Here is a 57,671-nt window from a genome sequence, read left to right on the forward strand (position 1 = left end):
TTTTGTCTGCTCGTACTTATGAAACTGGACACCGCTACACATCACAGTATTCTTCAGCTTTATCGTTGGCTTAAAATTCTATTATGGGAACCGATGCATCAATGGATGGAACGAATTCACCGTAAACCTAGTCGAAAATCAGCGGGTAGGCGCAAGAAACAGTGAGCTAGTATTTCCGTCACTCAGGGGAAACTACATAAATTTACCAAATGGACAGAGAGCTACCTTCTGGTGGGCAATCGACTTTTTGGTAATGAAAACTAAAACCTTGTTCAGAATTATTCGAAAACTATGCCGCCGACTTTTTATGCAACGCTAGTGATATTGGACCAATATAATTTTAATCAGTAAGATGAATGCAAGCGCAAACCGGTAAAACAGCATAACAACACGTATGGCCTGTAATTCAGCATGTTATAAGTGCTGGAAGTGTGATAAAAAACTGCTTTGCTCCCAGGTCAAGGGCGTGAATGAAAAATGCAGGATTCCCATTTGACCCGTACCTGTAAAAAGGAGGACAAGACTATAATAATATGATTGCCGGAAAACGGGCCGAGCTGTCCGGAAAACTGACTCATGTGCTGGACGCCCGCTCACTGGCTGCATCACACCCGAGACTCGCAGAGCTGCTTCGGCCGGGAATGACTGTACTGGATGTCGGCTGCGGCACCGGGGCTATCACCCGCCGTATCGCGGAAGCGGTCGGGGTTACTCCGCAGCATGAGCACACTGTCCGGGCCGCTCCCGATTTCCTGAGCCGCATCCGTATCTGGGCGGATACCGCTTCAAGCCGGGGCGTTCAGATGGAGCGTGACGGATATATTACCGTTCAAGATTATTTGTCTGCTGAACAGGATTACCAGGACTGGATACAAACAGAGGCTCAAATGATGACGATGTACATGCTGTCTGTAGAGTTGTAGAGGGTGTACGGGGATAATAGGCGGCATGGAATTTAAATGAATGGGGGGATCTATCCCAGCCGATAGATGAAATAAGCACTCCCGCCCAGCCGGCTCGCGCAGCGCGCGGTGTTTCGCTGCATGACGGCGGTCGGTCGACCACATGTAAAAAACAGCACAAAAAAAGCAGGGTCGCTATCGCCCTGCTTCCACTTTGGAGTACGTGTCCCGTTTGCCCCGTGTTTTGACAATGATTTTGCGGATGCTGTCCTCGGACAGATGAAACCGCTGAATCAGCTCACGGATGCTCGTGCCGCCGTTGTACATTAAGTAAATCTCGCTGTTGCGGCGCTCGATCAGCTTGCGGGTTCCGTTATTTTCGCCCCAGCCGGCCCGTTTTTGCTCCGGCTTCGGGATATATACCAATTCACCTTGAATGTATTTTTGCAGCTCTTGAAGCAGTTTGTCGGGGAGAACGTCCTTGCCGTTTTTGTAACTCACGAATGAAAACCTCCTCGTTTTCGGTTGGTGGATTTGCTTGCTCCTCCGCTAACCGAACGCTTTCATCGTGTCACCGCTCCCGAATGATATAGAACCAGATAAACGGTTTGGCCATCCCGGGTTCAAGAGGGCTTTCCGTTTAGACTGAATAAGAAGGGCTGTAAGGCCTGTGCCGTACAAGAACCTGCTTGCTCTTATTCAGAAATAAAAAAACACGACTTCTTCATCGTGCCTGATAGTTACCATTATGTATTCAGGTGGACGAGACGCAGATCAAAGCTATGCGGTTAGTTGTGGAGCACCTCATGTGTAATTTGGAACTTTACTGCTACAAACATTGTATCCCTCTCCTTTCACCTGATTTTATCGCTTTGTGGGCGAATGTTTTCATTATAAAGCAGTCAACTTTTGGATTCAAGACCATATTTCTGAAGATAATCTTAAGTTAAACGATCCTTTGCGCCGTCCCTGTTCGTGAGATCATACGGTCTCGGCGCCATCTGCAGCCGCTCTCGTTCAGACAGCCCGCAGTCCCTGATGCCCGGCAAAACTTGTGTATGCGTCCGGATACGACGAAGCGGATCCGGCGGGGGATTGGTCATATAAAACGGAGGGCCAAGGCCCTCCGTCCACAATAATCTCCGCTTTAGGCGGAGACCACCTCTGCTTGTGAAATCAACTTGACCACACTCCTTTCGCGCAAGTCTAGCCGGCCGGGCTACCTCTATTAACGCATGAAAAGCAGCCCGCTCACAAGTGAAAGAATGATTTAAGTTGTTTTCCCCGGGCAAACCTGTGCCCGTTACAGAGATTCCTGAAGCCGAAGCTGCTGCGCGGCAAATTCCCGGTACAGCGCATGGGATTGCAGCAGCTCCGCATGGGTCCCTTTGCCGGTAATCGTCCCCTTCTCGATAAACAGGATTTGATCCGCATCAATAACGGTAGAGAGCCGATGGGCAATGACGATGGTTGTCCGCCCGGCCATCAAATTCTGGAGCGCTTCCTGCACGACCACCTCGGATTTGCTGTCCAGACTGGAGGTGGCTTCGTCCAGCATAAGCAGGCTCGGGTCGCGAAGCAGCGCGCGGGCAATGCCGATACGCTGACGCTGGCCCCCGGACAGCTTGATGCCCCGTTCTCCGACCTCGGTCTCGTAGCCCGCCGGAAATTCCTCAATAAACCCGTCGGCATAAGCCATTACCGCCGCTTGCTTCAGCTCCTCCGTGCTCACCTGACGCCCGATTCCGTAGCAAATGTTATCGCGGATCGTACCGGCAATGAGCGGGCTTTCCTGAGACACATAGCCGATGTGCTTCCGCCAGGAGGACAGACAGTACTCCTGAATCGGATCGTCCCCGATCCGGATCGTTCCGCTCTGCGGAATGTAGAACCGTTCCAGAAGCCCGAACAGGGTTGTCTTCCCGCCCCCGCTCGGCCCGACGATTGCGGTCACTTTTCCCGGCTCGATGGTGAAGCTGATATCCTGAAGTATGGGTTCCCCGGTCTCATAGCTAAACGAGATATGCTCCAGTATAATCGGCCGCTTCGCATTGTCCAGCTCCCGGCCGGCCGAATAATCCTCCTCCTCGGCTTCCAGAATCGAGATAATCCGCTCTGTGGCCCCTTTGGCTTTTTGCAGCTGCGTGAAAAAATGCGTAAACTGGCCCATCGGCAGCATCATTTGCACCAGGTACAAAATAAAGGCGACCAGCGCGCCCGCCGTCAGTGCGCCGGACGAAACACGCAGCCCTCCGTAGCCGATAATGAGCACCAGAAGCAGCATCATAACAAAGCCCATCAGCGGACCAATAAGCGCCTGAATCGTCGCCTCCTTCAAGCCGTACCGGAACAGGCTGTTAATGCCGCTTTGACCGCTGGCATATTCCTTCTCTTCGGCATTCGACGCCTTGACCAGACGAACCTCGGACAGCACCTGGGTCAGAACGGTCGTGAAGGCGGCCGTTTCATCCTGCAGCCCCTTGGAAACCTTGAACATGCGGCGTCCGAGCGGAATCAGAACCCCCATCGTCAGCGGCACCGCGATCAGCATGGTCAGTGTCATTTGCCAGTCCAGATACAGCAGCATCGCAACCGAGCCGATAATCGAAATCGTTCCCGTAAAAAAATTGGCCACATGCTCCGTAATAAGTCCTTTGACGACTCCGGTATCGTTCGTCATCCGGCTGACCGTTTCCCCTGTCCGATGATTGTCGAAATAAGAAACCGGCAGCACAAGCAGCTTCCTCCAGAGCCGGTCCCGTAATGCGGCCACAACGCTTTGACCCAGATGGTTCAATAAATAAATCGATAATCCGGACGCCAGCGCCTGCGCAATAAAGGCCGTCCCAATCAGCACAATTTGCATCGGCGTAACGGAAGCGAGTGTAAAGCTGTCGACCAGATTTTTCGTAAACAACGGGATGACGAGGCTGACCAGGGTTGTCGCCACACTAAGCAGCAGCGCGACGGTCATGCGCGGGACAGAGGGATTCGTCGCCCGAATCAGTTGGATAAAAGGGGTCCAGCTCCCGGAATTCGCGGGTTTGTTCAACGATGCTCACTCCTCTCAGGGGGAAATTCGGTGATGGCGGCAGCATTTCATGCGGACACCCGTGGTGTGAGACTGCTAGCGCTGCGGAGCTCGAATCGTAATGCCCTCCTGCTCCAGACGCTGCCGGAGACGGACAGCCGCTTCTGCGGCATGGGGATGATCCCCGTGTATGCAGAGAGTTCCCGCATCCACGCCAATGATCGCCCCCTCCGCCGTCTCTGCTTCTCCGGCGGCAGCCAACCGTACAGCCTGTGCCAGCACAGCCTCCGGATCGGTTAAAACCGCCCCGTCCTGATGACGAGGCACAAGCGAGCCGTCCGCCCGGTACCGGCGGTCGGCGAAAACCTCGCTCACCGCAGGAAGCCCGGCCGCTTGCGCGGCAAGGAGCAGCTCGCTCCCCGCCAGCCCGTACAGCAGCGCTTCAGGCGCTGCGGCGCAGACCGCCCGCACAATGGCATCAGCCAGAGGACGATCCGCCGCCGCCATATTGTACAGCGCGCCGTGCGGCTTCACGTGCCTAAGCCCGCCGCCGCCCTCTGCCCGCACCACAGCCTGGAGCGCGCCAATCTGGTAGACGGTCATCTCATAGGCTTCCTCCGGCGTAATCCGCAGCTCGCGGCGCCCGAAGCCCGCCAGATCCGGCAGTCCCGGATGCGCGCCAATAGCTACATGGCTGACAAGACACAGCTGCACGGTTCTGCGCATGACACCGGGATCGCCCGCATGAAAGCCGCAGGCAATATTCGCCGAAGTCACATGCGGCAGCACCTTGTCATCCTGTCCGATGCGGTAAGCGCCATAGCTTTCCCCGGCATCGCAATTTAAATCAATAACGGGCTGCATCGTCTCATCTCCTTTGTCAGACTCTATTAATTTCAGTTCGCAGCTTTCATCCACGGCAGCAGGGGTTCCTCATCCCACACCCAGAGGTAAAGCTAATTGCCGAAGGCCTGAAGGACACCAGTGGAATGGCCAGCTCCCGGCTGTCATCGAACCATTCCCGTAGCCATGGACAAGGCCCTAGCGTCATATAGTGCGGCACGTGACGAACAGGGCGTCCGCCCTTTGCCGCAAACAGCATCCGGGCCTGCTGCTCCTGCGCTCTGCGTACAATTAAATAGTCGGCTGAACGCCGGGAAGCAAAGCTTAGTTCCCCGTTTCCGCAGATGCTCCTGTACCCTCTCCGCCTCCTCTATCGGGAGATCGGACAAATTCCGGAACGGACCTGACGCCGCCTCATAATAATGAAACAAGCTGCCGGAATAAATGGTCATGACAGGCCTCCTCCGCACAGCCGGGCTTGCAGCTGCAAACCGGCGGATAGCTGCCGCAGCCCCAGCTCCTGCAGCAGCAGCTCCTGCTGCGCCTCGGCTAGCGATACCTCCTGCAGACGCAGCTGATCGCCGGGCCGGAGCTGGCCCAGAAGCGGCATATCCACACTTATGATTTGGGCGATTCGCGGATACCCGCCCGTCGGCTGGCGGTCCGCCATTAACACAATCGGATCCCCTCGCGCCGGAACCTGTACCGTGCCCGGCGTAACCCCCTCGGACAGCAGCTCGCGCGGCTCCAGAAGCGTAAGGCCCGGGCCGCTTAACCGGCAGCCCATCCGGTCGGACAGGGGGCTCATCGTAAAAACAGCCCCGGTCAAAAGCTCCCGGCTTTGCGGGGTGAACCAGTCATATTCTCTGCCCCGCACAAACCGGACAACAACCGGACTCCCCGAATTTTGCCGGTTCACCCGCGGTCCTATTGGACTGACAGGCGCGCCCTCCGCAAGCGCATGTCCGATCCCCCCTACTGCAGCGAATACAGCTGCATGAAACGGGGACACGCTTTGCTCCCGAAGCTCCAGCTGAGGATGCCCGCCGTTCCACGGACGAGCGGACCAGTGCGGCCACATCGGCCTCTTTTGCAAATTACCGGCCTGTGCAGCGTCCTCCTTCTCCTCATCTAACCGGGAAATTCCGCTGCCGCCTCCTCGGCCTTCTCCCGCGCCGTAAACCGTAGCGGCATCCATTTCAGCTTCTGTCAGCCTCCCGATTGCGGCATCCTCTGGAAAGCCTTCAGCCAAGCCGTCTCGGCCAACAGCCAATACATCCCCTGCGCGAAGCGCCCGCCCGCTGCAGCCGCCAAATCCGGCCCGTATGTCCGTTCCGGCACCTCCCAGAACAGGGGGCACGGCAATACCTCCCGCGACCGCCAAATACGTCCGCAGGCCTGCGGCAGCCGGGCCGATCCTCAGTGTGCTGCCGCTATTCACCCAGACAGGCCGCCACATCGGCAGCAGAACATCGCCGATAAAGGCGGGCATGAACGCGCCGCATAAAGCTATCCGGGCCCGGCGCCTAAACAGAAATGTGCCGCCGGTCATCGTCATTTCCAGTCCGGGGGCATGCAGGGGATTGCCCGCAATCAAATTGGCCATACGCAGCGACAAGCGGTCTACCGCCCCGCCAGATGTCACCCCATATCGCTGGTAACCGGTGCGGCCCAGGTCCTGCACCGTTGTAAACATGCCGGGCCGAAGCACCTCGATCGTCATCCTAGCAGCCCCTTACCGTATATGTTATCTCTCAACAATCCGAAGCTGCTGCCGGACTGCCCGGACAATGCTGCATACTCCACCGGATTAATCGGAACGAAACGGATACGGTCCCCGGCTTGCAGCAGCGCTGGCGGATCGCAATCAGGCTGGAACAAGCTCAGCGGCGTCCGCCCGATAATTTGCCAGCCGCCGGGCGTTACCTGAGGGTATACTCCCGTCTGCGTACCCGCAATGCCTACGGCCCCTCTAGGCACCTCGGGCCGGGGCTGGCTCCGCCTTGGAGCGGACAGCTCTGGCGGCAGCCCGCCCAGATACGGGAAGCCCGGCGCAAAGCCGATCATATATACCTTATACTCCGCCTCGCTATGGCGGCGAATGACCTCGCGCTCAGACAAGCCGGTGTGCAGCGCGACAAAAGCCAAATCCGGGCCGTATTCTCCCCCGTAACAGACAGGCAGCCGCACAAGACGGCAGTCCGCCCCCTCTCCGCCGGGCGGCAATGTCCCTAACCGCTGGAGCCGTTCGTGGAGCCAGTGACATACCGCTTCAACAGGAGCTGGAAGGATTCCCAGGTCCTCTTCCTGCCGGCGGAGCAGAGGTGCTGCCGGGCGAAGCGCGCCAGCGCTGCTTACCGCTTCTTTGCCCGCCGCCATCCGGATGGTCTCCCGGTAAACAGCCCAAGCATCATAATGAACGGTAACCGCCGTATACGCGGGAACAAGCTCAATAAGCCCTGGAAACGGATGCTCCTCAAGCAGGCTGCACACCCGCCTGACAGCCAGATGAACGGCTTCCGTCCCCGCCTCCCCGCATTCGACCGTCACTGCGCTGTCACCGGCAGGCCGAAGCCGATACAGCCCGCTCGCTGCGCTAATCTCCTTGTTCATTGGTCTTCTCCCCTCCTTCCGATCATGCAGAGATCCGGTGATACCGCCGCTGCGGGAATCACCTTGCCCGGAGGTACCGGGCTGCCGATAGCTGCGGCCGCTGAATCATGCTTTCTTCTCCCACGATACACTATTATCCATCCATTTTCCAAAATGAAGCTGCCCTGCGCCTGTCAGGAAACGATGTCCGGGCTACGGTACTGCCGGGCTAGCCGTCAGCGTGCAGTATTCCGCTGCAAGGAGGCGCAGCAAGGAAGCAGCGCGTGGCACGACATAGAACCGTTTCGGCTCAGCTGCTGAAAATAAATAACACGCCTAGGGTAGGCGTGCATAGTCGTTAATGATCCGTACCAGCAGGTCATTCAGAAACTCGACTTGATAAGTGCCTGTCGTTGGCGCCAGATGGCTGTTGCCGATTCCGCTATGATTCGTCAAGAAGACGTAGCTGCCGCCCGTAGCAATCCCCAGGAACCGCATCAGAAACTCCGTATCCTTGTTGACACCGCTGGAAGCCACCGGAATAATGCGGATTCCCTGCTCCGCCGCCGTCTTGGTTAAAGCCTGCAGCTTCGACTTCACCGCCTGATTGTTGTGAGGGGGTGCATCCAGCACCAGAAAAAGAAGTCTGGCCCGCGCATCGGCGCTCCAGTCATGCCCGCTTATCGCATCGGCCAGCGCCTGCTCCACCGCTTCCTCGTAATCTCCCCCGCCTGCAGCCGACTGCTTGCGAAGCTGCGCCACCGACTCGCTGATATCGTTTTCGAACGGGAAGGACCGCACGACATAATCGTCGCCTTGATCCCGGTACACGTTGACACTGGTACGGATCTCAAGCTGCTGTCCGTTATCCTTGGCAACCCGCTCTATGACATTAGCCAGCTCCGCCTGCAGGTAGCCCAGCTCATCTCCCATGGAGCCGGTCGTGTCGACAACCAGCATGACATCCAGCCGATCCGGCGTTGTCCCGGCCCCGTCCAATTCAACTTCAAGCTTGGTGCTGTATCCCAGCTCAACAGCCTCCACCGTTTTCCGATTTCCCCGCGCATCTACATGAAGCAGGTACTTGCCTTTTTGCTGTGACGCATCGTTAAACATGCCGACAAACAGCTCCGCCTGCCCTCTATTGTTTGTGCGCGCCTTCCACACCTGGTCCTGGCGGTCATCCGTCAATGTGACAGAGGCATCCGCCACAAGCGCCCCTCCGCTGCGCACGGTTACGGTTAGGCGCTGTCCCGGCTTGTAGCCCCACACCGTTTGGTAACGCGCGTACTCCTTGCTATTCATCAGATTTTGCCACCAGTCCCAATGGGCCAAATCGTTCCACTCCCCGGCCGTCAGCTGTCCAGCTCGAGCCTGATTCGCGGCAGGGCGCTCCTTCAACGGCTCTGTTCCCGCGCGATCCATTGTGGCCTTACTCTTCGATTTGCTGCTTGCAGGTGTTGAGTCTTCCGCGGCTGAAGCGGACTCCCCGCTTCCCGTGCTTGAGCCCGATTCCGCCGCCGGCTTCGATTCTCCGCCTCCAGCGGTATCCCCCTTGGAGGTGGTACCTTCCGGCGCAGGAGCCGTGCTCAGCTGTGAGCCGCTTTCCTTGCTGCTGCAGCCGGCAAAAGCCAGCGCAATCAGAATTGCCGCCAATATAACGGCCAGACGGCGCAGCATGGTGCCCGTGCCCCTGCTGCCGCCTGCCGGTACGGCTGCTTGCACAAACGGCAGGATGCTTAAGCTTGCCCCACGAATAAGCGCTGTCTGCCCTTCGTCCTTGCGCAGCACACCGCTTGTTTTTGCCGGAATGCCGCTCTGCAAATCAAGATGCAGGCTCTCTCTGTCTGTTCCCGCTCCGCACTCCATGCCGAAAGCTCCCACGCTACCCATGACACCCAGGCTTCGTTTCTTCATGAACGCGCCCCCTTTTATTTGTAAATTTATTACAAACTCAAAGACGCAGCCCGGCTGCATAATGTTGCAGAGCTGCGTCTTGATCTTGCAAGCGAAAAAGGCTTGCGGGATATATGATTGTTGGCAGACAAAAGCACATCTTCCCGACCGTTGGATGGTTTCGCGGGATTGCGGGATTGCGGGACTGCACAAGAAGGAATGAACAAGGCTGCAGCACCAGGCAGCGTCTCGATAACAGGGTAAGCTTTCTCCTTCCGCCTCCACCTCTGCGTTTCCGCTAAAGCGGCAGGTTCAACGTATCGGCAGCACGCTGCAGATGGCCCGCAGACGAGCCTTACAATGTACGGTAAAATGCCCGCAAAGACTGCTGAAGCGCCATGTAGCCTTCATCATACAGCTTGCGATACGGGCCGATAAGCTCCGGCTGCGGCTCCACCATACGGGATTCCTGACCGGCAACCGCTTGGGAAGCCTCCTCCGCGGAGCCGTATACGCCGCTGCCAATCCCGGCAGCAAGCGCCGCCCCGAGCAGGGTCGCCTCGGAAATTGGCGGGATGTCCAGCACGCACCGGGTAATGTTCGCCTTCACCTGCAGCCACTGCGGGTTGCGTGTGCCGCCGCCGACGACGAGCAGCCGTTCGATGCTGCGTCCGGAAATGCCCTCCGCGACCCGGCGGATGGCTTCGAGCTGGTAGGCGGTGCCTTCCAGCAGCGCTTTAATCATATCGGCTTTGCCGTGCTCCTTCGTCAAGCCAATCCATGCCGCCTTGGCTTTGGAATCCGGCGCAGGCGCTCCGCTTCCGGTCAAATACGGGTAATACAAAATCCCGGTCGGTCCCGGCTTCACCTGCTCCAGCAGGCCAAGCAGCGTTTCATAGCTCATCTGCTCGTCAGCCAGAAGACCGCGCAGCCACTCTACAGACCCGCCCGAAGCGGAGTTGCCGCCCATCCAGAAATAGCGGTCCTTGGCGATATGGCAGCCGAAGGAAAGGCCGGCCTCGAACTCTTGACGGCCCAGCTCTTTTTCCTCCAGCGTCCCGACAAGCGTCTCCGCCGTCCCCATCGAATCATACACAACGCCCGGTGTAATGGAGCCGACCGCCAAAGCCGCCGCCACATGGTCATGGCCGGCAATGGCCACCTTCGTTGCAGTAGTAAGTCCCAGCGCCTCGCTGACCTCCGGCAGCACGCCGCCAAGCACTGTGCCCGATGGCAGCACCTGCGGCATAATGGACGCGTCGAAGCCAAACTGCTTCAGCCACGCCTCATCCCAAGCCTTACGTTCCATGCTAAAGGCATATGTACGGGCCGCAAGCGAATAATCAAACGCCATTTGACCGGTGAGGCGGTAGGCGATATAGCCTGATGCGGACAGCCAGACGCTTCCGCCGAACGCCTCGGGCTGCTGCTCACGCAGCCACAGCAGCTTGGCCAGGCCCAGCTTGAAGCTGCCGTGCAGACCGGAGCGGCGGAAGTTCTCGAACGCGTCGGACTGGCTCATAATGAAATCCGATTGCGGCTTGGAGCATTGATCGAACCAAGGCATAAACATCGAGCGGGGCTTACCGCTGGCACGGTCAATCAGCAGCCCGCTTTCCGCCATGCTGGCAATGCCGATCGAAGCGATTTGCGGCTTCCCGGCCTTCTCCGTGACTTCCTGGATGCAAGAAGCCATCGACTGCCACATTTGCTCCGGATCATAGTACGCTACACCGTTCTCCAAATAATAGGTTTGGGTCGGGCGGCTTGCAATCGCAACCATCGTCCCGTCCTGCTTGAAAAGACCTGCTTTGCTATTTGTGGTGCCAATATCAATACCGAGGATATACACGTGTTTGTTCTCCCTTTCCCTAGGTGGTTCGAGCTTACAGCCAATGGTATTATTGTAGCTCGTCTCCGAGGGGAGAACAACTCTTATCTTTCTATCATTCAATTGTGATGATGAAATCAGATGAAATATACTTTCTATTCTCGTCCCCATTTGAATCGACAATAGAGATATCGGCAACGACCCCCATGATGTAGTCCCCCTTCTCCAGTTGATTAATATTGGGGATGTCATCGTTGTATCCGTTCTTCATGATATTAAAATATTTCACAAAGCTGCTCGGCATCAGATATAAATATTCATTACCTTTTTTTATCACTTCAGTAGGGCCATAATCGAATTGAGCCTCTTCTCTTCTATTGCCTTGTTTGTCATCCATGTAGAAATGCATCAATGGTGTGCCGTGGGAAACGGTCAACTCTGAATCTCCCGTCACCGATAACTGAGCCCATAATTTCAGTGGTTCATTCTGCTTGTATACCATTCGTTCTGAATTTACTTTCAGTAAAAGTCCGGCTTCTTGCCTAGAAGAGCTGACGGCTGCTAAGCTAGGCAACCGGTAGTCATTATATTTGATTTCTATCGATTGTGCAGCTTCATCGTAAGTAACATTAGCACCCATCGTTTCCGCTACAAACCGGATCGGAACATACGTATGTCCCTTGTAATTTAAAATCGAATACGCTTCTCCAGGTGTCTTCTGTTCTCCATTAAATAAAAGCTTGACTGGAAAGAGAAGTGCTTGAATTGTATCGGATGAATATGCCATTTTACCGAAAAAAAAGCAGGCCACCAAGACAACCAATGATATAAGTTTTTTCAATTTAAACTCCCCTAATCATTTTGGGTTTCTCTGCCGGTCTAAATCACCGATATTACAGTCCATGTTTTCACTCCTATCCACCCCCTCCCCTGTTACTTGTTCCCTTCCTCTATAAACGAATCCATAACCTTGATTTGTTGCATGTTTTTGTAAAAAAATATATCCCCCTTCTCTCCGCACCTCCCCGCACCTGCCCGAATACACTAATCCTAACGGAAGGATGTGTTGGCTCTTGCTTAGTTCGCTCAAATATCCCGGCAGCAAATGGCTCAAGCATCTCGCCTTATGGAAGCATCCCCAACTGCAGCCTCACCTGCCCCAGACCGAGCTGCTGTCCTCGGCCAGCCTTAAGCACATGATCAAGACGCACCCCATCGTGTTCATCAAACCGGTTATCGGCGGCGGCGGGAGAGGGATTCTTAAGGTATCGTCTGCCGGGGCAGGGCAATACACCCTGCAGCATGCAGGCGGCATTCGAACCTATTCGTCCCTGCCGCTTTTAATAAAATTTATACAAAGTCAAACCGCAAGCAGGCAATATTTAATTCAGCAGGGAGTCGATCTGATTCGAATCGGCGGCCGGGCGATGGATTTCCGCATCCTGATGCTGAAGCCCGCGCGGAAGTGGAAGGTGATGGGCGTCATGGGCAAGCTCGCAGCCCGGAACAAGCACGTGACGAATTACTGCCGCGGCGGAAGCTGGATTCGTCTGGAGGATGCCCTGACACAAAGCATCGGCTGCACGCCGGAGGATTGCCGGATCGCGGAGAACGAGCTGCGTGCCTTTGCGGAGACGATTGCCGGCTACATGGATAAGGAATTCCCGAATATCGATGAGCTTGGATTGGATATCGCCATCGACGGAGAGCGGCGGATATGGCTGCTGGAGGCCAATACCAAGCCGCAGTATAAGCTGTTCCTGCATCATCCCGATCCCCGCCTTTACAGCAAAATATCCGCCATGATTCGAGCTCTCCGCTACCCGGGCCACATGACATCCCCGCGCCCGCTCGTCGCCATCCAGCACACAGCCCGCATGAAGCAGCAAACATGACCGGAACAACAACAAACCGCCGGAAGCCATGCAGCTTATGCATGTGGGCTTTCGGCGGTTTGTCGGCGTCCTTCGCAGAGACTGACCCTCGGCTACAGCGCGTGCTCCATCATCGCGCAGGCTTCCTTAATCTTGGCGATTTGGTTGCGGATTTCAATTTCGGATGTCAGCGATTCAATTTTGCTGCAGCACTCCGCAATCCGCTTTGCTTCCTGCTTCACCTCATGGCTGGACATACATTCACCTCCTTTGAGTTCAAGTGCAGTATCCCCAAATTCAGCTAAAAAATTTCCGGCTCGTCATTCCGCTGACATATTTATGCACATGATTTGCCCCCGTTCGGAATACAGTGTAGCATAACCGTCGGCGCTGCCTGTGCCGAAGGACGGAGGTGGGACATGTGATTGCCGTTGCCGGCACAACACTCGGTTCCGATTTTTTGGCCCAGTTTGATGGAATCGAACGAAAAATATTGAACACGCTCGCAGCCAGCCCAATCACGTACCGGTATGATTCAACACAGGATTTGTTGTTCGAGCTGAAGCTGCGGGAAGAAATCATTCAAGCCTCCCGCGATTTGTATGAAAGCCGGGTTTCGTTCGCAACCTTTGAGAAATCGCGCTGCAACACGTATTATTGGCAGCGGACCAGCGACGGCGGCTTCAAGCTGCGGCCAGGCGTCCGGCCGTCGGACGCTATTCGGGATATTTATAGGAATGGAGAAAGCTACGGTTTTGAATGCGCCACAGCTATGCTCATTGTCATCTACAAGGCTGTGCTGGAATCCATCGATGATGCCAAATTCGATGAGTTGTTCGGCGGCTTGTTTCTGCATGACTGGCAATCGGATGAGGATCTGGGGCTAACGACGACCAATCCGCGGGACACTCTGCCCGGGGATGCGCGTTACTTCAAGAATCCGGATGTCCGGCCGTCGGAAATGGAATGGCAGGGCGAGAATGTGATTGACATGGGAGACGGCACCTACTACGGGCATGGCATTGGAATCAAAAATAAAGCCGGGATCATCGAGGAGCTGAACCGGCACCGCAAACGGGGTTCAACCCGCTCCGCCTATTTGCTGGGCCAGGCCACACGCCCGGATTTTGCTTATCTGGCAGGATTTTCTGATGAAAATATGAATCAAAGCGGACTGAGGGAGTTCATATCCAGCCATCCCGTCAGCCACTGGCAGCCTGAAATCTTCGCTCGTATCGGCGGGTATTCTTATTTCGGATGAAGCTGCCCGCCCGGTGGCAAACAGTACCGAAAGCGGCCGCCGAGCCTCGAATTGCAGGTAAAAAAAGTCTCCGGCCTCATCACGAAAGAGGCTCGGAGACTTCTGCATTTTTTATAATGGCACGATAACCAAGACAAAATCAGTTCAGTTCTATCTAGGGCTTGAATTGCAATGCTCGCACCTTGCGCAGCTCCGGCACGCCGTGTGGCACCGGATGGAGCAGGTTGGCGACGGCAGTACAGATAGTAGTACGGCAAAAAAAATGTACGAAGGCGCTGCAAGCTATTCAATGAAGCAGCTGGCCTCCCGTTGCCGCTGTCGGCAGCGTCACCGTAAACACAGAGCCCTGCCCCGGCTCGCTCCAAACCTCAATCCGGCCTTGATGCAGGGCTACAATTCTGCTGACTATCGCCAGCCCCAGCCCGCTTCCGCTCTGTGTGCGCCGCCGCGCCTGATCCGCCTTGTAGAACCGTTCGAAGATACGGGAGCGCTCCTCCTCGCTAATCCCCGCACCGCTATCTGAAATCCGCACAAGCACTTCCCCTGTGCCTCTTGTTATTTCGACACCGATTGTCCCGCCGTCCGGGGTAAATTTGATCGCATTGCTCAGCAGATTGAGCCAGATCTGGCTGCATTGATCCTCATCGGCGACAATATCGACTCTTGTCAGCTGCAGATCCAGGTGCAGCCGCTTGGCGGACCACTGCGGCTCACACAGCACAATCATGCGGCGCAGCTGCTCGTCCAGCTCAAAGCGCTGCGGCTGAAACGGATGGTGGTCCGAATCGAGCGAGGCCAGCTTCAACAAATTCTCGCTCAGCCGGGACAAACGGCTGCTTTCATGCTCAATAATATCCAGATAATGAAGCTGCTGCTCCCGTGTCAAAGCCTCATTGCGCAGTGCCTTGGAGAAGCCTGCTATCGAGGTAAGCGGAGATTGTATTTCATGGGATACGTTGGAGACGAAATCCTGACGCATCCCCTCCATTTTGTTGAGCGATTGCGCCATCTGATGCACACCCTGCGCCAAAATCCCCAGCTCGTCCGCCCGGTCACGCCAGCTCAGGCTGACATTGAAATCTCCCCGGGCCACCTGATGGACGGCCTTCGTCAGCTCTCGCAGCGGCTTAATAATGTAGGAGGCCGCCAATAAGATGAACAGGCTGCCCACAATTAAGGTGATGATCAGGCTGACGTCCAGAATCCATTTGCCATTGCGAGGCGCATGGGGAACGCCAGGCTGCAGAATCATAGCCAGCCGTTCTTGTTCGAGCCAAAACGGGACCCCAATCCAGGTCTGCTCCGGCGGCCCTTGAGCTTCGCTGCGGCGCACCTCTCCATGAAGCACTGCCGCGATTTCTTCTCTCGGGATTAGGCTTTCGTCCAGCTCCTGTACATGGCTTCCGAAGCGCTTCAGTTCGCCCGCCTGATTGTAAATCAGAACGCTGTACGCATGAACCGTCGCCAAGCTTTGTGCATATTCGTCCCAGTTCAGATCACTGCCCTGACGCAGCAAACGAATCATCTCCTGCCCGGTCAGAAGCATATCGGCCTGAAACTGATCGGATTCCCGATGCTCAAACAAGACTGTCGTAGCTGCATAAGCAGTGAGCAGCCCGGCCAGCGCGGCAGCAAGAAATACGAGCACGACGCGTGTGTACAAGGTTCTCACGGCTCAGTAGCCTCCAATTTATAGCCCAGTCCCCGGATTGTCGTAATGACGAAGCTGTCGGCATTATGCTCGAAGCGCTCCCGGAGCCGCTTGATATGCACGTCAACCGTCCGGTCATCCCCGACATAGTCGTGCCCCCATAAATCCTCAATAAGCTGGTTGCGGGTAAAAATCTGCCCCGGAAAGCTGGCCAGCTTAAACAGCAGCTCGAATTCCTTTAACGGCAGCACCAGCCGTTCGCTGCCCCGCCTGACCATATACGTGCTGCGGTTCAGCTCCACATCCCCGATTTGCAGCTGCCGGGAAAACACGGTCCGGTACCGCTTCAGTTGAACCTTAACCCGCGCCATCAGCTCTTGGGGGTCAAACGGCTTGACAATATAGTCATCCGCCCCGAGCCGGAAGCCTTTAATTTTATGCGCGGTTTCCCCTTTGGCCGTCACCATCAGGAGCGGAAGCTCCTCATTCATCTGTCTCATTCTCCTGCATAGCTCCCAGCCGTCAATCTGCGGCATCATGATGTCCATAATGACCAGATCGATGCGCCGCTTCTTCATTGAGAGCAGCGCTTCTTCTCCGCAGGACGCCTCGATGACCTCATATCCTTCTTCCCGCAGGTTCAAATGGATTAATTCCCGGATATGCTCATCGTCATCCACTACAAGAATACACGCCATATTTCAATCCTCTCCAGCCGAATGCTTAGCCAGCCGACTGGTCGTTTGTCCGCTGCTGCTGCAGCTTCTCCATAAAGCTGGCATCAGAGCTCGCATCGTCAGAGCTTTCCGCGATAGTGCCTTCAGCCGGCGGCGGACCTATTAGCGGCTTGCCTCCCATCGGTGGCGGGCCCTGCGGCTTGCCCTGCGTCGTTTCTGCCGTCTTCAAGCTTTCTTCCATAATCGCCCCTACGCTGTCCATCAGACTGGCCAGCTCCTCATCCGTTGCGGTGGACAAATCCGTTCCGCTTAGCGTTTCCTGAAGCTTCTTCACCAGGGACTGTGCCCCGGTGTCGGTCAAACTGTCTGCTTCAACCGAACGAAGGTCGTTTTGGATTTGGGTCAACATTTGCTTCATCTCGTCTGCAGACAGCTCCGGAAGGCTTGCCGGACCCTGCTCCGGCGGCGCCGCTTTGACCGCCATATGACCGGACTGAGCGCTCATCCTCTGAAACGGCGAAGGCCGGTTTTCCTGCAAAATCGTATCGATTTTATCAAGAGCGCCAGACAGCTCCTCGTCAGTGGCGATGCTCAAATCGATCGCATTCAGCACGTCCTTCATTTGCAATAAACCCGGCTGGGTAGTCGCCTCTGCGCCGCTGCTTTCGGAATTCAGCCGTTCCTTTAGCCGGGCCAGTCTCTCCCGCATTTCATCCGCAGTCAATTCCTGCGTATCTGGGCCGCCCTGCTGGCCGTTCTTAAACATTTCCATCGCTTGTGAGCTGAGCCGGGCGGAATCCTTGCTTCCCGTACCTGACACGGTTGACGAAGCATTCGTCTGACTGGATTCCGTACCGGATTGTGTCCCGCTTGTCTGGTTCAGGGAGCTATAGCCGGCCCAAGCCTGCTTATACAACGAACTGGAATAATTGGAGATGTACATAGAATTAGCTGCCTCCTATAGATCGGTTTAGATGAAACCATTCCTTCTCACCTGCGCTCATTCCTATTTTTAACATACCAATATGAACGGAGCATGAACTGCTGTCCAAAATGTATGCAATTTCCGAATTATGCTTGCCCGCTGCAGCCGGGAACGCCTGTATTTCATACAGAGCTTTGCTCTGGCGTGCAGGTATGCAGCAGGGTGAATATAGCTCTTGCTGCCGGTAATTCAGTCGGTTCGTAAAAAAGGGAATCCCGCCGTCATGTAGAATACGTATGTTCAACCCTTTGAAGCTAGTCATGAGGAAGGAGAGCAAGGCAGCCATGAAATCGGTCACGGTTCATGATTTGGTTCAGCGCTTCTCATTTGAGGTGCTGGCCGGCGGCGAGCATATGCACGCTGTTATTCCAAAGCCGCGGGCAAATCGTCCGGGTCTGGAGTTTGTCGGGTACTTTGATTTTTTCCCGCATGCGCATGTCCAGGTGCTGGGCAGCAAGGAGATTAACTATCTGCACAAGCTCAGCGAGGACGAGCGCAATTTGCATATCGGCAATATCGTCAAGTACCGTCCGCCCTGCTTCGTCGTTACCCGCAATCTCGACGGGCTGACGTATCTGAAAAAGCACTGCGAGGAAGAAGGCATCACGCTGCTGCGTACCCCGATGCCGACGGCCCGCTGCGTCGAGCTAATCGACAGCTATCTCGCCAAGGCGCTTGCGCCGGAGATTGCGGTGCACGGGGTCTGCGTCAATGTAGCAGGCATCGGCATTCTGCTGCGAGGCAAATCAGGCGTAGGCAAAAGCGAAACGGCGCATACCCTGATCCGCCGCGGCCACCGGCTTGTCGCCGACGACATCGTTGTGCTGAAAAAGATAGGGCCCGAAACGATTCTGGGCACACACAGCGGCAAAACGAAGGAATTTCTCGCCCTGCGCAGCATCGGGCTGATTAATGTCTCCCGGTTGTACGGCCGGAGCGCCTTCCAGGACGAGACCCGGATCGTGCTTGACATTGAGCTGACCAAGTGGCAGAACGACGCGCTCAACAATGACCTGGAGCTGGAGCCGAAGTTTGTAGAATATATGGATATCAAAATTCCGCATATTGAGATTCAGCTGCAGCCGGGACGCGATGTAGCGGGCCTTGTAGAGGCGGCGGCCAACAATTGGTACCTGCGCCAGCAGGGCTACAGTGCGGCCGAGGATTTCATGCAGCGGCTGCAAAGCGAGAATTAGGCACGGAGCCTTCGGGGTTCGTGCTTTTTTTATCGAATTTCCGCACCGCGCGCAGCTCCCAGCGCGCGGTGTTTCGCTGCATGACGGCGGTCGGTCGACCACGTACCGCACGTACGCTGTCATACCGCCGCAGAAAAAACTCCCGCAGTCTGTGCAGGAGGCTCGCCTTCAATATTCCATCAGGACCTTCACGAAACCGCTGCACAAGAACAGCCTTTACCCCCTGACGCACTTCGGTTCCGTCTCCCGCTGTTACACGCTTACATGATACCGTCGAAATCTTTGGGTGCTTTATCGATGGTTTGCTGAAGGATATAAACGTCCATAAGCCCGGGCTCTCCGTTTCCGCCGGAGCCTCCGCCTGACAAGCCCCCTGGCTCCAGAACCCCTCCACGCCACACATCATGTGGGGGATTTTTGCATGAAGCAGGGTTTGCGTGAAGCAGGGTTTGCATGAAGCACGATTCCATATGACGCAGCCGGCCTCATCCAAGCTTACAAGTACAGCCGCCGGAACTGGCTCGGCGTCATTCCTTCGAGCTGCCGGAACCTTTTAATAAAATAACTTACATGCTCGAATCCGGCTTGACCGGCCACATCCTGCACACGGAGGGACGGCTCCCGCAGCATCGCTTCCTTCGCTTTGCGGATACGGCAGCGGTTGACATATTCGAACGGGCGCAAGCCCAGGGTCTGCTGGAACAGCAGGCACAAATGCTGTGCTGTGACACTCAGTTCATCCGCCAGCTCCTCCAGCGTCAGCTGCCGGGCATAATTTTGCTCGATGTAAGCCAGTACCGGGGCCAAGCGCTCATAGTGACGCTGGGCGGAACGCTGCTCGCCTGCCGAGCCGTAGCGGTGCAAATCCAGCAGCAAATCGTAAATAAGCCTGGACGCTTCGAAGCAGGCCATCGCCCCTTCCGTGCGCGCCGCCTTCTCCATATCCTGAAGCCGAGCCAGAGTCATTTCAGGATAGGCGACATACAGTACCTCAGAATGTGTAAAACCAAGCCCCGCCAGCAGCTCTTCCGCGTGCTTGCCGCCAAAGGTGACCCAGCGGACTCTCCATGGCTCCTGAACCGCCCGGTATTCATGCGCCTGGTGCGGAAACAGCAGCATGCCCTGGCCCGGGCCTACAGTCTCGCGGAAGCCCTCCGTCATCAGAACCCCCTCTCCCTCCAGGCACTGAATCCACTGGTAATCAGGAAAGCCCTGCTCCCGGAGGACCGTCTCCTGATTATTCCAGCCCCCGCTTCCCGTCATATAAAAGGGCAGCCTCAAATCCGCCTCCGTCAGCGTGCGGAATAAGCATTCGTTCAACGCACTCACCTCCTCCATTCATACATGAATATCGTTATACTAACATGAATATTATTCGATTGATATACAACAGTATTCCGATTTATCATATTCATATCGTTATACTATTTCAGTTAAACGGATGTACTTCCCTCTTCCGGGGACAACGCCCGTGTCCATTCCTGACAGGGAATGGAAGCGTACGCAAACGGTAATCCGTCTCTGCTTCAAAGCATGCTAATCGTTACCATTACAAGTGAACCATCACCTTTTTTGAGGAGGCCTGTAGAATGTTGGATTGGAGAACTGCGAAGCTGCCCCACCTGTACTATGGCGGCGACTATAATCCGGAGCAGTGGTCGGAGGAGGTTTGGCTTGAAGATATGCGCCTGATGCGCAAAGCCGGCGTCAATCTGGTCAGCATCGGTATTTTCAGCTGGGCTGTGCTGCAGCCGGATCGGAATACGTACGATTTCACCTGGCTGGATAAGCTGATGAATTTGCTGGCGGACAATGGCATTTATGCCGACCTGGCTACAGCTACCGCCTCGCCGCCCGCTTGGATGGCGCTGGAATTCCCGGACACTCTGCCCATCGATGAGAACGGAGTGCAGTATTCCTTTGGCGGCCGACAGCAGTACAGCCCGAACAGCAGCACCTACCGGGAATTCTGCGCTCGGCTCGTCCGGCAGCTCGCCGAGCGGTACAAGGAGCATCCTGCGCTTGCCATGTGGCACATTAACAACGAATACGGCTGTCATGTATCCCGCTGCTACAGCGAAGAAAGTGCAGCCGCCTTCCGTGTCTGGCTGAAGCAGCGGTATGGCACGCTGGACGAGTTGAATGCGCGGTGGGGCACGAACTTCTGGAGCCAGAAATATTACAGCTGGGACCAAATTCAGCCCCCGCGCAAAGCACCGACCTTCGCTAACCCGGGCCAGCAGCTCGACTACGCCCGCTTCATGGATGACAGCCTGCTGGAGTGCTACCTGAACGAGCATCGCATTCTCAAGGAAGTGACCCCGGATATTCCGGTCATGACTAATTTTATGGGCTTCTTCAAACCGCTGGATTACTTCCGATGGGCGAAGCACGCCGATTTGGTTACCTGGGACAGCTATCCCGAGCCAAAGGGCGGCATCCCGGTGCAGCCTGCGGCAGCGCACGATCTGATGCGAAGCCTGCGCGGGGGACAGCCCTTCGTGCTGATGGAGCAGGTTACCAGCCAGGTCAACTGGCGGCGCCGCAATCCGGTGAAACGCCCCGGCGTTATGCGGCTATGGAGCTACCAGACGCTTGCCCATGGCGGCGATGGCATTCTGTTCTTCCAGTGGCGGCAGTCCGCCGCAGGCGCAGAGAAATTCCATGGCGCCATGGTCAGCCACACGGGAGACGAGAACAGCCGCGTATACCGTGAGGTGGAGCAGCTCGGACAGGAGCTCAGGAAGCTCGACGAGCTGGTCGATACCCGCATCCATACCAAAGCGGCCATTCTCTTTGACTGGGACAACTGGTGGGCGCTGGAGCTGGATTCCAAGCCGAGCCGGGACGTTCTGTACCTGGAGCAAATCATGAATTATTATCAGCCGCTGTTCGAGCGCAACATCGCCATCGATTTCGTACAGCCGGATAGCGACCTGAGCGGCTACAAGCTCGTCATCGCCCCGAATTTATATATGGTGAAGCCTGGGGTGGCAGATAATCTGGAGCGCTTTGTCTCCGCCGGAGGAACACTCCTTGTCGGCTTCTTCAGCGGTATTGTGGATGAGAATGACCGCATTCATCTCGGCGGCTACCCGGCCCCCCTGCGGAAGCTGCTCGGCATACAGGTCGAAGAATTCGATCCGATGCTGCCGGGAGATACGAACCGCCTGCTTCCTTCGGACCGCTCGCCGCTGACGGAGGCCTCCTGCACCCTATGGGCCGACGTCATCCGGCTGGAAGGAGCAGAGCCGCTGGCCTGCTTCGCCGAGGATTTCTTCGCTGGCTCTCCGGCCATAACAGTAAACCGCTTCGGCCAAGGCCGCGCCTACTACGTCGGCACCCAGCCCGAAGCCCGTCTGCTGGCGGAGCTGCTGGACAGCATCACCTCTGATCTGGGCATCGAAGCGCCGTTCCAAGCGCCAGCCGGAATCGAAGTAACCTGCCGTCAAGCAGCGAACGGCCAGCGCTACTGGTTCGTGCTGAACCACCTGGCCCAGCCGGCGAAGGTCACCCTTCCTGCCGGACAGCATACCGATTTGATTAGCGGGCGCGTGCTCAGCGGTGAAGCTGATCTGCCTGCAACCGGCGTACTCGTATTGCGGGCGGGAAGCCCTGTCTAGGCACTCTGGTGCTACTACTGGTGCTGCTTGAACTGTTTACAGGACTGCCTGCACAAGCTGATATTAGAACCTGAACAAAAGCGTCTATGCGCACCTTGAAATCCGGTGCGCATAGACGCTTTTGTTGCTTGGCGCTCAATACCTATGTCGAGGTATGGCTCTCCTGTAAATTCCATTTGGTGTCGGATACGCGCCCTCCGTTTGGAGTGCGACCGGCTTGTAAATGCCGGCTAGTTATGTGGTCGACCGACCGCCGTCATGCAGCGAAACACCGCGCGCTGGGAGCTGCGCGCGGTGCGGAAAAAATGGCCAGAGTATTTCAATCCGCGCACTCCATATGGAGTGCGACCAGGTTGCTGCGGCTATTATTACAGCCAATGGCCTATTTCAATCCACGCACTCCATACGGAGTGCGACTAGCATCCTTCGCCTTACCCGCAATTTTTTTTATCATTTCAATCCACGCACTCCATACGGAGTGCGACCCGGTACTGTGAACCATTTCATGAAATGCGACCATTTCAATCCACGCACTCCATACGGAGTGCGACAGCAGGTGCATATCCCTTCATCTATTCAGGAATATTTCAATCCACGCACTCCATACGGAGTGCGACATCGCTTCCTTAATGAGTACTTGATTCCACTGGCATTTCAATCCACGCACTCCATACGGAGTGCGACTGACCTTGCTAACTGCATCCTTGCTCAGCTGGATAATTTCAATCCACGCACTCCATACGGAGTGCGACTCTGGTCCTTCCTGCAGCAGATGACCCGTTGTTATTTCAATCCACGCACTCCATACGGAGTGCGACAACATTGTTGAGATATTCAAAATCCATCGTAATAATTTCAATCCACGCACTCCATACGGAGTGCGACGGAGCAGGAGCCCCAGCCCCGTATACACGCAGAATTTCAATCCACGCACTCCATACGGAGTGCGACGCTTATTGCCCCACCACTTGCCACCACTCCGCCGATTTCAATCCACGCACTCCATACGGAGTGCGACAAGCATCCTGCTCTTGAGCCAAAACAAATGCCATTAAATTTCAATCCACGCACTCCATACGGAGTGCGACCCAGGAGCCGGGCGTCACAGTGAAGGAAATCGAGAATTTCAATCCACGCACTCCATACGGAGTGCGACAATTGGAGGAGTATTTTGACGGCACTACTCCCGATATTTCAATCCACGCACTCCATACGGAGTGCGACTGTTATGATCTCGACAATGTCCGTTTCGGTTGCTGTATTTCAATCCACGCACTCCATACGGAGTGCGACCATCGACGCGAGTCAAGACATTCTCCTTCTTGGAAATTTCAATCCACGCACTCCATACGGAGTGCGACGTATCGCCAAAGGCTTTCGTTAATCACAACAACATTTCAATCCACGCACTCCATACGGAGTGCGACCACATCCGTGTGGCTGGCGGCGAAGTTCAAGAAATCATTTCAATCCACGCACTCCATACGGAGTGCGACCGTACAAGCTTGCAGATTATGACCGTCAAGCGGCGATTTCAATCCACGCACTCCATACGGAGTGCGACCGCGAATTAAATCGTTTTCATGCCGCCAAAGCATGAAAAATCAATTTTTCCCGCAACAATCATGTAAAACAAATATTAATCAATCCTTGACTTTCTATCAAACATCATATCTTCTACTGATTTCGACAAATTTCGAGGTGCGAATGATCCGGGATTTTCATGGGAGCTTCACATTCGCACCTCAAATGATTAAGGTACCTTCCATATCATAAGATGATTTGGCACCTACATGTTCAACCTTGGTTTTATAGTTGTCCCCTAAATTATAGAAGCGTAAGCTATCCGTTGTTTCATCGATTATCGCTTCCAATTCATACTTTAACCGCCGAAGCTGTGTTGAGTCCAGGATGCATTCGAACACGGAATTTTGAACCCGCTGCCCATGATCCAGACACTTCTTCGCAACTTGAGCCAGCCTTCTTCTGCCTTCTTTGCTGGATGTGCTTACATCGTATGTAATGAGTATGAGCAATCCGACACCTACTTCCACAAAAATGGAGGATATTCGTCCAAATCTCCCCGAATGTGCCGGGCCAGAAGCAAAGCTTGTGCATAGGGAACAAGTCCCCAGGAGATTTTTTCGTTCAAGAAGGGGTGAAGCAATTTCTCCTGCTTTCGCTCTTGCCACGCCTTCAATACTTTCTTTCTCGTGTCATCGTCCATAATCACCGCACCGTTTTCTTTCCGATAAAAGCCATCTTCATGAATAATCCGCTTATTCACCAGGGAAAGTACAAAACGGTCCGCATACACACCTCGAAGCTCTTCCATAACATCCAGCGCTAAAGAAGCCCGCCCCGGCCGATCCCTGTGCAGAAATCCAACATATGCATCCAGACCAACCGCCTCCAGAGCTGCGGCCATATCATTAGAAAGCAAAGTATATGTAAAGGACAGCAGCGCATTCATATTATCCAGCGGTGGACGCTTATTCCGCCCATGAAAGAAGAAGTGTTCCTTTTGCTGCAAGATTAAATCATCAAACACCGAATTGTATTGAACCGCCGCACTACCTTCCAGGCCGCGTAGGACATCCAAATCCTCCACGCTGCGGACAAGCTTCATCGTCTCTGTCAAGGATGCCGTCACACGCTTGATTTGAGGAATATCCATTCGGAGAGGGTAGTCTCTCGAAGCACGCTCCAAAATCCATTTGTTGTTATATAGTTTACCCAAAATCATGTTTCTGGCCAGCAGCGCGCTTCGGTTCTTATCATCCGAAATGCGATATTGTTCCTTTCGAAGCACCACATTGCCCCGATCCTCTCCGATGACGCGGGCCAAAAAACGTCCGCTTCGGGTCATAAACGTAAGCGCGATGCTGCGCGTAGCGCAAGCCCCCATTAAGGCCGGGCTTACTCCTGCATAGCCGAATGTACAGACCGCTTCGAGATTGTGCAAAGGATATCGCGCAAGAACTCCTTCTTCGTGTTTAATCACGATATTCTCGCCATCCAGGGATAAGTACGTATCCGGCGTTGTAATAAATAGTGTGTTCAGCAGCTTTTTCATTCCAGCAACCTGCTTTCAATAAAGCTTGAAACGGTTCTTTGATTCAGCATTTCAGGCAAGCAAACCCGCTGCAAAGAACAGCTTTGACAATGGGGCCCTGTTTTCACTTTTGGCGTATGATTCCTTTGAAAATAATGATGCATTTCGCTCAGGCTCTTCTTGACTTGTTCTCTATCGGCAGGGGTAACCGTGACTTCGACACGGTGTTTTATTTCATCATAATAGAGGTATCCGCTGGAGAGTTGACAGACCAGCATCTCCTCCAGACACATCAATTGAGCGATTAACTGGGAACGATCCGAATCATTTCTTTTGGGCTTGCCACGCTTGTATTCAACAGGATAAGGAAGGTAAAGCCCTTCCTCCCCGGCCAGTGGTATGCCGCCCGGATCACGGATGAATTCAACCACATCGCAAATTCCTGTAATCCCAAGCTGCCTTGAATAGACCGGCAATGCACGGACAATCAGCTTGTCTCCCCTTTTTTCGCGGATGGTCGGCTGATCGGCTTTATGATGAAGATGTGTGCCTTCTACTGTAAGCACATTTTCTTCCCACTGCTGTTCGATGTGAATTAAGGCCCATTGCCTTCTGCAAAAATTGAAATGCTGAATCCCTGAAAGCAGCAAGTATTCCTCTTCGTTATAGCCCTGCATACTCTTGTACACGTAAGCCTTCAAGTGGCTGGAGTGTGCACACGTAATCCTCGATTGATTTCCCTTCGTGGACATCATCCTTTAAACGCACCTGCAAAGAGCGGTGGACTTTGGCCGAGGAATATTGTCCCAGTCTGGATTCATGCTCCCACCAGAACAGGCGGTACACCTCCATGCTTCCATCCGGGCGGGCAGAGGAAGCATCATTTTCGAACAAGGTTCTTAACGCTTCCCGAATTTTCTCTGCATCTTCATATGTGAATCCGGTTTTCTCTGCCAACTGCGTGTTGATGCTTCCATAAAAAATATACACGCCAAAGTCGACCCTGTGCTTCATCCCCATCGTATCCGAGCTTTTCTTATTCGGGTCCTTGGGGGTTACAGCATTGACGCTCTTCGTAATCTGCATGCTGGAAATGTCGATCGGGTCCAAACTGACAGCCGTATGAATCGATACCGGACCACGAATACCGATCGATACATCGGAACCGCTAAAAGCAAAAACTTGTCCAAAGCTTCTCACATCTATCCATGACTTGCAGGCTGCCTGGGCATAAAGCTCGTTATTTTGCGATTTGCCCTTTGCATATTCCTGAACATCCGGGTTAGCGTCCACTCGCTCCTTAATGCTCCGATACGCATCTCCCCGCCGCTCGTCTGATTGTACGAGAATCGTCTCCCCCATGTCCTGCAGGCGATTGCGAATTTTCCTTTTCAAGCAGACATCCGAGATCTCGCCATGTCCATCATAGTTTTGCCGGGGGCGATTTCCGTTCAGCGGGTCCCCATTCGGATTGGCATTGCGGACAGACAAAACAACGGCGAAATCAATTTTGCGATCAAGTGTGCTCATGTATCTCTCTCCTTTTTATCAATTATGCTTCGTTAGTCTATTTGCTTCGTTATCATTCTTCGTTGTCATTTGGGTGGTCCTGTCCTGGCTCAGCTTCGGTCCCTGGCTTGCTCTTTTGGGGCGTATACAAATCATGGCGCTGGCTGTAAAACCCGAGCAGGTACAGCCCGCTTAATGGCCTGTCCGTAAAATCCTCCGGTTGTAATTGGGCACCAACTTCATCTAGCAGGCGATTATAATATCCAGCCTCTGTACCCATCCTTGCCTGATACGGCTGAATGTTGGATTGGATAATGGTCCAGGTCCGCCTAGGCCGCTGTGCAAATGCATTCATATAACGAATTGCATTCGTAGCCCGCTTCTCCTCCCGACCAAGCGCTCTTCGTTCCAGTACATCTGCAATCGCCAGCATTCTGCCAAACAAATAGCTCCGATCCGTGTTCTCCGTATTCAATCCCACCTTGAACCCCTCCTTCTCATTCGCTTTATTCACTAATGCGCAAGCGATGCCCAGCGTCTTCTCCCACTCCCATTCCTCCATCCCGACCGGATTGGAGGCGCGGTTCACTGCGCTTCGCACAATATCAAGGGGAATGCTTCGGCCATCAACAATACAAGGGAGCATTCTTTCCATGAGTCCCTTGACAAGCTTATCGTTTGCTCTTGAGCCGTAAGCAGCAAAAGCAATATCACGCGTAGCCGGAGCGCCATAGAAGGTAATCCGTTTGTCGTCCTGATTTTTCTTATAGCGGTGCAGCCAGAAGCAGGTGCTGTGCCAGCTCTCCAATCGGTTCAGAAACAGCTCCTTATTCATATCGCGGTAGTACACCATCGACATTCGCCCCAGGGTTGCCGCATCCAGAATCATAATAATCACCTTCGCCTGGTAATCTCCGTCATAACGATAGCCGCCCATAGCCAGCCGGATTCGGTTCGCAAATTCTTTATGAGCGACATCCCCGGCGGATGGTTCATCCTCCTCTGGTGCATACAAGCTGGACATATCCCCAAGCGGGTCCGGCATTTCCAGTGATTCGGTCCCCCACACCAGAAATACCTTGCCATCGATCGTAAAGGATTGACGCTCAATCAGCCATTTCAATGCATTATGCGCCTTCTGGGATACTTCGTATCCAACAGCCGCTGCTTGCCTGCTGGTGCGGAATCTGCCCCGGTACGTAAAACCATTCTTATCATTTGCTGAAATCAGCTTGGATTTATCTGCCGAATTACGGATTCGTGAAGCATGCTTGTCTGCATAAGGAAGCTGCTTGCCTGTGACATAGCATAGATCGATCTCCGTCAGCAGATGATCATAAAACTGAATAAACGACTCCTGTACAGAGCGATCACGCCATAGCCTGTCCTCTGCCTCCCCGGGTACACGCACCGCAAATCGAACGAAAGCCGCACTCTGGTCTGCCGAGAGCACTTTGAATAACTCCGGCTTCTCCTCAGCCGAACCTGTCCATTTGTCCATCAGCCTGCTGTGCTCATCGAGCCACAATATTTTATCCCGAATTAAATCGGTCATTAGCGTTCCTTGCTCTACATAACGAAGAACGCTCTCCACCTTGGGATGGGCAAACGATGACTGGCACCAGGAACGTAGCTGATGGACATAATCCGTATGGGGCGTTCCTTTAACCTCCCCGCAATAACGGGTGAAATCCCCTGCTACATAAACCAGTTTGTCAAACAGCGGATGTGGAGCAGGATTCGTGCCTGCTCTGCTGGCCGAAGCCTCCGTGCACGGTATAATGGTGCTGGCATCGTTTTCTTCCACCACTTTAGCAGACACATAATTACCATATTTATCTAAGTGAATCTCGATATGAGCGCTTTGTGTCGTGTGAGAAACCGGGATTAAAGCGTACTCGCGGTCATTGCTCTTTTTTTCAAATTGTCCAATGGCACGCTCGTTTTGCTCATAGGTCCTGTTTAAATTCGCAAGCCAGCTCACTCATTCACCTCCTCCTCGAACAAGCTGCTCCAGCAGTTCATCGGCAGCTTGCATATTCCCCGGGCCGAATGCTTTCGCTACCCCTTCCCCTGTCTTCCGGGTTAACGTACACTCCTCGGGGCGAATAAAACGGATGACCCCCCGTTCCATCCTGGCTCGCCATAAGCGCGTCACACGCTCATTGGTCCCGGTTTCATCCGGATAGCTGATGCCATGAACCATGGTACCGAAATCGATTTCCTGAATGTCATCGTAAAAGCCCTCCCCTTCACCAAAAACACAAGGCTCCACATATCCCTGACATTCACGAGCGCCAAGAAAAATGTCTCGGCGGCCCCCGGCCTGTACTGCGCGTTTGCTAATATTGTGATGCTTATGCTCGTTACGGTCATAAATCAAATCTTCCCGATGCGGATTAAATTCAAAATGGGCCCGCACCTGATACCGCACGTCCTTCAAATAGGTGTAATAAGCAAGCGTATTGCCCCCGCTATATTCAATAGGACGAATACCCTTGGACTCCGTTTGGATAACGTTCATAATCCGCACTTCATCCACATACCAGATCAAGGTCGGTTTCCAGTATATGGATTCTACAATTCCCTTCAGCGCTTGAAATGAAGGAATTTGGTAGCTGAATTTCTCCCCTCCGATTTTGGTGAGTGGATCGGTAAAGAGTGCATATTTCCCGTAAACCTCGAACTCAATTTGATTTCGCATCCAAGCCCTCCTTTACAAATTAAACAATCGCCGACTGCCATTCCCCTTCCCCATCGGTTTCAACCCCGAACCGCTTGGAATAGGCGATTTCTCTCAGGGCCAGCACATGACCGTGCAACAAGGGATACACATCCTGATTTGTATGAAGCTTCCTGAACTCATGTTCAAACATATTGACCACATACGGCTGGAGCTTTCTGAGTAACGTCCCCAGCTCTCCAGCCTCCAGTTCCCCATTCAGCTCCTCAATGAACTCCCGCGCCTCCTCGTTATAAGGAACGAGCACGGATCTGGCGCTGCTGCTGATAACCTCAAAATGCTGCTCGACCGTCGCAAAGGCAGAGCGGCTGATGATTTCAGGATTTTTTCCCCTCTTATTCCTATAGGCTGCAAAATAGTCTTTATTGTAATGGAGCAAATCAAACAGCTGCTTGCCCAGCTTCGGTATGGGATAATCCATTTCGTTCTGAATGCGAGTATAATAATATTCAAAATAAGCCTGCATCGCAGAGGCTGACAGCAAATCATGCCCAAATCGCCCGGGCTCCTGCTCAAATTCATACAGTATCCGCTTTGTCATCTCCGCTCCGATTCGAATCTCCGGCAAATGCGTCAAGCTCTCATCAGCAGCTTGAATAATATACACTTCCCGCAGGGCATCCTTGCCATGGCGGTTACACCGGCCTGCGGCCTGCGCAATCGAATCCAGTCCCGCTAGAGATCGAATCGCGCACTCAAAGCTGATATTCACTCCCGCCTCAATAAGCTGCGTACTGACACAAATCACCCGTTCTTCGGCCTTAAGGGCAGCTTTTATCCTGGATAGCTCATCCTTACGGTGAGCTGCGCACATGTTCGTGCTTAGGTGGAACAGCTTCACATTGGTGTCACGAAGCCAAGGCTCTTCTTCAAGTCGGGCAAACAGCTTGCGGACCGCCGTTTTCGTATTCAGGATGATCAATACGCTTTGAACCTCAACCATTTTGTCCCGAACAAAGGATGCCAATTCTTCAGCTCCCCAGCCTAGCGGAGTTGTACGGTCCAGCACCTCAACCCGTTTAAAGCTGTGTCCAACCTCGCTAATATTCTCAATCAGTTCGGCTTGCTCGGAGAGATTCAGCTTATGCTTTACAAAATCGAGCGCCGGCTGGGTCGCTGTACATAACAGCACGCTGGAACGCCCTAACGGATACAGGAAATTCAGAGCGGCGTTGAATAACGAAATGCATTTGACCGGAACAGACTGAACTTCATCAAAAATCAGCACGGCATTGGCCAATTGATGCAGCCTTCTTACATTACGTGTCCCCTTGCCATAAAACGTATTCAGAAACTGAACCATGGTCGTAAAAATAATCGGGCGATCCCATGTGTCTCTGGCCAGCTTCAAGCTTTTCTTGCGAACGTCGTAATCTTCTCCCTCTTCCCCTTGTTCTTCAATGACGTTGGAGTGGTGTTCCAGAATCAATTCGTGCTCCTGCAAAATATCCCGGATTTCAGCGGCGTTCTGCTCAATAATCGTTGTATATGGCACGACATAAATAATTCGCTCTTTCCCGTACTCCAAAGCATGCTTGAGCGCATAACGCAGACTGGCCAGCGTCTTCCCGCCACCTGTAGGAATGGACAACGTGTAGATGCCTGACGGACGCATCGCAGCTGCTTCACATTGAAGCGACATGTCCCGCCGCAGCCGGTTAATCGGCTTGTCCGCATCCTGATCCCGATCATATTCCCCAAGCCTGTTCATTAAAGCATCATAGCTTCTTTCAAAAAAAGACTGGTTGCTTGTGTGCGGCTCCGGTTGTTCGTCTTCTTCAAATTGCCGGGTGTTTGTCCGATCCGCGTCGATCAGGCAGCTAAATATATATTTCATCAGCAGCGAAGCAATAATCGGGGAGAGGCGGTACTTTTGATGAAAATCCGCCAATTCGTCTCTCGCCTGCGCAAAATAACGGTCTAACTCACTTGCGGCCACCTTGTCAAAAAATACGGCCTCTGCTTGTTCATATTCCTTCAATTCCTTTACAGCCACACGTTCCAGAAATGGGGAGTCCAATTCAGGAGCAAGGAAATCCCTTAATCCCTGATGGTGCGAGATAATACAGTTAGCCAGCCACTCTGCTGTCAGCTTGTCTTCCAGCGTTTTGGCCTTTTGGTGATAACGGCGATACAGCAGCCGTCCGCCTGCTGTAGAATGGTCCACCGATCCCCTTCGAGGAGGAGCTCCGGGGTTGTTGAACGCTTCTTGAATATATGTCTTGAATTCGTCTGTATGCTTGCCCATATCATGCAGCAGGCCGGTCAAGCCTGCCAAATATGTAGCTCCGATTTTATCGCCATTTCGCTCGCAGCCCGCCCGGACCTCCTCCAGATGCTGCTGCACGGTCTGAATTTTGCTGTCCTTGTGACGAATGTGAGCAATATAGTCCATATGTCCTCCATAAACATGAAAATTCGCCTATACTCCATTGGTATTTCATGCGATATGTCCTAAAACTACTTTCGACGCTATTTAATTAAATCCTTCTTAATCTTTTAAAAAATTGGAAAATTTAACACTAAATTTCGACAATGGATCATAAAAACCCCCTTCAACCAAACAGTCTCCTGTCTGTTCGAAGGGGGGCTAAGTGATATTCGTTTGATATTCCTGTTGTGAATCCGTTTAAACCCGGCATTTTCCTATAGGTGTACGATGAGTCATATCGAGTGCGGCCCGGTGGACCGTAAGTAGCGTCGGTACTGGAAGTTTCACTCCACGAATCCACGCACTCCGTATGGAGTACAACTGGAAAGTACAAGGACATGAATTCATCCTGTGCGTTTCAATCCACGCACTCCATACGGAGTGCGACGCCGGCCGCGTCTGGACAGGCATCCGCTCGGGCAGTTTCAATCCACGCACTCCATACGGAGTGCGACGGAGGGCATGACGCCGGAGGAGGCTGCAGCGGTTGTTGTTTCAATCCACGCACTCCATACGGAGTGCGACAAACGATCTGAAATACAATCGGTTTGCTGTCCAGTTTCAATCCACGCACTCCATACGGAGTGCGACAAGCTTCTGCGTAAACTTAGGGGGTAAATTCCTGTTGTTTCAATCCACGCACTCCATACGGAGTGCGACACGTTACTTAATATTCAATATGTTGTACGCTGTCGGTTTCAATCCACGCACTCCATACGGAGTGCGACCTTCAATCTTGGACAGCTTGGCTTTCGTCTTTTCAAGTTTCAATCCACGCACTCCATACGGAGTGCGACTGGTAACACTTTCACCTTGGATGCGCCAATAAACGGTTTCAATCCACGCACTCCATACGGAGTGCGACCCAAAACAGTAAACTCATCTAGAGCAAATACCAGTTTCAATCCACGCACTCCATACGGAGTGCGACGGCATGACGGCCCGCACCAGCGGGAGGCCATTGGAGTTTCAATCCACGCACTCCATACGGAGTGCGACGGGAATCACCCCGCTGCTGACGACCGTCGTGGAAATGTTTCAATCCACGCACTCCATACGGAGTGCGACAAGCCAGACATAAAAACAGGGGAGATTAATCATGTTTCAATCCACGCACTCCATACGGAGTGCGACGGCAAACGACGAGTTCAAGTTTGCCGTTGAGTTAGTTTCAATCCACGCACTCCATACGGAGTGCGACGGCAGTTGAGATAGATTGTTAACGGACAAGTTTGTTTCAATCCACGCACTCCATACGGAGTGCGACGGGTGAAACTGGTTTGGACAAAGATTTCATCAAGGTTTCAATCCACGCACTCCATACGGAGTGCGACTCTTTTTGTTACAGCAACATACCCGCCATCACGTAGTTTCAATCCACGCACTCCATACGGAGTGCGACGTTACAGGTTACTTTGTATCCTCGTTGTGTGGGTAGTTTCAATCCACGCACTCCATACGGAGTGCGACCCGGCTGCTTGGGGTGCCAAGCCGGATTGCAACGGTTTCAATCCACGCACTCCATACGGAGTGCGACTACGGGCGGGGACTGGAGACTGGACAAGTTTGTCGTTTCAATCCACGCACTCCATACGGAGTGCGACCGATTCAAGCATGACAATTCCTTTTTGCTCCTTTGTTTCAATCCACGCACTCCATACGGAGTGCGACTGCTGGATGAATCCTCCGTATGGTCGTCAGATTGGTTTCAATCCACGCACTCCATACGGAGTGCGACAGCGAAATAAATCGTTTTCATGCTATTATAGCATGAATAATCCATTTTTTGCCGCAATAATCATACATAAAAAACATTAATTCATTCTTGACTTTCTGTCAATCCTAACAACCTTTACTGATTTCGACAAATTTCGAGGTGCGAATGATCCGGGATTTTTATGGGAGCTTCACATTCGCACCTGAAATTACAAGCTCCTGCTTAAAAATTCAGATGCTTATTCGATTAGCATAACAAATGCTGCTGAATCATTCCAGGGAACGACGTTACAGCAACCGAACCGCCGCAAGAACCGCCGTTACTTGAACTGCAAATATGGAGGCTCCTCGCCCTCTCCTCCCTGGGCTCCCATGCTTCCGCGGCTGACCTCATAGATCATCCGATATTGACCCTTATCTTCATCTTTATGCCAGCGTTCGGTGAACACCACATGGTAAGTTTCCTTTTGGGCCGTTTCTTCTACTTTCGTTTCCCGCTCAACATGATAGCCTCCAATGTTTAGCTTCACTTGGCCCTCTTCCTTCGGAAATCGGTCAATCGTAGTGCCGTTTCCGGAAGTGGCAAATTGAACAGCATCTTTTGCCGTAAACGGCGGCATTGCCGGTGATGTCGCATAGATGGAACCTGCGATGAGAATCAACAAGAGAACAGGGGCCGTGAAGGAAATCCATCGGGTTTTCTTCGTAAGGCTCGGAATGACACGAACGATAATTCGGTCGCAACTGAAGAAAAGGACTGCCGCAGCTCCCCCCATGATGCTCAACAGGGAGGATTGAAGGACGAAGCCGTAGCACAATCCAAATACGACATGAAGCAAACCGGATACGACCACCTCACGCGGGCCCTTCATTCTTAACTTCAAAGCTGCTGCTTCGAGGAGAGAAGAAACCAGACTCCCATAGACAAAGATGGCGGGAGCTGCGTATAACGCAAGGATGAAAACCCATGACATATAATTTCCAGCCGCATTCCAGGCGGCTCCTTCTAACGCGGTAGTAGGAAAGGAGACCCAAAGGACAATGGTCCAGGAAGTAAAATAAGCGACTGCCAGTTTGCGAACAAGCATCTGCCGCAAGTCCGACTGCGTCACAGGATCACCTCCAGAAAAAGCTAATCTGCCGCTCAAACGAACGATTACCATGGATCACATGTCATAAAATCAAAAAGCCGGTCCCCAGCAGGTTACCGACCCCAATCATATTTCATCCCGAACAGGATGAAAGTATAAGTCCGATGAAATGAAAATGCATAAAATGATAAAATAAAAACAATCAAGTCCCAAAATAAATTTAGGTAATTTGTACCTTATGTGACTACTGCGCCATGCGCTGATCACGCTGGTAAAGGAGTGCAGACATATTGTAATTTGATTCAAACTGGACACTTGTGCAAAGCAGATTTTGTCGAACGGTAAAATCGAACATAATCTCCCCGTGTGTCCATCTTTTGTGCTTCAACGCTTCGATGGCCATGTTGCGTAATGAATTGACCTGGCTTTCCGATAACCCTTCTCCTTGCGGCTTCAGCTGTCCGTCCTTGCTTTCCAGCGGCAAGTGCTTGATCCCGAACTTTCCGATGCTGTCGTTGCGGATTTGTACGAAAATGGTGCCCGAAGTGAGCTGCATCAATTCATGGCCAATTTGTCTGAAGACCATATCCATCTGTCTCGCCAGTGGAAGCTCCATCGTTGATATTCCCCCCTTTCCTGATACGACCCCTTTTATCATACCTTGTCATTTTTATGGGTCTTATGTCACATTATAGTCTACTGAATTTCATAGAATCAACATAATTTTACAGAAATTGTACTGTTCGACAGACAAAAAATGAAAAAAGCCCACAAACCTTTGTTTGTAGGCCTAATGAACTAACCCCCTAAATTATCGGGAAAAAGGAGCGTAATCGTCTCGCCGCAGCTCCAGCAGCTTCGCCAGCGGAATTCCGGTGTTCTCATGAATGTCCAGCATCGTGCTGCGGGGATTTGTTTTTAAATAATTGCGGACCTGCATATAGATTCCATCCTGCACGGACTGGCAGGCAGAACAATACATCGAGAGCGATTTCGCAAAAAGCGTGCCGCAGCGCTTGCAATTGTCCAGTGACATATCATCCTCTTCCTTTCAACAGCGCTTTATTCCTAACCTTCATGCCTGCCGTGCATCCGGAAGCTTGTTACCATATATTATCGCATAAAAAACGGTCTTTTAGGGGGCCGCCCGGAAAAATGACTCCCGTGAACCACGCCAGCACTTACAGGTAATGGCAAAAGCCCCAGAACCGGGTCCTCCAGTCGGGGCTAAAGTCCTTTTCAATCCTTCTATTCAGAGCGGTAAATCTTGAATCATGCCTGACGGGTCACTGCGCGAACGGACGGGCGTTTTATTCCGTAAGCTGCAGGAACGCTTCCACATCCTCCATGGCCAGCTGCACCGCTTCATCCCAAAACTGCGGCTGCTCCAAATCAACCTCCAGATGCTTGCGGGCCAAATCCTCTACGGTCATGCTGGCCGTATCCCGCAGCAGAGCCACATAGCGGTCCTCGAATTGCGGCCCCTCCTTAAGCGCCCGGGCATAAATCCCGGAGCTGAACAAATACCCGAACGTATACGGGAAGTTGTAGAACGGCACCTCGGTAATGTAAAAATGCAGCTTCGACGCCCAGAAATGAGGATGAGTGCTCCCAAGCGCACCGCAAAAGGCTTCCTGCTGGGCCTCTTCCATCAGTCGGTTCAGCTCGCTTACGCCGACCAATCCTTGACGGCGCGCTTCATAAAACCGCGTTTCAAACAAAAACCGGGCATGAATGTTCATGAAAAAAGCAACGGACCGCTGCACTTTATCCTCCAGCAGCGCCAGCTTTTCTTCGGGACTCGCGGCAAGCTTTACTGCGGCATCCGCCACGATCATTTCTGCGAAGGTGGAGGCGGTCTCCGCGACATTCATCGCGTATTCCTGGGCCAAGGCCGGCATATCCGTCATCACATGCTGATGATACGCGTGGCCCAGCTCATGTGCGAGTGTCGACACATTGGAGGCAGTCCCGGCATAGGTCATGAAGATGCGTGTCTGGCCGCTGGCGGGAAAAGCGGTACAAAAGCCGCCCGGACGCTTCCCGGGCCGATCCTCCGCCTCAATCCAGCGCTCGTCGAACGCCATTTGGGCGAACTCGGCCAGCTTCGGGCTGAACCGGCGGAACTGGGTCACGATCATATCCGCCGCTTCATCGAAGCTGTAGTGCTTTGCCGAATTCCCGACGGGCGCTTCCACGTCATGCCAGCCGAGCTTCTCCACACCAATGAGCTTCGCTTTCCGGTCCATGTAGCGAACCAGCATACGCTTGCGCCGGTCAATGGCGGACCACATCGCGTCCAGCGTGCGTCCGGACATCCGGTTTATATCCAGCGGCTCCTTATGTACATCGGTCCAGCCGCGATGCTTATAGACCTGCAGCCGGAAGCCGGCCAAATGGTTCAAGGCATCCGCGCAAAAGTCCGCTGCCTGGCCCCATGCGTCTTCCCAGGCGCTGAATACGCGCTCCCGCACCGCCCGGTCGGGACTATGCAGCTTATTATGAGCCTGGCCCGCAGAAAGCCGGATTTCTTCGCCGTTCTCCGAAAACAGAATCTGAACCTGACTTACCGCGGTGTTGTACATTTCCCCCCAGCCGTGATACCCGTCGACAGCCAGGTCCGCGATAAGCGACTCCAGCTCGGACGGCAGCCGCTCTCCGGCCTGCTTGCGCCGCTCCGCGAGCGGGAAGCGCACGGCCTGCTGCTCTGGCTGATCCAGCCATGCCGCCCAGACGGTGTCCGGCATATCCCGAATCAGCTCATCGAGCCGGGCAAGAGAAGCCGTATACGCCGCAGACAGGCTTTTGAGGCGTCCGGACAGTTGGACCGCCTTTTTATCGCTTTGCTGCTCCGCGCTGAGGCACGCCGTGAACGACTCGCCTTGACGCAGCCGGAGCAGGATGCTTTGCATGGACGCCACAAGCCCCGTCAAGGCCGCCGCATCGCCGCTGTCTGCAGAGACAGGCGCTTGCGCTGTTTTCAATGCGGTGCCGAAGGCGCGTATTTCCTGCTCCAGCTCATCCAGAAACGCCGCGAACTGCGGCGAAGCGCTCCCCCCGGGAAAAAACACATCCAAGTCCCATGTTTGCGAAAGCTGCTGCATGCACATCTCCTCACTTTTTCACAAAATTGACATCGTCTCTACGTTATTAAACCACAGTTTGTGGCAAAACCCAATGGTGTGTGGCATCGCCGCCTCCCGGGAACACGCAGCCGGACAAGAGCGGGCTGCTGGATTGAGCTGATACGGACGGACAACGACGCATGCAGCCCCTCTATTCCAATCAGGCGAATGCAGCAATAGGACAAACGCAAGACCAATGTGGTATCCCCACTCTCCCGTTCAAATTCCGATCCCAGCCCGCGCCCGTTCCGATCCGGTGTTCAGAGACGCCGCTAGCCTCCGCTTGCTCCCGAGGGCAAAACCCGGTATTGTTACATGTATACGAATGCGGAGGTGCGGTCATGAAACCATTACAAATCTCACCGGAAACAGCGCAAATGCTGGCCAAGAAGCTGAATGTGCCGCTAGAGCATCTGATGCACATGCCCAAGCACATATTGATGCAAAAAATGATGGAGGCGGCCAAGGCCGAGCAGCAAGCGGAGGCAAGCAGCACTGCAGGCGCGGCTTCGGACGAAGCAACGGGCGGGCAGACAGCCGGCGGGACCAGCAGCGACCGGGATACACAATCCCCGGCGGGCGGCACAGCTGAGCCCCGGACGGAGCGTCAGCCATGATTCCGTTCGAGCAGACATGGCCTTATGAGGTTATCGGCAAGGACGTGTACGTCTCCGAGTGCCCGTTCTGCCGAGCGGAGAACGTGCTGCTGCCCATGAAAAAAGACGAGCTCATCCACATCCGCGAAGGACGCAAGAAGCTGCTCGTCTTTCCATGCTGCCATGGCAGCGTTACACTCATTGATACCGATAACGATTACCTGCTCGCTGCCAGCAAGCTGCGGCGCTAAGCAACAAGCTTGGCGCCCGGCTTGCTTTTTTGGCGAAGCGCGGCGGATTAGCGTGATTTTTTGCGAAGTGAAACCATGAGCGCCACAGCGCCAAGAAGCATCCCTGCCACGGAGAAATACAGCGGAGCGCTGCTGGCAGCCGGTGCGGCGGCAGCTTCCGTGGAAGCAGCGGCCGGAGCCGGAGTGGCTGCAGCCGGAGCTGATGCCGAAGCCGTATGCCCGTGGCTGTCCGTTGCAGCGCCGGCATCCTTGGCTTTAACAGCAGTCACAGAGGCCGGCGTCTTGGAATCGGACGCGCCGGTCCATTCCACCACACTGCCGTCCTTGTAGGCTTGATACGCCTTCCATGTAATTTGCTTCGCGCTGTCTGCTACCTTACCCTGCAGCTTAAACTCGCCGAACTCGGTAGCCAGCAGTCCTTCGCCGCTTGCGGTCCATACGATTCCTGTAATTTTGTCAGCGGCGTCCTTGGTCAATTGGTATGTCCAGCCCGGCTTCGCTTCCACCCGGGATACGGCAACCTCCTCGACGCTAAACTTCAGCTCTACCTTCACCGTCGGACTTTCCTTCTCGCTTGGCACCCGTACAGTAAATACCTCATAGGTTCCCTGCACCGATTCCTTCGGGTACACGTTGACATGCGCACTGGCTATGCCCGCGAACAGCACCATTGACAGCAATACGGCGGATAAGGCCGACATCCATGTTTTCATGTTCACACTCAATCTATCCTTTCTTAATGGGAATATTCGAAGCAACAGCAGCAGCGGTTCAATAAATCCTGATTTCCTTCCGGTACACCGTTTCGTTATCCTCCGGGTCCATGACCCGCACCTGAACCTCCCAATTGCCGGCAAACGGCAGGTACGGTCCTTGGCTTGAATACTGGTAATCCTTGAAGTCGGGGAATTCGGCAAAGCCGATAGCTCCCTCCAGTGGCGCAAGCGGAACTTCAATCGGGGCCACCTCCGGCCGATCCAGGCTCGTCATATACAGCTGCACCGTTTTGGGCGGCTTCCCCTGCTTCTCCGGCAGCCATACCTTGACCCGAATATTGTTGTTGCCGGGGACATTCGGCGTAATATTCGCGCTCATATGAATCGTTGTCCCCATTTCATGCCAATACAGCGGCGTATTGGCCGGGGTCGGGCTGAGATAGGTGAATATGCCGACCACGCAGGAAATGAGCAGCATCAGCGCCACATCCAGCTTCAGTAAAGCCGCCGCGCCCTGCAGCTTGCCCCGCTTAACGAGCAGCCTCATCCAGCCTGCGGCAGCGATGACCAGCGCCACCAAAGCGCATTTGATAAACAGCAGCAGCCCCCACTGGGTTTCCAGCAAATACTGCAGCTTGCGTGAATAGAGAAGCGCCGATATCGTTCCGGTGACAGTCAGGACGGCAATACTGCCGAACGCTGCCCTGGAGAATAACGGGTAAAACTGCAGCGCATGCTCCCGGTGCTTGCGCCAATGAACCGCCAGATAAAACAATCCTCCGGCCCAGACCGCCGCAGCAAGCAGATGTATCAGGTCTAATGCGACCGTCCGAAGCGGCGGATCATAGGCCATGGCGTGGCCATTGACGCTTTTGGCCGCCAGAAGCAGCAGCACCCAGACGCCATCGGCCCACCTCCAGCGGTGAAGCACCGCCAGCCCGATAAAGCCGAGACAGAGTGAGCTGACCCAGGACAAGCCGACCGTCGTCCCGAAAAACAAGCCGATGAGCTGCTCGGCCTCCCAGCCGTCAATCAGCAGCTGCATTTGCAGTGCAATCAGAACGATTTGCGCCAGCAGGAAGGCGCCCTGCAAATGAAAGGACCAGGCTGCGTCGGTATCCCGGATATGCTCGGGACGAGCCGGTGAAATAACGCTCCACAGCACCCAGCCAGCCAAAAGAAGCAGCACGATGAAATACACCATTCTTGCGGCAAAAATCGCCCAGTGCAGCGGCTCCATGTCGGACGAAAGATCATGCTCGTGACTATGAGCGGCAGTTTCGGCGGAAGCGCCGGATGCAGCGCTGCCAACCGTCACGACGTAAGAGCCGCTGATCGGATGACCGTCGGCTGAAATGACCTTGTAGCTGACGGTATACCAGCCCGTGTCCAGCTTGGGCAAGTCCAGCGACAGCTGGCGGCGGTTCTCGCTGACGGCTGCCTTGCGGTCCGTTACAGGTTTGCCGTCCTGATCAAACACCTGCAGGCTGTACACCTGATTCTCTATTCCTTCATTGAACGTGAGTACAACAGAAGAAGGGGCGGCGGACAGCTGGCTGCCCGGAGCCGGCACAGCCTCCTCCAGCGAAGCGTGGGCCCAGACGGACACGGGGGACATAAGGCATAACAGAATGATGAAGAATCCGGCAATTCGTCTAGCCCACACAATAAATAGCACCTCCTGCATCAACAAAGTTCCACCCGCTCAGGGCCATCGGTCTGCTTCTCATATCGGACATCGTTTCCTTTTGTACTTTACCTGATTTCACACCGAAACAAAATGGCTCAAAAGGGCTAGGGTTGTTGCAGTTTTGTGAAAATCTTGTACGAGCCCTTCGCTCCATATGGACTCGCCTCACATGGCATAGCCAAGTTCACGCAACCAGCCTGCGTCCGCGCTACAGCAGTCATGGCTTCATTGCCGCATCTCCAGTATGCGGGGATGGTCACAGAAAAAGAGCGCAAACTGCGGACAGTTTGCACTCCATCGTTTCTATTCCTACGCTAGCAGCTGACATGAAGAGACCTATGTTACCATGGCGCTTATTTCGGAGCTTGCAGCATTTCCTCCGGCAGCTCGAGCTTGGCCGCCAGCATATCCTCCCGGGTGGCCATCCACTGCTCACGACAAGCGCGAATCATACCGGCATCCATTATTTTTTTGTCGTGAATCACGCGCGAGAACCAGCGCACCGCTTCGTTGTAATTCGTAAGCCTGCGGTTCAGCTCGCCAATCAAGTACATCAGCCGGGCGTTATTATCCTCCAGCTCCTCTGTTTCGAATACCCGGATATACGCCTCCAGCGCAAACTGCATGAAACGCCGTTCCTCCGCCTCCATTTGCTTATAACGGTACATCCAGGCAATATGGTGCAGCAGACCGGCTATGACGCGCTGCTTCTCGTTTTTGAGCTGGGCGCATAGGAGTGCAAGCTTGTATGTATGAAGCGCCTCTTCCCAGCTGCGTTCGCCGCCATAGTTTTTCTTTGTCCACTGCTTGCTGATTTTGTCCGTAAACTCCTTGCGGGCAGCCGGAGACATCGAAGGCGAGAAATTTTCCGTGCTGGCAAAGCCGCAGGAAGGGCAAACCCGGACCACATAAAATTCAGGATTCACACGTTGATCAAAATATAAGCAAAAATCGGTGTCTGACCGCTTCGCTTTTTTGAAGCTTGGCCGAATCCGCGAAGTTTGGAACGTACTTTCGCACTGAATGCAGGTGACTTGGATTTGATAAAGCGGTTCAACCTCAATCACGTGGGATCTCCTCCGTCTGTGGTGTTCACAAAATGCATTGCCGGTCCGCGCAGCCGTTCGATGACAAAATGCTGCAATTCCGGTGCAAGCTGAAGCTCTGATAGCGCGCTGTTCATGCAGTCCAGCCACGCCTCCGCACGCTGCGGAGTAATCGGGAACGGCAGGTGCCGCGCTCGCATCATCGGATGACCGTAACGCTCCGAGTAAAGCGGCGGCCCGCCGAAAAATTGGGATAAAAACAGATACTGCTTGTCCATGACCGGCTGTATATGTTCTGGAAACAGCGGTCCGAGCAGCGGATGTGCCTGCACTTTGGGATAGAAGGCCTCCACCAGCCTTCGAATGGTCTCTTCTCCGCCTAAAGCCTCATAAATGGTCATCTCTCTACGGTCCATTATCTCCATCCTCATTCCATCGTCCTGCGTCTATTATACCGGAAAGCGGGCGCAGGAGCCAAACCTGATTTATTCTGACGCCCTAGCGATTGTGCAGCCAGGAGGATCACGCCCTGCATCGGAGCCAGCCACGCGATAATATGTATGGCTGAACTCCTCGGCTCCAGGGTAGCAGAACCGTCCCCATGTAGCAGTGATTAATGCTATTCTCAAGAGCGTTTCACCATGAATAATAAAAAATGATGCTATTCTCCATGTAGGGGAACAGCATCATTACACGTGCGGCATCAAATAGTCCATTAGTTTTCCCAGTCCTCTTCAGCAGAACTCATGAGCGACTCCCTGATCACAAAAACGAATGCACATACAAGAAGGCCAGCGATGACACTGATCATTATGATCACTCCAATCGTTCATTTTCTTCATTGTATCACACAACCTTAAAATAACCAGCCCTTTTTTGTATTCGTTTTCATGAAAATATTTTCCAGTTTTCTTTCATGTTTTTGGCTGCAGTCATGGCTCCGGCCGCCATAACATATAAGTTACTATGAGTTTGTCCTGACTGATCGAATTCAAGGCAAAGGAGCCTGGCAATGAATAGAATCCTGCGTTCGGGTGCTCAGCTCGGCATGATTGCCCCTATCGTCCTGCTGTTTGTGCTGCTGCTCGCCTTCCCCTCCGAAAGCCTCAGCGCCGCGGTTCGGGGCGTTGCGATCTGGTGGGAGGTGCTGTTCCCCGCCCTCCTGCCCTTTTTGGTCATCTCGGAGCTGCTGCTCGGCTTCGGCGTCGTCCACCTCATCGGGACACTGCTGGATCCGCTGATGCGGCCTCTATTCCGGGTCCCGGGAATCGGCGGCTTCGTGATGACGATGGGCTTCGCTTCCGGCTACCCTGTTGCGGCCCGCCTGACCGCCCAGCTGTGGGAGCAGCGGCTGGTAAACCGCGACGAAGGCGAGCGGCTGGTCGGCTTTGCCACAACCTCGGACCCGATCTTTCTCATCGGCGCCGTATCTGTCGGCTTCTTCGGCAATCCCGGACTCGCTCCGGTGCTGGCCGCCGCCCACTACGGCTCCGCCCTGCTGCTTGGGCTGGCCCTGCGCTGGCACGGCGGGCGGCAGCCGGGGGCCGGGAAACGGACCGGGCATGACCGCTCCGCATCAGCTGCCTGTAACAGCACAGCCGCATGCCCGGCCGCCGGAGCCGGGCAATCCGGCAAGCCCCGGGAGCTTGCGGCTGGAGGGTACCCTTGCGGCGAAAGCAGACCCGCTCCCGCCAAAAACGCAGCGGCCGGCGGCAGCCTGCTGAAGCGTGCCGTCAGAGCTATGCTGAAAGCGCGCCGCGAGGACGGACGGACGTTCAGCGTACTGCTTCAGGATGCGCTTCAATCCTCGCTCCGCCTCATTATTGTCATTGGCGGGCTGGTTGTTTTTTTCTCCGTTGTGCTGGAATTGCTCACATCCGCAGGCATGATGCGGCTGGTGTATGAGCTGATCGAATGGACGCTGCATTCCGTAGGCCTGCCCGCTCCCCTGTCCGCGGCGGTAGGCAGCGGCTTCTTCGAGGTCACGCTCGGAGCCAAGGCCGCCGGGATGGCCGGCGCCGGACTGCCGCTTGTCGGCAAGGCCGCGATCGCCGCCTTTATTTTGTCCTGGGCCGGGTTCTCGGTTCACGCCCAAATTGTAAGCCTGCTCACCCGGACCAGCCTGCGTTATGCTCCGTTTGCCGCCGCACGGCTTGTCCATGGCATATTGGCAGCCGCGCTGGTATACATATTCTGGTCTCCGCTTGCCCCCGTCTCCCGCCAGGTCGAGGCGGCCTGGATGCCTGAGGCGGGCACGCTGCTTCCGGTTTGGACGTGGGGGATGCTGCTCGCCGCAGGGCTTGGCCTTTTGCTGCTCGGCCTGCTGCTGCTGGCCTCGGCGCTTTTCATCGTTTGCCGGTTTGTACGCCGCCGCCCTGCATGAAACCGCTATTTTTCAAGAAATGAGATGGTTTGCCGCCGGTCGGATTGTCTTATGATGCGTTATTGATTATGATGGAGGCAGCGTATCGCAATTCGAACCGCTATTGCTTGCGATAAGACAGCTAAGTTAACATGTATCTACCATCTCCGGCCTGCTGAGCCGCAGTCATTTTTTAGAGGAGGACCCGCTTTGAATTATGTTGTAGTTAGCCGGGGAGACGATGACTCCAACCGCATGATGCACACCTTCCACCATCTGGCCGGAATACGCGGCATGACGCTCAATCCGGAGGAGCCGGATATTGTCATCTCAATCGGCGGGGACGGAACGATGCTGCAGGCGTTCCATCTGTATGTCCACCGGCTTGACCGGACTTCGTTTGTCGGCATCCATACCGGCCATCTCGGTTTTTTTGCAGATTGGAAGGCCATTGAGCTGGAGCAGCTTATCGAATGTGTAGCAAGCAGCACTCCGGACAACGGCATGCGGCAGGTGCACTATCCGCTGGTGGAGCTGGAAATCGTGACATCCCAGGGCACCCGTACTCATCTGGCGCTAAACGAGTTCACGCTCAAAGGTGTGGAGAGCACGCTTGTGGCGCAAATCAATATCAATGATGACCTGTTTGAGAAATTCCGCGGCGACGGCATCTGTATTTCGACACCGATCGGCAGCACCGCGTATAACAAAAGCCTGGGCGGGGCGCTGCTGCATCCGTCGCTCGATGTCCTCCAAATTGCGGAAATCGCATCCATTAACAACCGCGTCTACCGGACGCTCGGCTCTTCGATGGTGCTGCCCAAGCACCACCACTGTGACATCACCCCCCGCCCGGGCCAAAATCTGCTGCTGACGCTGGATCATATCAGCGAGCAGCGCCGGGATATTTTGTCCATCCGCAGCCGGGTGTCTACGCAAAAAATCAGCTTTGCCCGCTACCGGCCGTTCCCGTTCTGGCGACGGGTCCGGGAAGCATTCCTCGGTTACGAGACGAATCCGGACGGCTAGATTCGTTCCCCGCAGGCATGGCTCCCTGCGTTTCTTGCGTTTTTCTTTCTTGACCGTTACGAGATACAAATAAAAAGCACGCGCCCGGCTCAAACCGGGGCGTGCTTTTTATTTGTGCTCCGCTTATTCCGTACGGGTGCTGGATTCCGCCTTGACCTTCACTTTTTCCCGATTCTCCCGGTTGTCGCGAATTTCGCGGTTCTCACGGTTGTCGCGGTTGTCGCGATTCTCACGATGGTCACGGTCTCTCGGGCGATCGCCCTTGCCGGGACGCTCCTGCCTGTCCGCTTTGTCGGCGCGTTGATTCGGCCGGTTCTGCTTGTCGCGGTCAAACGGCTTGCCCTTCCGTTCCCCTCGCTCCGGACGATCAGCCGGCTGCGCCGCTTCCGTCTTATCGGCACGATCAGGCTTGTCCGGTCGGTTCGAACGCTCGGACCTGCCGCTCCGGTCATATCGGTCCGGGCGCTCCTGACGGTAAGGCTTATCCGCCTTTTCCGGCCGTTCTCCCGGCTCCTGCCTGCCCGGCTGGGCCTGCTTCCTGGCCTCTCCAGCCGACGAATCCGTCGTCACCGGCGCAGCCTTGCGCTCTGCCTGTTCCGGCTGCTCTGCCTGGTCCGGCCTGATCGGCACAGCCTTCTCACCGGAGATGTTCTCGGAAGCGGATTCATCGTCATGAGGCAGCCTGGCGGGTTGAAGGCTGCTTTTTTGCGCCGTCTTCTCAATCACGAAGTACGCGCAGCCGAAATTGCAATATTCATTCAAATAATCATGCAGGCTGGCAATGCTGGATTCCTTGCTCACATGCTTGCTGCCTTCCTTGAAAAAACCTTTTAGCCGCAGCTGGCTGTAACCCCAATCGCCGACGATATAATCATACCGCTCCAGCACATCGCTGTAACGGTCGCGCAGCGCTTCAAAGTTGTAGCCGTTGCGGTTTTCTTTAACGAGTGTGTACACTCTTCCGCCAAGATGAATCAACTCGGATAACCCTCCCGTACTGCCCCGTTTTTGGCATGAGCCTTAAGTAATCCGCGCTTGCCGTACAGCGTATTCGCCTCCTTCTCCGGGCAGACGAACCCGTTATTGCGCCGGATGAAAAGCAGCCGCGAAGCATCGCTTTCGTTTCGTTCCCTCATTTTCGCTGCTAGGCGCACGGTCCGCCCTACTCTTACAGCGCTGCCGTAGCCGATTGCACCTGCTCATGAGCGTGATAGGAGCTCCGCACCAGCCCGCCGGATTCGACGTGGCTGAAGCCGCGCTTCATGCCTTCTTCCTTCAGCATGGCGAACTCTTCCGGGGTGTAATATTTTTTGACTTCCAGATGCTGGCGGGTCGGCTGCAAATACTGGCCGATCGTCATAATGTTGCAGTCCACCGCACGCAGGTCGTCCATCGTTTTCAGTATATCTTCGATATCCTCGCCGACACCAATCATAATGCTGGATTTGGTCTTGATTTCCGGAGCCAGCTCCTTGGAACGGGCCAGCAGCCGCAAGGTGCGGTCATATTTGGCCTTGGAGCGGACGCGGTCCGAAAGACGTTCAACCGTTTCAATATTATGGTTCAAAATATCCGGCTTGGCGTCCAGCACCGTCTGCAGCGATAAATCGTTGCCGAGGAAGTCGGGAATCAGCACCTCAACCCCGCAGAACGGAAGCCGGCGACGAAGCGCATGAATCGTCTCTGCAAAAATAAGAGCCCCCCCGTCGTTGAGGTCGTCGCGCGCAACGGAGGTCACGACGCAGTGGCGCAGTCCCATCTGCTCGGCGGCCTCGGCCACCCGTTCCGGCTCAGCGCGATCCAGCTCTGTCGGCATTCCGGTATTCACAGCGCAAAAGCGGCATGCCCTCGTGCACGTATCCCCCAGAATCATGAATGTGGCTGTACGGTTCGCCCAGCACTCGTGCAGGTTCGGACATTTGGCTTCCTCACACACCGTATGCAGTGTGTTGGAACGCATCATGGATTTCAATTCTTTTATGTTTTCAAATTCCTCGCCCGTGGCCAGGTTGATTTTTAGCCAGTCGGGCTTGCGGAGCAGTTCTTTCTTTCTCATCGCCATATCCGTATCCTCCACCTCTGCCAAGCTTTACGGCGAAGCCGCAAATTAGGCGGCATTTGATCGTTATTATACCATGAATGCAGAAACATTCCACATTTGCGCCGTTTTTTGCTATGATGAAATCGGTGGATATGGCAGCCGGATGAACGGCTTCCCCGCCTATTATACAAGCGGATTCTACCCTGTTTACACAGGAAATAAGAAGCTGATGCTGGTTCAAATAACAGAGGCTTGCGGGATGGTACGTAAGCTTTACAGCAATGGAGGCCGACAGGAGGAGACAGGAACGTGATGGATTTGGAACGTGTTTTAAAGCTGGTACAGGCAGGCGAGCTCAGCATTGAGGAAGCCATGCTGCAGCTCGGCGGCACAGCAAAATCTTCCCCCCCGGGAGCCGGTCCCAAAGCCGGCGCGCTCAAAACGGACTCCGGCCCGGAGACGGATGCACGCCCGAATATTAGCCAGACCATTGGCTTGAGCGGCGCGGAGACGGACAATGTGGACGATCTTGGCTTCGCTCAGCTTGATTTGAACCGGGAGAAGCGGACAGGCTTCCCGGAGGTCATCTACGGGGAAGGCAAAACGCCCGAGCAAATCGCTTCGATTATGCAGCGGCTGATGCAGCATACCGACCGTGTGCTCGCTACCCGCATTGAACCAGCCAAAGCTCAGGCGGTGATGGCGATCGCTCAAGGGCTCGTGTACCACGAGACAGCGCGCTGTCTGACATGGTTCAAGCAGCCGCAGCTGAAAAAGCAGAGCGGCGGGTACATCGCCGTTGTATGCGCAGGCACTTCGGACCTGCCGGTAGCGGAGGAAGCGGCCCTGGTCGCGGAATGCACGGGCAGCCGTGTCGAGAAAATATATGATGTCGGCGTGGCCGGCCTGCACCGCCTGCTGCGGAGGCTGCCGGTGCTTCGCGAAGCGAATGTCGTCATCGTGGTAGCCGGCATGGAGGGCGCTCTGGCAAGTGTCGTAGGCGGCCTGGTGTCCAGCCCTGTCATTGCCGTACCGACCAGCGTCGGCTATGGCGCCAATCTGGGCGGTGTCGCTACCCTGCTGGCCATGCTGAACTCCTGCGCAACCGGCGTTACCGTGGTGAACATCGATAACGGCTTTGGAGCAGGTTATACAGCGGGCATGATAAACCGCAAAATGTCAAAAGAATAGGAGCCTCCTGACCATTATGCGTATCTTATATTTAGATTGCTTCTCGGGACTCAGCGGCGATATGACTGTTGCAGCGCTGGTCGATGCCGGCGCGGATCGCCGTTATATTGAAGCGGAGCTGAAACGGATTGAGATCGAGCCGTTCCACTTGGAATGGAGCACAGCCAACAAACGCGGGATTTCCGCTTTGAAGCTGGACGTTCTGACGGATCCAGCCTTCCCGCCGAACCGGCACCGGCACTATTCCGAAATTGTGCGGCTGATTCAGCAGGCAGGCTTTAATGAGCGGGTAACCAGATGGAGCCTGGCGATTTTTGAACGGATCGGCATTGCTGAAGGCAAAATCCACGGGATTCCGGTGGAGCGCGTGCATTTCCATGAGGTTGGGGCTATCGATTCCATAGCTGACGTTATCGGCGTTGCGCTTGCGCTGGACTCGCTCGGCATCGAGCGCATTTACTGTGCTCCGGTGCCGCTTGGGGCCGGCACGGTGAAGTGCGACCACGGGCTGTACCCGGTGCCGGCGCCGGCTACACTGGAGATGATGAAGGGCCTCCCGATTCGCCCATCCTCGTATGCGGTTGAAATGACGACACCGACCGGGGCAGGAATTGCCTCCGGCATCGTAGACGAATTTTGTCCCGGACTGCCTCCCATGTATGTGGAAGCTATCGGCTACGGGGCAGGCACACGGGATTTGCCGCTGCAGCCGAATGTACTCCGCGCAGTCGTCGGCACGCTGGATGAATCCGCACCGCCTTGGGCTGGCAAGTATGCTCCATATACGCGGACTCCGTCAAGCGGACACGAGCACAGCCACGGACATGCACACGTGAACAGCGGCCATGAGCATTCCCACGAGCATTCGCACCATCACGACCATGGACATTCTCACAGTCATGAGCATTCGCACGAGCTTGACCATGGCCATTCTCACAGTCATGAGCATTCGCACGAGCATGACCATGGACATTCTCACAGTCACGAGCATTCGCACCATCACGACCATGGACATTCTCACAGTCATGAGCATTCGCACGAGCTTGACCATGGCCATTCTCACAGTCATGAGCATTCGCACGAGCATGACCATGGACATTCTCACAGTCACGAGCATTCGCACCATCACGACCATGGGCATTCTCACAGCCATGAGCATTCGCACGAGCATGACCATGGGCATTCTCACAGCCATGAGCATTCGCACGAGCATGACCATGGGCATGCTCACAGCCATGAGCATTCGCACGAGCATGACCACGAGCGCTCTCACAGTCATGACCAGTCGGCGGAACAACAAAAACAGGCCGAAAAGTAAACGATTAAAACAGGCATTTCCTCGCTTGCAAGCAGGGGTGCCTGTTTTTTGTGGAAACCGTCTTTTCCGCTTCTTGTACTGGTCCGTTACCATAAATAGGGCCGCCAGCTCCGGCAATACCTGGGAAACATAGCCGAAGGGCAGTATGAAGTGAAGCAGCAATAGCGGTCACCTCCCTTCTTATATTTTAGTTATCTCGCCTAACTCGCTTATTCGCATTTAAATACAAAAAATTTCCCTTGAAAATACATAGACATCTATATATAATGAACTTATGCCAAATTACAATGCAGCTTCACTTATTGCAAAAATCCGGGACGCCTTTAACAAAATGATTGTCACCGAGCTGGAAAAGCGCGGCGTCGAAGGCATCGTGCCTTCACATGGCGATATTCTCATGTTCTTATACCGGGATGACGGGCTTTCAATCAAGAAGCTGGCTGAGAAAATTCACCGTACACAGCCGACCGTAACCGTATTGGTCGACAAGCTGGAAAAGCTGGGCTACGTCAAGCGGGTCAAGAGCAGTGAGGACAGCCGGGTCACATTAATTCAGCTGACCGGGAAGGGACACGAGCTGGAGCCTTACTTCCGGGACATCTCGGCGCAATTAAATGAAATCATTTACGGCAGTCTGACGGAACAACAGAAAGAGCAGCTGGAAAACATGCTGCAGCAAATTTACAGCCGGTTTTAAATTTTTTTACCCATATCCATAGACATCTATACATCTATACATCTATGCATCTATGAAATAATACTCCCGGTTTCGCATCGTTTCCTGTGATACAGGAAATGATTTAACTTAAATCAACCATGATCCCTTAGACTTTGTCCGCGGCTTGAATGCCTGTGAATCATCGATTGACGGGCAACTCTAACCGTCCCGCCGGGTAAATTTAATAAGGGAATGAGGAGGAACTATGATGAATCATCTTGTCGTTTATGCCCATCCGCACGCGGACAGCTTTAACCATGCAATTTTGGAAACAACGGTAAATGCCTTAAAGGCCAAAGGGCACGAAGTCAATGTTCGCGATTTGTACGCGCTGAATTTCCAGCCTGTGCTGAAAGCGGAGGATACAGCAGCTATGAGGGCGGGACAAACACCGGCCGACATACAAGCGGAGCAGGATTTAATATCCAAAGCAGATGTCATTACATTCATTTATCCGATTTGGTGGACCGGCATGCCGGCGATTCTGAAAGGCTACGTAGACCGGGTATTCTCTTACGGGTTCGCCTATGCTTCCAGCGATGAAGGAATTGTCAAGCTGCTGACAGGCAAAAAAGGCTTGATGATTAATACCCACGGCACGCCCAAGGAGATTTATGACCAAATCGGCATGACCGCCGGCTTGAAAATTACAACCGACACCGGGATTTTCGAGTTCACGGGGATTGAACCGGTCGAGCATTTGCTGTTCGGCAGTGTGCCGTATGTGGACGATGCCGCCCGCAAAGAAATGCTCAAGCAGGTTGAGCAAACCGTTCAAGCGAAATTTTAACAATTGTCCGGTGACAACCTGCAGGAAGGCAGGGTAAAGCTCGAACGCCAAACCCCGCCTCCGGCTCATGGTTCTCACACCAAGCGCTCATCTGTATATAGCGGCCCTTCCCCGCACGACTCTAGCAGATCCAACCTGAAGCAGCACCACGTCCGGACCGCGATAAGAACAGGAAGTAAGCTGCAAGTCGCGTCGAAGCGCAGTTCATGAATTCCGGAACAATATACTATAGTCCAGCAATGAATACAAAACAGTGTTCGAGTTCAAAAGCGCAGCTGCGCGGCTGAGCAATCGAATGCTGTTTTGGTGCACAAAAAAGGCTTGAGTAAACTAATAACATTAGTTATTATAAAACTAATGTTATTAGTTTAAGGGAGGCAGTTTATAATGAGGGTTGTTCAGGAGTTGACAGTACATCAGATTACGTTTTTCCCCCGGGTGTTTCCCGTGAATTGTTACTTCGTTGAGGAGGAGAACAGCTTGACTCTGATCGACGCCGCCCTGCCCTTCAGTGCCCCAGGTATTATAGCGGCTGCGGATCGTATCGGCAAGCCAATCACTCGCATCGTGCTCACACATGCCCATGATGACCATGTCGGGGCGCTTGATGCCTTGAAGCAGGCGCTTCCGGATGCGGCGGTTTATATTTCTAAACGGGATGCCCGGCTGCTGGCGGGAGATCGCGGGCTTATGCCGAGCGAACCGCAAATGCCAATCCGCGGCGGTGTGCCGAAGCACGTTAAAACACGCCCGGACGTGCTGCTTCACGACGGGGAACAGCTTGGATCCCTGCAGGCTATCGCGGCGCCCGGTCACACGCCGGGGTCCATGGCCTTTCTGGATACCCGGAACGGCGCGCTTATCGCCGGGGATGCGTTTCAAACTAGAGGCGGAATCGCAGTCAGCGGACAGCTGCGTCCCTGGTTCCCCTTTCCCGCCTGGGCGACCTGGAACAAGGCGCTAGCGCTGGATAGCGCGCGCAAGCTGCTGGCGCTTGCCCCCTCGCTGCTGGCAATCGGCCATGGCCGATTACTGGCCAGTCCAGCCCCTTGGATGATACAGGCTATTGCCGCCGCAGAGCAGCGTCTGGCCCTGCAGCCGAGATAACGGCCCGATATTTTTCTACCCTAATCGTAACAAAAGGAGCTGGCACTCATGCCCCGCGTAGGCCTTGATTTACCTTCAATTTTACAAGCGGCCGCCGAACTGGCCGATTCTCACGGCTTAGATGAAGTAACCTTGGCTTCACTTGCCCACAAGCTGGCCATTCGCCCCCCTTCCCTTTATAACCATATCAACGGGCTGAACGGCCTGCGCAAGAAGCTGGCCATTTACTCAATTCAGCGGCTGACCGCCGCCATTCAGCATGCCGCCGTCGGCCATTCCGGAGACGAAGCCGTTCATGCTGTCGGCGAGGCTTATTTCGCTTTTGCTCTCCGGCATCCGGGCTTGTATGATGCTACGCTCCGCGCGCCCGATCCGCGCGATCCGGAGGTCCAGGAGGCAGGCGCGGAGCTGCTGGAGCTGCTTGTGCGTGCGCTGCAAGCGTATGGGCTGGATACCGACTCCGCTTTGCATACGATCCGTGGACTGCGCAGCCTGCTGCACGGCTTCACTTCACTGGAGCAAAAAGGCGGCTTCGGCCTGCCGCTGGATTTGCATGAAAGCCTGCGGCTGATGCTGGACACTTACTTGGCCGGCATTCGCGCTACATCCCGGGCTTTTGAAGAAAAAGAAACATCAGAATAAGCCCTGCATGCGGCCCTCATCTCCACATAAACAAGTATTACTTCGTCTCCCGCTCCATAAAACGTCTTCGGACTTCATCATACACATGCTTGAGCGGTACTCCCTGTACCCGGGCCGCCTGCTCGCATTCCTTGAATTCGGGCGCGAATTGTACGAGCTGTCCCCGGTGGTAGCCGGCCTTGACGGAAATAGCTCCCCAAGGCGTGGCAACCTTGACGAATTCACGGCCGAGCCGGTGGCAGGAGGCCCGCATGTAGCGTACACCGAGCGTGGTTGTCTCCCGGAACACGACCTCTTCGACCGCCTCCAGCTTCCCTTCATCCAGCAGCACATTCAGCATTAGGCCGGGACGGCCTTTTTTCATAATAATCGGAACCCAATAAACATCGTTGGCCCCCGCCTCAAATAACAGCTCTCCCACATATCCGCACAGCTCCGGATTCATGTCATCCAGATTCGCCTGCAGCAGCAGCATCGCGTCATCGATATGCTCATCCCAGTGATTGAAGCTCATGTTTCCCTCTCCTCTTCCCTGTATAAATTCAATCAATTCGGCACCTGCCCCATTCGCCGGAGCAGAACGCCTTTTTCAAATACACTTCTTTTTCGCAATCATATCAAAATTATTACAAAAATACATCGCGGACTGCCCTGTGATTGACTCCGAAGCACTGCCGCGCCGCATGCGGAAAGCAAACGTGAGATAACACTTTTGCAATCCGGGAGCATACATGAAATTACATTCTCCTGAACAAGCTAACAAAAAGCGGCATCCAAGGAGGAAATGTGATGGCGTTGCTTCCTTTCAAAGTACGTTGTCTGGTCGTCGCTGCGGCAGCAGGTACAGCTTTAATGTCTCCCGCCCAGCTCACCAAGGCGCAAGCGCACATACCTGTACAAAATGTCTCCCGTGGGCTGGACGGCCGCCTGGCAGCCGCCGCGCCGCTGCAGCATCGATTAGCCGATTATCCCGGGCTGGCTTCCTTCAAGATCGGTCACGGCTATACGGTCTCCCGGTTCAGCCAAACGGCCAAGGCCCTGCCTGAAGGGACTACTGACCTGCTTTCGGGACAAAATCAGCTTGCTTTACCAGAAGAAAGCCTGAATGATGGGCCGGACGATCCCGGAGCTGAGGTCGCCTTAGGCATTCAGGAGACCGGACCCGGGACGTTGTCCGGTTCAGGCGTGACACAGCCTTCAAACGCGAAGGAGCAATTGGCTGCGCGAAAAAGCCTGTTCGACGAGATCAGCAGTGTCACCGGAATCCCCTGGACTCTGCTGGCCGCCGTTGACCAATACGAGCGCACGCTAAACGCAGCCCAGCCCAAGAAGCGGCCCGCAAGGGCCGGGATGATAGGGATCTATATTCCCGAGCTGCAATGGGTAGGCATGCTCAATCCGGATCACGAGGACACGAATCCGTCTTCCATTCAGTTTTTTGAAGGGCTCGGCCGGGACGGCTCCGGCGATGGACTGGCAGACCGGAACAACGATTTGGATCTGCTGTCCGCCATGGCCACCTACTTGCTCCAGCACGGAAGTCCGGATGACGATTTCCGCATCGCCTTGTGGGAGTATTACCAAAATACGCGCAGCGTAGAGCGAATCGGCCAGTTCGCCCGCATGTATGAGGCTTTCGGGACGCTTGATTTATCCGAGCACGCCTTCCCGCTTCCGCTAAATACAAATTATTCGTACCGGAGCACTTGGGGGGCAGCCCGCGGCTGGGGCGGATACCGCATACATGAGGGAACGGATATTTTTGCCGGCCACGGTGTGCCTGTCCGCAGCGCCTGCTACGGAATGGTCGAAATTATGGGCTGGAACAATTACGGCGGCTGGCGTATCGGCATACGGGATATTACCAACGTCTACCACTACTATGCCCATTTGTCCGGCTTCAGCAAGCCGCTGCAGCAGGGCGACCTTGTCAAGCCGGGACAAGTTATCGGCTGGGTCGGCAGCTCCGGCTACGGCAAGCCGGGCACCAGCGGCAAATTCCCGCCGCATCTGCACTACGGCATGTACCGGGACAACGGTCATATGGACTGGTCCTTCGATCCTTTTCCAAGCTTGAAGAAATGGGAGCGCGAGGAAATGCGCCGCAAGTCTGTAAAATAAGTCAGTTACCCGGCTGAAATTAAATCCGCCAGTCCTTGCTTATCCGCTGTATCACAGGTGCCAAAGCCTGCGAAGCTGCCCATAACGCGGCAGCTTCGCAGGCTTTATTTTGCCCATGGAGCCACCAAATTTCCGGCTTAAGCCCCGAGCGATTTTCCCCTTTCAAGGAGACAATTCATGCGATAAGCTTGCCGGCGGCTGGCCGCTCCCCGATCCCGGAGGCGCATGAGGCAGACTGCCGCTGCCCGCTCCGGCGCCGGTTCCATTCCCCGCTCCTGATCCGGCCCTCGAGTCCGTGCTTCCAGCGCTCCCGCTGCTTCCGGCTGCACCCGCGGTCCCGCCAGACAGAGCCGGGATCGAGATTCCCGGCGGCAAAGCCGGCGAGCCTCCGACCGGATTGCCCTTATTGTCCATATAATAGGTCGGTACATCACCTACCACAAGCACATACGAAATCGGAATTTCCGTCTCCACCAGCTCCCCCTCGGCATCGAACGGAATAATAATCGACACCTCCGCCAAAATGCGGATATACACCTCAACCAGAATCATATTAATTCCCGCATTGGACTGGCGTGTAGCCAAATCCACCTTCACCGCCCCCGCCGGCACCAGCTGCACCGGAACCTTGGGGCCGAAGGAGCCGATAATCGCGCTCCCGAATACTTGGCCGAGCGGAATATGCTCCGGCACCTCGCCCACCTGGTTCAGCGTCTGCTGAACGACATTGATCGTATCGGAGGTAATTTTCATATGCTCCGCATAATTGAGCATGAAGCCGTTAATTTTACCCGAGCTGTCCATTTTCCATTCAATAAGCTTGCCTACATTGGAGCTCTGGGAAATGCGTTCTGTAATCGCCAGGTTTATCGCCTGGGTGGCCATTTGCTTCACGCGCACCTTGGCCAAATGCATCAGCGGCCCCTTCATGTTATGCTCGACAAAAATAAAGCTCTGAATCAAAAACAGCGCCGCCACCAGCCCCAGCAGCAGCCAAAGCCTTTTTTTACGGCTGCGGCGCGGCTTCCGGCTTCGCCAACCCTTTTTGAATAACACCCGCATCCCTCCACGCCCCGGCATCCGGCTTCAGCTGCTGGTGCAGGTCCGCCTCCTTACCGGGCGGCCTCGTCTATGTCCTTTGTACAATGTATGTGCGGGCGGGATAAAAAAGAAGACCGGCCCGCTATGAAAGCGGACCGGTCCTTGTGAAGCCATTCGTGCTCCTGACAGCAAGCTGCTGCAGGAATGGAACCTGTTGGCAGGGCCTTGCAGCAACAGCAGTCGCTCCTGCTGCCGTTATCCGCCCTTCCTTCGTCACAGCCGACCGCTATGAAAGGCTGATAACCCGGCCTTCCGCTTGGGCTTCAAAGGCGGCCAGAATCACCTGAAGCGAGCGAAGCCCTTCCTCGCCCGAAATCGACGGCGGGGTTTGTGTCAACATACTGCTAACGAAGGCATCGATAACTCCGCTGGAGGTCTGCTCGGTGTTGGTCGCGATTGCGCCAACCTTGTAACGCTCCACCGTGCCGTTGGTCAGCTCCACAATGACCTGATCCTCGGGATGCGTCCCGATTTTCATAACCCCGTTCTCGCACCAAAGCACCGTGCTGTTGTCTTCGCCCTTGTAATAGGTCCAGCTGGCCACAAGCGATCCAATGGCCCCGCTTCTCATACGCAGCACGCAAATGGCGTTGTCGTCCACGTCGGTGTCTTTCTTGTCCACCGTGCCGACAAAGGCTGAGACCTGTGCAACCTCATCGGCCAGCAGCCAGCGAATAAGGTCCGACTTGTGCACGCCCAGATCCCCCATCGCCCCCATCGCCGCGTCCGCTTTCCTGAAAAACCAGCTGTCCCGCCCGTCGATGCTCCAGCCCTCCGGTCCCGGATGGCCGAAGGAGGTGCGGAAGGACAGCACCTTGCCCAGCACCCCGGACTGCAAAATTTCTTTTGCCTTCACATGAGGCGGCATCAGGCGCTGGTTGTGTCCAATCATCAGAACTACGTTATTGCGGCGGGCGGCT

The 57,671-nt window shown here is 54.5% G+C and carries 51 protein-coding genes and 2 CRISPR repeat arrays (1 of these 53 running past the window's edge); of the genes, 16 read left to right on the forward strand and 35 right to left on the reverse strand.

Going from position 1 to position 57,671, the window contains the following annotated elements; translation table 11 throughout:
* The first annotated feature begins 533 nt into the window (after nt 1-533).
* A complete protein-coding gene (locus WBG83_RS04575; protein ID WP_336743124.1) occupies nt 534-923 on the forward strand; it encodes a hypothetical protein in 390 nt (129 codons plus the stop codon).
* Nucleotides 924-1,097: 174 nt separating this feature from the next.
* Here WBG83_RS04575 and WBG83_RS04580 read toward each other — a convergent pair whose 3' ends face one another.
* The 9 genes from WBG83_RS04580 to WBG83_RS04620 form a co-directional block, all read right to left on the reverse strand.
* The gene (locus WBG83_RS04580) at nt 1,098-1,403 is read right to left on the reverse strand and encodes a CD3324 family protein (RefSeq protein ID WP_336743126.1); all 306 of its coding nucleotides are present in this window, start codon (nt 1,401-1,403) and stop codon (nt 1,098-1,100) included.
* Between the two features lie 802 nt (nt 1,404-2,205).
* Complete coding sequence (locus WBG83_RS04585; RefSeq protein ID WP_336743127.1) at nt 2,206-3,954, reverse strand: ABC transporter ATP-binding protein; 1,749 nt, start codon at nt 3,952-3,954, stop codon at nt 2,206-2,208.
* A 75-nt stretch (nt 3,955-4,029) separates the two neighbouring features.
* The gene (locus WBG83_RS04590; RefSeq protein WP_336743128.1) at nt 4,030-4,797 is read right to left on the reverse strand and encodes a LamB/YcsF family protein; all 768 of its coding nucleotides are present in this window, start codon (nt 4,795-4,797) and stop codon (nt 4,030-4,032) included.
* Between the two features lie 143 nt (nt 4,798-4,940).
* A complete protein-coding gene (locus tag WBG83_RS04595) occupies nt 4,941-5,228 on the reverse strand; it encodes a hypothetical protein (protein WP_336743129.1) in 288 nt (95 codons plus the stop codon).
* On the reverse strand, nt 5,225-6,499 hold the full coding sequence (locus tag WBG83_RS04600; RefSeq protein WP_336743130.1) for a biotin-dependent carboxyltransferase family protein: 1,275 nt from the start codon (nt 6,497-6,499) through the stop codon (nt 5,225-5,227). The genes WBG83_RS04595 and WBG83_RS04600 overlap by 4 nt, the downstream gene beginning before the upstream one ends.
* Nucleotides 6,496-7,389: a 5-oxoprolinase subunit PxpB gene (gene pxpB / locus WBG83_RS04605; protein WP_336743133.1), complete on the reverse strand. Its 894-nt coding sequence runs from the start codon at nt 7,387-7,389 to the stop codon at nt 6,496-6,498. Before pxpB ends, WBG83_RS04600 begins: the two co-directional genes overlap by 4 nt.
* Before the next feature lie 315 nt (nt 7,390-7,704).
* Nucleotides 7,705-9,285 carry a vWA domain-containing protein gene (locus WBG83_RS04610; RefSeq protein ID WP_336743135.1) on the reverse strand — a complete coding sequence of 527 codons (1,581 nt, stop codon included), beginning with the start codon at nt 9,283-9,285 and terminating at the stop codon, nt 7,705-7,707.
* Between the two features lie 334 nt (nt 9,286-9,619).
* Nucleotides 9,620-11,116 (reverse strand): FGGY-family carbohydrate kinase, encoded by a 1,497-nt coding sequence (locus WBG83_RS04615; RefSeq protein WP_336743137.1) that lies wholly within the window; start codon nt 11,114-11,116, stop codon nt 9,620-9,622.
* 94 nt (nt 11,117-11,210) lie between these two features.
* On the reverse strand, nt 11,211-11,936 hold the full coding sequence (locus tag WBG83_RS04620; protein WP_336743139.1) for a stalk domain-containing protein: 726 nt from the start codon (nt 11,934-11,936) through the stop codon (nt 11,211-11,213).
* 232 nt (nt 11,937-12,168) lie between these two features.
* Here WBG83_RS04620 and WBG83_RS04625 point away from each other — a divergent pair, with 232 nt between their 5' ends.
* Nucleotides 12,169-12,990 carry a YheC/YheD family protein gene (locus WBG83_RS04625; protein ID WP_336743141.1) on the forward strand — a complete coding sequence of 274 codons (822 nt, stop codon included), beginning with the start codon at nt 12,169-12,171 and terminating at the stop codon, nt 12,988-12,990.
* A 92-nt stretch (nt 12,991-13,082) separates the two neighbouring features.
* Here the strand turns inward: WBG83_RS04625 and WBG83_RS04630 are convergent, their stop codons facing one another.
* A complete protein-coding gene (locus tag WBG83_RS04630) occupies nt 13,083-13,226 on the reverse strand; it encodes a hypothetical protein (RefSeq protein WP_336743142.1) in 144 nt (47 codons plus the stop codon).
* 164 nt (nt 13,227-13,390) lie between these two features.
* Between WBG83_RS04630 and WBG83_RS04635 the strand changes: the two genes are divergently transcribed.
* Nucleotides 13,391-14,230, forward strand: a complete 840-nt coding sequence (locus WBG83_RS04635) for a protein-glutamine gamma-glutamyltransferase (RefSeq protein WP_336743144.1) — start codon at nt 13,391-13,393, stop codon at nt 14,228-14,230.
* Nucleotides 14,231-14,516: 286 nt separating this feature from the next.
* Here WBG83_RS04635 and WBG83_RS04640 read toward each other — a convergent pair whose 3' ends face one another.
* The 3 genes from WBG83_RS04640 to WBG83_RS04650 are packed head-to-tail and all read right to left on the reverse strand — an operon-like array spanning nt 14,517 to nt 17,501.
* A complete protein-coding gene (locus WBG83_RS04640) occupies nt 14,517-15,902 on the reverse strand; it encodes a sensor histidine kinase (RefSeq protein ID WP_336743145.1) in 1,386 nt (461 codons plus the stop codon).
* On the reverse strand, nt 15,899-16,579 hold the full coding sequence (locus tag WBG83_RS04645; protein WP_336743146.1) for a response regulator transcription factor: 681 nt from the start codon (nt 16,577-16,579) through the stop codon (nt 15,899-15,901). Before WBG83_RS04645 ends, WBG83_RS04640 begins: the two co-directional genes overlap by 4 nt.
* Before the next feature lie 25 nt (nt 16,580-16,604).
* Entirely contained in the window at nt 16,605-17,501 is an 897-nt protein-coding gene (locus tag WBG83_RS04650; RefSeq protein ID WP_336743148.1) for a hypothetical protein, read from the reverse strand.
* Between the two features lie 326 nt (nt 17,502-17,827).
* Between WBG83_RS04650 and hprK the strand changes: the two genes are divergently transcribed.
* Nucleotides 17,828-18,739: an HPr(Ser) kinase/phosphatase gene (gene hprK, locus WBG83_RS04655; protein ID WP_336743149.1), complete on the forward strand. Its 912-nt coding sequence runs from the start codon at nt 17,828-17,830 to the stop codon at nt 18,737-18,739.
* A 495-nt stretch (nt 18,740-19,234) separates the two neighbouring features.
* Here the strand turns inward: hprK and WBG83_RS04660 are convergent, their stop codons facing one another.
* On the reverse strand, nt 19,235-20,059 hold the full coding sequence (locus tag WBG83_RS04660; protein ID WP_336743151.1) for an AraC family transcriptional regulator: 825 nt from the start codon (nt 20,057-20,059) through the stop codon (nt 19,235-19,237).
* Nucleotides 20,060-20,328: 269 nt separating this feature from the next.
* On the opposite strand from WBG83_RS04660, the gene WBG83_RS04665 reads away from it, so the two are divergent.
* Entirely contained in the window at nt 20,329-22,362 is a 2,034-nt protein-coding gene (locus WBG83_RS04665; RefSeq protein ID WP_336743153.1) for a beta-galactosidase, read from the forward strand.
* 316 nt (nt 22,363-22,678) lie between these two features.
* Nucleotides 22,679-23,926: a CRISPR direct-repeat array (repeat unit 33 nt; unit sequence ATTTCAATCCACGCACTCCATACGGAGTGCGAC).
* 181 nt (nt 23,927-24,107) lie between these two features.
* On the opposite strand, the gene cas2 is transcribed toward WBG83_RS04665, so the two are convergent.
* The 11 genes from cas2 to WBG83_RS04720 form a co-directional block, all read right to left on the reverse strand.
* A complete protein-coding gene (gene cas2 / locus WBG83_RS04670) occupies nt 24,108-24,398 on the reverse strand; it encodes a CRISPR-associated endonuclease Cas2 (protein WP_336743155.1) in 291 nt (96 codons plus the stop codon).
* 8 nt (nt 24,399-24,406) lie between these two features.
* A complete protein-coding gene (gene cas1c / locus WBG83_RS04675; protein ID WP_336743157.1) occupies nt 24,407-25,438 on the reverse strand; it encodes a type I-C CRISPR-associated endonuclease Cas1c in 1,032 nt (343 codons plus the stop codon).
* On the reverse strand, nt 25,435-26,094 hold the full coding sequence (cas4, locus tag WBG83_RS04680) for a CRISPR-associated protein Cas4 (RefSeq protein ID WP_336743398.1): 660 nt from the start codon (nt 26,092-26,094) through the stop codon (nt 25,435-25,437). The genes cas1c and cas4 overlap by 4 nt, the downstream gene beginning before the upstream one ends.
* Nucleotides 26,081-26,947 carry a type I-C CRISPR-associated protein Cas7/Csd2 gene (cas7c, locus tag WBG83_RS04685; protein WP_336743159.1) on the reverse strand — a complete coding sequence of 289 codons (867 nt, stop codon included), beginning with the start codon at nt 26,945-26,947 and terminating at the stop codon, nt 26,081-26,083. Before cas7c ends, cas4 begins: the two co-directional genes overlap by 14 nt.
* Nucleotides 26,948-26,999: 52 nt before the next feature.
* Nucleotides 27,000-28,910, reverse strand: coding sequence for a type I-C CRISPR-associated protein Cas8c/Csd1 (gene cas8c / locus WBG83_RS04690; protein WP_336743161.1), 1,911 nt, complete (start codon nt 28,908-28,910; stop codon nt 27,000-27,002).
* Nucleotides 28,911-29,630 (reverse strand): type I-C CRISPR-associated protein Cas5c, encoded by a 720-nt coding sequence (gene cas5c, locus WBG83_RS04695; protein ID WP_336743163.1) that lies wholly within the window; start codon nt 29,628-29,630, stop codon nt 28,911-28,913.
* Between the two features lie 19 nt (nt 29,631-29,649).
* Nucleotides 29,650-32,064: a CRISPR-associated helicase Cas3' gene (gene cas3, locus WBG83_RS04700; RefSeq protein ID WP_336743165.1), complete on the reverse strand. Its 2,415-nt coding sequence runs from the start codon at nt 32,062-32,064 to the stop codon at nt 29,650-29,652.
* A 391-nt stretch (nt 32,065-32,455) separates the two neighbouring features.
* Nucleotides 32,456-33,838: a CRISPR direct-repeat array (repeat unit 33 nt; unit sequence GTTTCAATCCACGCACTCCATACGGAGTGCGAC).
* Between the two features lie 298 nt (nt 33,839-34,136).
* Nucleotides 34,137-34,979: a hypothetical protein gene (locus tag WBG83_RS04705; RefSeq protein WP_336743167.1), complete on the reverse strand. Its 843-nt coding sequence runs from the start codon at nt 34,977-34,979 to the stop codon at nt 34,137-34,139.
* Nucleotides 34,980-35,151: 172 nt separating this feature from the next.
* Nucleotides 35,152-35,523 carry an O-methyltransferase gene (locus WBG83_RS04710; protein ID WP_336743168.1) on the reverse strand — a complete coding sequence of 124 codons (372 nt, stop codon included), beginning with the start codon at nt 35,521-35,523 and terminating at the stop codon, nt 35,152-35,154.
* A 195-nt stretch (nt 35,524-35,718) separates the two neighbouring features.
* Nucleotides 35,719-35,943, reverse strand: coding sequence for a hypothetical protein (locus WBG83_RS04715; RefSeq protein ID WP_336743170.1), 225 nt, complete (start codon nt 35,941-35,943; stop codon nt 35,719-35,721).
* A 274-nt stretch (nt 35,944-36,217) separates the two neighbouring features.
* On the reverse strand, nt 36,218-38,011 hold the full coding sequence (locus WBG83_RS04720; protein WP_336743172.1) for a M3 family oligoendopeptidase: 1,794 nt from the start codon (nt 38,009-38,011) through the stop codon (nt 36,218-36,220).
* Between the two features lie 362 nt (nt 38,012-38,373).
* Between WBG83_RS04720 and WBG83_RS22565 the strand changes: the two genes are divergently transcribed.
* Nucleotides 38,374-38,649: a YycC family protein gene (locus WBG83_RS22565; RefSeq protein ID WP_442955790.1), complete on the forward strand. Its 276-nt coding sequence runs from the start codon at nt 38,374-38,376 to the stop codon at nt 38,647-38,649.
* Nucleotides 38,646-38,879 (forward strand): hypothetical protein, encoded by a 234-nt coding sequence (locus WBG83_RS04730; protein ID WP_336743174.1) that lies wholly within the window; start codon nt 38,646-38,648, stop codon nt 38,877-38,879. Before WBG83_RS22565 ends, WBG83_RS04730 begins: the two co-directional genes overlap by 4 nt.
* A 47-nt stretch (nt 38,880-38,926) precedes the next feature.
* On the opposite strand, the gene WBG83_RS04735 is transcribed toward WBG83_RS04730, so the two are convergent.
* The 4 genes from WBG83_RS04735 to WBG83_RS04750 all read right to left on the reverse strand — a co-directional run bounded on the left by WBG83_RS04735 (nt 38,927) and on the right by WBG83_RS04750 (nt 42,747).
* Nucleotides 38,927-39,592 (reverse strand): YcnI family copper-binding membrane protein, encoded by a 666-nt coding sequence (locus WBG83_RS04735; RefSeq protein WP_336743399.1) that lies wholly within the window; start codon nt 39,590-39,592, stop codon nt 38,927-38,929.
* Nucleotides 39,593-39,650: 58 nt separating this feature from the next.
* Nucleotides 39,651-41,261 (reverse strand): copper resistance CopC/CopD family protein, encoded by a 1,611-nt coding sequence (locus tag WBG83_RS04740; RefSeq protein ID WP_336743175.1) that lies wholly within the window; start codon nt 41,259-41,261, stop codon nt 39,651-39,653.
* A gap of 377 nt (nt 41,262-41,638) precedes the next feature.
* Nucleotides 41,639-42,349: a DUF2225 domain-containing protein gene (locus WBG83_RS04745; RefSeq protein WP_336743400.1), complete on the reverse strand. Its 711-nt coding sequence runs from the start codon at nt 42,347-42,349 to the stop codon at nt 41,639-41,641.
* The gene (locus WBG83_RS04750; protein WP_336743177.1) at nt 42,349-42,747 is read right to left on the reverse strand and encodes a globin domain-containing protein; all 399 of its coding nucleotides are present in this window, start codon (nt 42,745-42,747) and stop codon (nt 42,349-42,351) included. Before WBG83_RS04750 ends, WBG83_RS04745 begins: the two co-directional genes overlap by 1 nt.
* A gap of 632 nt (nt 42,748-43,379) precedes the next feature.
* On the opposite strand from WBG83_RS04750, the gene WBG83_RS04755 reads away from it, so the two are divergent.
* Both WBG83_RS04755 and WBG83_RS04760 read left to right on the forward strand, forming a co-directional pair.
* Entirely contained in the window at nt 43,380-44,714 is a 1,335-nt protein-coding gene (locus WBG83_RS04755; RefSeq protein WP_336743401.1) for a nucleoside recognition domain-containing protein, read from the forward strand.
* Nucleotides 44,715-44,903: 189 nt separating this feature from the next.
* A complete protein-coding gene (locus tag WBG83_RS04760) occupies nt 44,904-45,722 on the forward strand; it encodes an NAD kinase (protein ID WP_336743179.1) in 819 nt (272 codons plus the stop codon).
* A gap of 123 nt (nt 45,723-45,845) precedes the next feature.
* Here the strand turns inward: WBG83_RS04760 and WBG83_RS04765 are convergent, their stop codons facing one another.
* Genes WBG83_RS04765 through lipA form a run of 3 tightly spaced genes read right to left on the reverse strand, consistent with a single transcriptional unit; the run spans nt 45,846 to nt 47,778 of the window.
* Nucleotides 45,846-46,700, reverse strand: a complete 855-nt coding sequence (locus WBG83_RS04765; protein WP_336743181.1) for a YutD-like domain-containing protein — start codon at nt 46,698-46,700, stop codon at nt 45,846-45,848.
* On the reverse strand, nt 46,697-46,876 hold the full coding sequence (locus WBG83_RS04770; RefSeq protein WP_336743183.1) for a hypothetical protein: 180 nt from the start codon (nt 46,874-46,876) through the stop codon (nt 46,697-46,699). The genes WBG83_RS04765 and WBG83_RS04770 overlap by 4 nt, the downstream gene beginning before the upstream one ends.
* Nucleotides 46,877-46,890: 14 nt before the next feature.
* Nucleotides 46,891-47,778: a lipoyl synthase gene (gene lipA, locus WBG83_RS04775; protein WP_336743402.1), complete on the reverse strand. Its 888-nt coding sequence runs from the start codon at nt 47,776-47,778 to the stop codon at nt 46,891-46,893.
* A 294-nt stretch (nt 47,779-48,072) separates the two neighbouring features.
* Here lipA and larB point away from each other — a divergent pair, with 294 nt between their 5' ends.
* The 6 genes from larB (at nt 48,073) to WBG83_RS04805 (ending at nt 53,529) form a co-directional block, all read left to right on the forward strand.
* Complete coding sequence (larB, locus tag WBG83_RS04780; RefSeq protein ID WP_442955791.1) at nt 48,073-48,954, forward strand: nickel pincer cofactor biosynthesis protein LarB; 882 nt, start codon at nt 48,073-48,075, stop codon at nt 48,952-48,954.
* A 16-nt stretch (nt 48,955-48,970) separates the two neighbouring features.
* On the forward strand, nt 48,971-50,272 hold the full coding sequence (locus WBG83_RS04785) for a LarC family nickel insertion protein (protein ID WP_336743185.1): 1,302 nt from the start codon (nt 48,971-48,973) through the stop codon (nt 50,270-50,272).
* A 274-nt stretch (nt 50,273-50,546) separates the two neighbouring features.
* Nucleotides 50,547-50,969 carry a MarR family winged helix-turn-helix transcriptional regulator gene (locus WBG83_RS04790; protein ID WP_336743186.1) on the forward strand — a complete coding sequence of 141 codons (423 nt, stop codon included), beginning with the start codon at nt 50,547-50,549 and terminating at the stop codon, nt 50,967-50,969.
* 229 nt (nt 50,970-51,198) lie between these two features.
* Complete coding sequence (locus WBG83_RS04795; RefSeq protein ID WP_336743406.1) at nt 51,199-51,780, forward strand: NAD(P)H-dependent oxidoreductase; 582 nt, start codon at nt 51,199-51,201, stop codon at nt 51,778-51,780.
* Nucleotides 51,781-52,167: 387 nt separating this feature from the next.
* The gene (locus WBG83_RS04800; protein ID WP_336743188.1) at nt 52,168-52,887 is read left to right on the forward strand and encodes an MBL fold metallo-hydrolase; all 720 of its coding nucleotides are present in this window, start codon (nt 52,168-52,170) and stop codon (nt 52,885-52,887) included.
* Nucleotides 52,888-52,935: 48 nt separating this feature from the next.
* Nucleotides 52,936-53,529, forward strand: coding sequence for a TetR/AcrR family transcriptional regulator (locus WBG83_RS04805; protein WP_336743190.1), 594 nt, complete (start codon nt 52,936-52,938; stop codon nt 53,527-53,529).
* Between the two features lie 37 nt (nt 53,530-53,566).
* Here WBG83_RS04805 and larC read toward each other — a convergent pair whose 3' ends face one another.
* Complete coding sequence (gene larC, locus WBG83_RS04810) at nt 53,567-54,043, reverse strand: nickel insertion protein (RefSeq protein WP_336743191.1); 477 nt, start codon at nt 54,041-54,043, stop codon at nt 53,567-53,569.
* Nucleotides 54,044-54,675: 632 nt separating this feature from the next.
* Between larC and WBG83_RS04815 the strand changes: the two genes are divergently transcribed.
* Nucleotides 54,676-55,650 (forward strand): M23 family metallopeptidase, encoded by a 975-nt coding sequence (locus tag WBG83_RS04815; RefSeq protein WP_442955794.1) that lies wholly within the window; start codon nt 54,676-54,678, stop codon nt 55,648-55,650.
* A 162-nt stretch (nt 55,651-55,812) separates the two neighbouring features.
* On the opposite strand, the gene yunB is transcribed toward WBG83_RS04815, so the two are convergent.
* Nucleotides 55,813-56,706, reverse strand: a complete 894-nt coding sequence (gene yunB / locus WBG83_RS04820) for a sporulation protein YunB (RefSeq protein ID WP_336743193.1) — start codon at nt 56,704-56,706, stop codon at nt 55,813-55,815.
* A 271-nt stretch (nt 56,707-56,977) separates the two neighbouring features.
* Nucleotides 56,978-57,671, reverse strand: partial view of a Gfo/Idh/MocA family protein gene (locus WBG83_RS04825; protein ID WP_336743194.1) — the 3' portion only. Its footprint extends 329 nt past the window's final position; only the last 694 of its 1,023 coding nucleotides appear in the window; its start codon lies beyond the right edge, outside the window; its stop codon occupies nt 56,978-56,980.

It is taken from the genome of Paenibacillus sp. y28, from assembly GCF_037137075.1.
GTDB lineage: Bacteria > Bacillota > Bacilli > Paenibacillales > NBRC-103111 > JBBBNV01.

Coding starts and splice junctions, on each gene's coding strand:
- WBG83_RS04735 (WP_336743399.1), bottom strand. CDS start 39,592: ATGAAAACATGGATGTCGGCCTTATCCGCCGTATTGCTGTCAATGGTG.
- cas3 (WP_336743165.1), bottom strand. CDS start 32,064: ATGGACTATATTGCTCACATTCGTCACAAGGACAGCAAAATTCAGACC.
- WBG83_RS04595 (WP_336743129.1), bottom strand. CDS start 5,228: ATGACCATTTATTCCGGCAGCTTGTTTCATTATTATGAGGCGGCGTCA.
- WBG83_RS04750 (WP_336743177.1), bottom strand. CDS start 42,747: ATGGACCGTAGAGAGATGACCATTTATGAGGCTTTAGGCGGAGAAGAG.
- cas5c (WP_336743163.1), bottom strand. CDS start 29,630: ATGCGAAATCAAATTGAGTTCGAGGTTTACGGGAAATATGCACTCTTT.
- WBG83_RS04600 (WP_336743130.1), bottom strand. CDS start 6,499: ATGACGATCGAGGTGCTTCGGCCCGGCATGTTTACAACGGTGCAGGAC.
- WBG83_RS04755 (WP_336743401.1), top strand. CDS start 43,380: ATGATTGCCCCTATCGTCCTGCTGTTTGTGCTGCTGCTCGCCTTCCCC.
- WBG83_RS22565 (WP_442955790.1), top strand. CDS start 38,374: ATGAAACCATTACAAATCTCACCGGAAACAGCGCAAATGCTGGCCAAG.
- WBG83_RS04720 (WP_336743172.1), bottom strand. CDS start 38,011: ATGCAGCAGCTTTCGCAAACATGGGACTTGGATGTGTTTTTTCCCGGG.
- WBG83_RS04610 (WP_336743135.1), bottom strand. CDS start 9,285: ATGAAGAAACGAAGCCTGGGTGTCATGGGTAGCGTGGGAGCTTTCGGC.
- cas1c (WP_336743157.1), bottom strand. CDS start 25,438: ATGAAAAAGCTGCTGAACACACTATTTATTACAACGCCGGATACGTAC.
- WBG83_RS04630 (WP_336743142.1), bottom strand. CDS start 13,226: ATGTCCAGCCATGAGGTGAAGCAGGAAGCAAAGCGGATTGCGGAGTGC.
- WBG83_RS04785 (WP_336743185.1), top strand. CDS start 48,971: ATGCGTATCTTATATTTAGATTGCTTCTCGGGACTCAGCGGCGATATG.
- WBG83_RS04795 (WP_336743406.1), top strand. CDS start 51,199: ATGAATCATCTTGTCGTTTATGCCCATCCGCACGCGGACAGCTTTAAC.
- pxpB (WP_336743133.1), bottom strand. CDS start 7,389: ATGAACAAGGAGATTAGCGCAGCGAGCGGGCTGTATCGGCTTCGGCCT.
- WBG83_RS04710 (WP_336743168.1), bottom strand. CDS start 35,523: ATGGAGCTTCCACTGGCGAGACAGATGGATATGGTCTTCAGACAAATT.
- WBG83_RS04705 (WP_336743167.1), bottom strand. CDS start 34,979: ATGGTAATCGTTCGTTTGAGCGGCAGATTAGCTTTTTCTGGAGGTGAT.
- WBG83_RS04650 (WP_336743148.1), bottom strand. CDS start 17,501: ATGTACATCTCCAATTATTCCAGTTCGTTGTATAAGCAGGCTTGGGCC.
- WBG83_RS04730 (WP_336743174.1), top strand. CDS start 38,646: ATGATTCCGTTCGAGCAGACATGGCCTTATGAGGTTATCGGCAAGGAC.
- WBG83_RS04645 (WP_336743146.1), bottom strand. CDS start 16,579: ATGGCGTGTATTCTTGTAGTGGATGACGATGAGCATATCCGGGAATTA.
- WBG83_RS04590 (WP_336743128.1), bottom strand. CDS start 4,797: ATGCAGCCCGTTATTGATTTAAATTGCGATGCCGGGGAAAGCTATGGC.
- WBG83_RS04575 (WP_336743124.1), top strand. CDS start 534: ATGATTGCCGGAAAACGGGCCGAGCTGTCCGGAAAACTGACTCATGTG.
- lipA (WP_336743402.1), bottom strand. CDS start 47,778: ATGAGAAAGAAAGAACTGCTCCGCAAGCCCGACTGGCTAAAAATCAAC.
- WBG83_RS04805 (WP_336743190.1), top strand. CDS start 52,936: ATGCCCCGCGTAGGCCTTGATTTACCTTCAATTTTACAAGCGGCCGCC.
- WBG83_RS04715 (WP_336743170.1), bottom strand. CDS start 35,943: ATGTCACTGGACAATTGCAAGCGCTGCGGCACGCTTTTTGCGAAATCG.
- larC (WP_336743191.1), bottom strand. CDS start 54,043: ATGAGCTTCAATCACTGGGATGAGCATATCGATGACGCGATGCTGCTG.
- WBG83_RS04665 (WP_336743153.1), top strand. CDS start 20,329: ATGTTGGATTGGAGAACTGCGAAGCTGCCCCACCTGTACTATGGCGGC.
- WBG83_RS04800 (WP_336743188.1), top strand. CDS start 52,168: ATGAGGGTTGTTCAGGAGTTGACAGTACATCAGATTACGTTTTTCCCC.
- hprK (WP_336743149.1), top strand. CDS start 17,828: ATGAAATCGGTCACGGTTCATGATTTGGTTCAGCGCTTCTCATTTGAG.
- cas4 (WP_336743398.1), bottom strand. CDS start 26,094: ATGCAGGGCTATAACGAAGAGGAATACTTGCTGCTTTCAGGGATTCAG.
- cas7c (WP_336743159.1), bottom strand. CDS start 26,947: ATGAGCACACTTGATCGCAAAATTGATTTCGCCGTTGTTTTGTCTGTC.
- WBG83_RS04790 (WP_336743186.1), top strand. CDS start 50,547: ATGCCAAATTACAATGCAGCTTCACTTATTGCAAAAATCCGGGACGCC.